The sequence below is a fragment of the Rothia nasimurium genome, from assembly GCF_035916755.1.
Classification (GTDB): domain Bacteria; phylum Actinomycetota; class Actinomycetes; order Actinomycetales; family Micrococcaceae; genus Rothia.
Window position 1 is genome coordinate 57,672 of sequence record NZ_JAYWIX010000007.1, and the last position, 57,671, is coordinate 115,342.

Here is a 57,671-nt window from a genome sequence, read left to right on the forward strand (position 1 = left end):
GGGTCAGCCAGCCACTCCCCGGCGCGCAGAACCTCGCCGTCCGGAGAAACCAAGACCAAAGAAGCCGTGACGATACGGGCGGTCTTGGGGTCGATACCGGTTGTCTCAAGGTCGAAAGTGGCGCGGGGAAGCTCGGTCCATGAAGTCATACCTTCGATAGTAGCGACAGAAGTAGCGCCACAAAAATATTTGAGGCAGGTGGCGCCCAGGCTCTTAAAATGTCAGCCACCTATGATGAACTTGGAATACAGTGAGAACCTTGACCACGACAAAAGATGGGGAGTGCACGGTGACACACGAGCGGCTAGAGACTCAGGGCGCTACCTTGCTTCTGGGCGCGCCCGGCAGCGGTAAAACCCAGGCCCTGCTAGAAGCAGCTACCGGATTCATTGAGCAGGGCAAAGACCCTGCCCGTCTGCTGGTGCTCACCCCCTCACGCGTCAGCGCAACCAGGTTCCGAGAGGCGCTTTCAGCCCGCATTACCGCAACAGTCTCAACGGCCCCGGTGCGAGCCTGGCAGGCTTACGCCTTTGGCCTGCTGCGACGGGCCCACATCGAGGGGTACCTACCCCACCTGGACTTCACCCCCAAGCTCCTTTCAGGCCCCGAGCAGGACGTCCTGATTAAAGAACTCCTTGACGGCCACCGCAGCGGCGAAGGCTCTGGCATTATCTGGCCCGATGACCTCCGCGAAGCCCTTGAAACCCGCGGGTTCCGCCACGAGGTGCGAGACTTCTTCGACCGCATGGCCGAATACGACCTCACAGCCTCAGCAGTTGCAGACCTAGCGCAGCGCTTCGACCGCCCCGAGTGGCGGGCCCTGGCTAAGCTCTACACCGAATACCGCCAGGTGCGAGCCCTCCGCGCCCCGCATGCCTTCGACCCCGCAGCCCTTATCCATGAGGCCACCAAGACCCTGCTAGCCCACCCCGACGTGCTGAGTGCAGAACGTGCCCGCTTTGATCTGGTGCTTATCGATGACGTGCAAGAACTTACCCCCTCTATCTACCGGCTGCTGGCTGTTCTGGCCGGTAGGTCAGCAAAGTACCTGCGTGCCACAGCCAGTAACTCACTGGCCTCTGGCGCAGGTACCGAACCCGCAGACCTAGACGGCCTTCTTGCATCAGGCCCGGCAGCGGTCATGACCTGCTGTACCGATACGGTCGTGCAGGGCTTCCGCGGAGCCAGCCCCCAGCTGGCAGCCAACCTCCCCGATATCTTCCCCTCTCTTGTTACAGAAGAGCTCACCACGAGCTGGCGCATGGCTCCTGTTATCGCCGAGCGCTGGGCAGAACTGGCCTCCCGCCTACCCGTTGTGCCCCGGGCAGCCCATCGGCGCGTCCTTACCCCCGCTCCGCAGGATCCCAGCGAAGAAGCCCTCCTACCGGTCGGGGACGACGGTGCCCTGCTAAACCCCGCAAAAGCAGCAGAACCGGACCCCGAGGTGCTGGGCCTGGTTGTAGAAACCCCCCAGCAGGAAAACCAGCTGCTAGCCCAAATGATTCTTGAAGACCACCTCTACCGGGGCAGGGCTTACCAGCGTAGCGCTATTATCGTGCGAAACGGCTCAGACGTCACCCGGCTCAAACGAGCCCTCATTAACCTGGGTGTTCCCGTACAAACAGCAGCTTCTATTACCCCCGTGCGCGATGAACCTGCCGCCCGCCCCTTCCTTGATGCCCTGGGGCTCATCCTGCACGCCCGGCGCATACGGGGTGCAGAGCAGGCTACGAGCTCTCAGGACGCAGAGACTGAGCTTTCAACTACCCAGCAAGCAAACACTTGGGGCCTGGGCGCTGATACCGCGGTTTCCCTGCTGACCTCCCGCTTAGGCGGGGCCTCGACCCTGGACGTACGCCGATTACGTCAGCGTCTCCGCGCCGAAGAACTGCGCGCCGGGGGCACCCGAGACAGCGATGCCCTCCTGGTTGAAGCCCTCATCAACCCCCAACTACTGCCCACCGGCGAAAGCAGTGCAGCTGCCCGCCGCCTGGGCCGGGTACTCACCGCAGGCGATAAAGCCCTCGACCAGCCCGGCGCTACCGCCGAAACCGTCCTCTGGGCGCTCTGGGAGGCCTCAGAACTCGCCCCCCTGTGGAAGGCTCAGTCTCTCTCAGGCGGTGCAGGAGCCGACCGAGCCGGGCGAGACATCGACGCCATGATAGGCCTGTTTGAGGCAGCAGAACGCTACACCGACCAGATGCCAGGAGCCACCGCCGACCAGTTCTTGGCCTACATCGATGCCCAAGACCTACCTATGGATACCCTGGCAGAGCGCACCAACCACCGCGACGCCGTAGAAATCATGACCCCCGCTCTCGCCGCAGGGCGCGAATGGGACACCGTCTACATCGCGGGCCTGCAAGACGGCACCTGGCCGAACACCACCGTCCGCGGCTCCCTACTGGGAACCCTCGACCTGGTGGATGCAGCTACCGGGCGTCTGGATGCAAACCGGCACGATAACGGTGGGGGAGTAGCTCCCGGCTATTCGCTCCTTGAACGCCTACGCTCCAACCGTTTCGACGAGTTCCGTATGTTCGCCACAGCAACTTCCCGAGCCTGCTCCCGGGTAGTCTGCACGGCTGTATCTTCTGCCGACCAGGCCCCCAGCGAGCTGCTCGATATTTTTGCCCCGGCCCCCGGCGGCGAGCGGCCCCTCACCGAGGTCCGGCGCCCCATGACCCTGCGCTCGTTGGTTGCCGAACTGCGCCAGTGGTCAGAGGCCCAGCACATTTCGCCAACGAAAGCCGATGCCGCTGCCCGTCTGCTGGGCCGCCTCGCTGACCGAACGCAGACCTCCGGGTTGAACTTACCCGGTGCCCACCCCCGCTCCTGGTGGGGGCTACTGCCCCTGTCCTCACAGACCCCGGCCTTTGAAGGGGATGGGCCTGTTCCGGTATCACCGTCTCAGATTGAAAAGATTCACCGCTCGCCCCTCGACTGGTTTGTGGCTGCCTCCCGTGCTGAAGCTGCCACCAACGCCTCGCGGTCGCTGGGCACTCTCATCCATGCCATTTGCGAAGATATACCCGATGGGAACGGAACCGACCTGCGCGACGAGCTCCATCGCCGCCTACCCCAGCTAGGGCTGCCCGACACCTGGGAGAGCCAGAAGATGGTGGAGCGGGCCGAGGGTATGCTCCAGAAGTTTGCCGACTATGTGCGAGACCTCAAGGGCAAAGGACGCTCCTTGGTGGGTGTCGAAGGTTCCTTTAGTGTGCTGGTGCCCGGCCCCGCCAAGGACGCCCTGCTGTCAGGGCGTGTGGACCGCATTGAGGTAGACCAGGTGGGGCGCTTTATCATCATCGACCTGAAGACTGGTAAGAGTAAACCTAGTAAGGCAGATCTTGAACAGCACCCGCAGCTCGCTGCCTACCAGGTTGCTCTTGAAGCCGGTGCAGGCGCCCTGATGCAGCAGGCCTTACAGCACGATGCCTTAGCCCAGAAAGAGGGCGAGCAGCCAGCGAAGCCGCAACCGAACCAGGTTCCGGTGCTCGACGGGCTCCACGAACTTTCGGGCGGTGCCCTACTTCTACAAATTGGTGGGACTACGAAGAGCTACTCCGAGCAGGAGCAGGCACCGCTGACTGCTGAAAGTACCTGGGCTGTTGAGCTTATCAACCGGGCTGCCGAACTGATTGCAGGGGAGCACCTGCAGGCTCGTCATACCGCAGGTGGCCCCTTTGGCATTGGCTGTGCCCTCCCCGATATTTGCCCCATCTGCTCACGGGGCCGCGCTATCACCGTCCGCCCCGCCCAGTAAAGGCAGAATCATGACTGAAAACAAGCCAGTAGAAAATCTCCTGAGCCCCGAAGAAATCGCAAAAGCCCTGGGCCGCCCCCTACCCACAGCGGAGCAATCTGCCATTATCAGCTCTCCACTGGTACCCCGCCTGGTCGTAGCGGGAGCAGGCTCGGGTAAGACTGCCACCATGGTGGATCGAGTAGTGTGGCTGGTTGCCAACGGGCTTGTGCGTGCCGACCAGGTTCTCGGAGTGACCTTCACCCGCAAGGCTGCCGGTGAACTGCGGGAGCGTATGCGTTCCCGCCTTGAAGAGCTCCGCCGCCAGGGGCTCGTGCGAGAAAACCCTGATCAGGGCGCGGACGGAGTCACGAGCGACCCCACCATCTCCACCTACCACTCCTACGCCAATACCCTGGTGCAGCAGTACGGGCTTCGCATCGGTGTAGAAGACGATGCCCAAATGCTGGGTGGCGCTCAAACCTGGCAGCTGGTTGCCCAAATCGTGGAGCACTATGAGGGCAAGCTGCCTGAAAAAGACGTCGCTAAGTCAACCATGGTGGAGTCCATCATCAAACTCTCAGCTGAGTGCGCTGAACACCTGGTAAGCCCCGATGCCGTCATCGACTGGTGTACAGAAACTCTGAAACAGGTTGAGCACCTGGGCAAGCCCACGGTCAAGGGGGCTACCACCGAACAACGGGCCCTAGTGCAGGGGCTACAGCTGCGTATTTTTTACGCTGAGCTGGTCAAACGCTATTCGTCCATCAAAGCACAGATGCAGGTGATGGACTACGGCGACCTCATCGCCAAGGCTGCCCACATCGCGAAGACCGTACCCCAAGCTGCGCAGATAGAACGGGAACGCTTTAGGGTGGTGCTGCTGGACGAATTCCAAGATACCTCCCATGCCCAGATGCAGCTCTTCTCCGATCTGTTTGGGGCAAAAGCAGATGCCCCTGCCCACCCCGTCATGGCGGTGGGGGACCCCAAGCAGTCTATCTACGGCTTCCGCGGTGCCTCCGACGGCCAGCTCTTTAGCTTCTACGACTACTTCCCGGCAGAAGACCGCACCGCCAGCTACCTCACCTTGGCCTGGCGAAACGACACTTCTATCTTGGCGGCTGCCAACCGGGTAGCTGAGCCCCTGAGCGTAAGCCCCGACTGGGTTCAGCGCACCCATAGTATCGAGGTTCCGCCCCTGGTTGCGCGCCCCAATCCCACCGCGGGGCGGGTGCTGGTGGGGGAGTATCTCACAGACCTGCAAGAAGCTCGTGCTCTTGGTCAGATGATTGCCGAGCAACGCTCTAGCTTTGTTGGCCGCCCGATCTCTGACATGCCCACCATGGCCGTCCTCTGCAAAAAGCGAGCCATGATGGAACCCTTGCAAGAAGCCTTCGACGAGCTGGGCGTCCCCTACCAGGTGGTAGGTCTGGGAGGACTGCTCGATACCCCCGAAATCGTAGATCTGGTGGCGGTTCTCCGAGTGCTGAGCGACCCCGGCCGTTCAGATGCCCTCATGCGCATCCTGGCCGGAGCCCGCTGGCGGCTTGGCGTATCTGATCTTCTAGCCTTCGGCGAGTGGGTAGAAACCCTCAAACGCCAGCGAGAACTTGAAATCAGGTTTGGCATTACAGCCCAGGCCGCTGCCCTGCGCGCCGAACAGGAAATCTTCGACGAAGTTGAGGGCCTGAGCGAAGCCGCTGAACGCGGCGCCACTAGCGCAAGGGACCTGAAGGACGCTGGTGAGCAGGTGCCGGCGTCCGCTGAAGACCTTCGGCGCCTGCTCCAAGCTGCCGCCCCCGATGTCACCGATGGAGCCTCCCTGATTGAGGCACTCGAAAACCTGCCGCAGGAGGGCTGGGCCTCAGCCCGCAGCGGCCGGTCCATCAGCGCCGAAGGCTTGAAACGACTGCAGGCCGTATCGAGGGAACTGACCTACCTGCGCCAGTTCACCGCCGATGACCTCACCACCCTCATCAGCGAAATTGAGCGCACCCTTCTGCTGGATATCGAGCTAGCCGCCCGCCCGGGGGCACATGCCACATCGGCTCGCAGGCACCTTGATGCCTTCTACGATGTGGCCGCTACCTACGAGTCCACAGCCCCCCGCGTGAACGCCCTGCTCCTGGCAGCTGCTAACGGCCAGCCCCTGGAAGAGGGGGAGGCCGGCGTCCGCTTTGCCCTCAGCGCCACCGGCGCCTCGGCATCGGGGATTAGCGGCTTCTTAGCCTGGCTTGATGCAGCAGCCCAGCAGGAAGCCGGCCTCGAAATGGCAGCAGAGGCCCCCCGTCACGACGCGGTGCAAATTCTCACCGTGCACGCTTCAAAGGGACTGGAATGGGACCAGGTATACATTCCGGGCATGGCTGCCGGAGACTTCCCCGATGCTAAGGACGAACGCTGGACCAAGCAGGGGGATACCCTGCCCTGGCCCCTGCGCGGTGACGCCGCCTACCTACCCGGTTGGCGGTCGGACTTTGATCATTTGCAGGATCTCGGTGATTTTATGGCCCAGCTCTCGGAGCAGGCGGTAGAACACCGCACTCTGGAAGAGCGCCGTCTGGCCTACGTGGGGTACACCCGTGCCCGATCCCTGCTCGTTCTGACTACCTCGGCCTGGAAGGGAACCACAGCTAAGCCCCGCCTCATGTCTGATTTCGTCGCCGAGTTACTTGATGCCCCTGTTGAGTTAGCTGAAATTCTGAGCGAGCTCGACCCTGACCAAGTAGGTACCGTCAACCCCCAGTCAGCCACGATTACCACCGCCCTCTGGCCCTTTGACCCCTTCGACGGGCCCCACCAGATGACTTGGACCTCCCTTCAGGAACTCGAAGCAGCAGGCCCTACACCCAGCCCGAACGAGAGTAAACAGGGCAACCTAACAGGGCTCAGCCCCCGCCAGGTAGTCGAGCGTGCGGCCCAGAACGTGCTGCGCGGTGGGCTTGAGGCAGATGCGCTCGCTGAAGCTCTCGCTGCCCTCCCCGACCCCACCCCGGAGCAGAGCCGAGAGGCACAAGACGCTATCGAGGACTGGCAGGAAGAAACAGACCTGCTCCTGAGCCTGCTGGCCGCACCCGCGGAAAACAGCTCCTTTGGGCTACCCGGCCACCTGTCAGCCTCCCTGCTCGTCAACCTGGTCAAAGACCCGCAGGCCGTCATTGACAACATGCGACGCCCCATGCCCCAAAAGCCGGGTATAGCGGCCCGCCAGGGAACCATCTTCCACAGCTGGGTTGAAGACCACTTCGGCACCAGCGGCATGCTCGACATGGACGAAGAGTTCGATGACGACAGCACCGAAGAAGAGCTCAATATCCCGGCCCTGCGAGAGAACTTCCTCGCTAGCGACTGGGCAAGCCGTGAGCCCTGGGCTCTGGAATACCCGCTGGAAACACCTCTTGCCGGAGTGACGGTACGCGGCCGCATCGACGCTATCTTTACCCGGACGGACGGCGACGGTTCGACCGTCTGGCAGCTGGTGGACTGGAAGACAGGGCAGCCGCCACGCACCAAGAAGGAGCTCAAAGAACGGTCGGTGCAGCTCTCCCTCTACCGCCTGGGCTTTGCCCGTCTACAGGGGGTACCCGAAGAAAACGTAGAAGCCCATTTCTTCTACGCTTCAACCGGAGAAAGCATCGAAGTTACCAACTTCTCTACCCGGTCAGAGCTAGAGAAGGCCTTGGAATGGGCCACTCAGTTAGCCGGCTAGGGCTCCAACAGCCCGTAGCTCAGCTTCGAGGTGGTCGAGCATAGAAACAGCCTCAGAAATCATGACCCTGTCTTCTAACTCCACCCCGCGGATCAGCCACTGGGCCAGACCGAACTCCGCATAGAGGTTAGCTCGAGCTTCTAGGTTCCGGTCGGGCTCCTGGGGCATCTCTTCACGGTAGGCCGCAAAGACCCTCTCCCTAAAGAGGGGGTCTTCGCAGGCGTAGAGCCAAGCAAAGTCAGTAGCAGGGTCACCGACGCAGACCTCTGACCAGCCGGTGATCTCAACGATTTTCTTCTGATTAAGCGCCAGGTTGTCTTCGTTGAGGTCCCCGTGAATGACGCGGGGGCGGAAGTCCCACATCACTGAATCATTGAGCTGCTTCTCCCAGCGGGTGAGTAGCCCAGAGGGCACCTTTCCGGTAGCGACAGCCAGATCTAGCTCAGCAAGGCGGCGCTCGCGAACCTGCTGGCCGGTGTAGACCGGTAGGTCGGCGTCTTCAACGATGGTGGTGGGGAAAACGTGGATGGTGGCGATGTGGCGGGCAACGTCGTCCGCAATATTGGGCTGGCCCTCGCGGGTTCGGTGGGAGAGGTCTGCCAAATCGTCGATGTCGTAGTGGGAGCCGGGGTTGTGGGTGTAGATGAAGGCCTGCCGCCCGTCGAGGGGAACGGTACCCACAATGGTGGGTACGAGGAAGGGCAGGCGGGCGCGGAGCCCTGGCGTAAAGGACTGGAGAATGACGTGTTCCGCTTCGAGGCGCACGCTAGCTTCGGGGTGCTTGGGGGCGCGGACGCGCCAGCGCTTGTCGGCTGAGTCAATGATGATGGCTGAGTCGAAGTCGAGGGCGTCGTCGGCTGAGGGTAGGGCAGCTACGGGGTAGAGCCCGGGAACCCCAGCTGATACGATGGCGGCAAGTTGAAGTGGTGTTGAAGTCACACTTTTAAGGGTACAAGAGAAGTTGGAACGAACCCGATATGAATGCTGAAAATATGACTAATCTGTCGGCATCTAGTTCGCAGGATGGTACGGACGCCGCACCCGGCATGGACGGACAGAGCTGGTTTTCGCCCCTGGGGCGGTTACCGCTGACCACTGACCGGGTGCGAACCAGCGGTGCTGTACGGGAGCGTCCGGGGTTCTTCGCTTATGTGGGGAAGGCCCTGACGGACAGGCAAGACACCGAAGATAGAACACTCAGCGACCTTTACCCCTGGCTCCTTAGCCCCGCCCTGCTGGCAGTTGACCGGGGCACGGTGCTGGTTCACAAGACCGATCAGGGGCTAGAACCGCTGGACCTAGCGCAGGTTTTTAATCTTCATACTGAAGCCGTACTCGACTACACGTCCCGCGACCGTCACCAACACCCAACCCTCATCTTCGCGGGGAGCCGGGTAGCGGCGTCCGCACCGGGCCAGAAGGGGGAGACAACCGAACAACCCGTGCTAGTAATCCTGGCTGACTTTGACCGCTTCTTAGACCTGGGAGAATCGCCCCTGAACCTCCAGGGCTTTGAAAATCAGGAGCAAACCCTCGCTGAGGTGGTAGCAGCCCGTTCGGGCGGCGAGTGGGTGAACATCCGCGACTACGCTGCCTACTCCTATGAGGGGCAGGGGGCAGCCTTTGCCTGGGGCGAGGTGTTGGCGGCTGCGGCGTCCTTGAGGGCCTGGCACGCATCCTCTGGTTTTGATGCGCGGACGGGCGCCCCTACCTTCGCTACCCGCGGCGGCTGGGTGCGGGTCACCGAAGAGGGTAGAGAGCTCTTCCCCCGCACAGACCCTGCCGTTATTACAGCCGTTACCGCTGAGTTTGGGGGCGAGAGCAAGATTCTGCTGGGGCAGGCTCGGGCCTGGGGGAAAGGTCGATTTTCAACCTTTGCCGGGTTTGTTGAGGGTGGCGAAGCTCTCGAAACCGCTGTCTTGCGTGAGGTCTACGAGGAGTGCGGCGGGCTGGTTACTTCCCTGAAGTATCTGGGGTCGCAACCCTGGCCCTTTCCCAGGTCGCTTATGTGCGGCTATCTTGCTGAAATCTCCAACCCCGATCAGGTTGAAGCCGACGGAGCCGAAATTGAGGAAATCCGCTGGTTTAGCCGTGTAGAACTGCTCGAGGCCCACCGGTCAGGTGCCGTGCAGCTGCCTGGGCCCAGTTCCATTTCCCGCCGCCTGATTGAGTTCTGGCTGAGGCAACCTTTGGACAGCATATCCACGGAGTAAAAGATGGTGATGGGGGCTGTTTGGGGGACGGATTCAGTGGTAGCCTGTGAAGTACCTGCACGTTACCAGTTACACACCTGGGTGTGGGTATATCTCAATCACTCACACAGAAAGAGCAGACCCTATGGTTTCTGTTACTTCCCCCTGGCGCACCCTTAAAAGGGTTGCTGCCGCAACTTTGGCGGGCGGTTTAGCAGCTCTCGCTGCTGCTCCCGCTGCTCATGCCTACCCGGACGGTCCCTGGTTTGTCGCTGATAAACCCTACGTCAGCACCTCCCAGTGGGTTCCCGGCCACAACATCACCATCGGCGATCTTGCCGACCCCAACGTCTTCCTTGAGAATGGTACCTACTATGCCTATGGCACCAACGGTGGCGGGCGTAACGTCCCTTTGATTGTCTCTAAAGATCTAAAAAACTGGAAGACCAACCAGCGTTACACTGTTCCTAAGACAAGCCCAGACGGCCGCCCCGTGCTCAATGCCGGTGATAGCTGGTACAACGATACCCTAGCTCTACCCGGCTCCTGGGCCCTACGCCAAAATGGTTGCAACACCGCTCAATCTGGTTGCTATGAAATTTGGGCACCTAGCGTAGAGAAGGCCGCTAACGGCAAATACATCATGGCCTACGCTGCCCGAACCCAGTCCACCCTTGCCGGGGTAGACCGCTGGTGTATTGGCTTGGCTCAGGCAGATAAGCCTACCGGCCCCTTCTTTGATACTTCACGTACTCCTTTTGTCTGCTCTGATGACCCCGCCGGTGCCATCGACCCCGATCTCTACAAGGACAACAACGGCAAGCTCTACCTTTACTGGAAGAATGAAGGGAACGCCGCTCAAGCAACTAAGACCAAGATTTGGGTACGTGAACTCAATAACACCGGTACAGCCTGGGCCCCTAACACCAGCCCTCAGAGCCTGCTTGAGACCAGCGTCATGAAGAAGGCCGGTAGTCGCGACACCCAGACCTGGGAAGAGACCCTGATTGAGAACCCCTCTATGGTCAGTTGGCAGGGTAAGTACTACCTCTTCTACTCTGCTAGCCAGTACTCCACCCTGGACTACCGTACCGGCTATGCCGAGTGTAGCTCAGCGACCGGACCCTGTAAGCGAGTAAGCCATACTCCGCTGCTACAAACCGACGCCCGGTGGAGCCTGGGCGGCCCCGGCGGTTCCAACGCCTTTCTTGACAGCTCTGGCCAGCTCCGCCTAGCAACTGCAGCCTGGCGACCGGAACGAGCCGGCTACGATACCCGCTGGAATAGTGGCCTGAATGCCTGCCGTACCATTGAACGCTTCTTTGAAACCTCAACCGCCTGCACCAGCAACCAGCGCTTCCTCCACATTGGTACAGTTCAAAAGTTCGGTCCTGCTGGGCTTCTTGCCCTCCCCAAGAAGAGCGAATTTGCCTGGACCGCATCACAGAAGTACCCGGCACCCATCTCCTTTATTGACTACTCACCCCGTGATGCCTTCTACAACGAAACAAATTGGCTAGCCCACACCGGCGTAACCCGCGGCTGGGACACCCCCAGAGGCCCCGAATACCGCCCCGCTAATCAGATTACCCGCGGTGAAATGGCTGCCTTCATGTACCGTCTAGCTGGTTCACCGGCCTACACACCCCCTGCCCGCTCCCCCTTCTGGGACGTCCAGCCTAGCCACGTTTTCTACAAGGAAATCATGTGGCTCTACTCCGTAAGAGTAACTACAGGCTTCCTAGAAGATGGCTCCTTCCGCCCAGCTGATAGCGTCACCCGAGAACAGATGGCCGCTTTTATGTACCGTCTCGCTGGCAGCCCCACCAACACTGCTAACGGTAGCTTTACCGATATGTCACAGACCCGCTTCCCCGGCGAAGTCGCCTGGCTCAAGCAGCAGGGCATCTCCACTGGATACAGCGATGGAACCTACCGCCCCCTCAACCAGGTAAGACGGGACGAAATGGCAGCCTTTATGTACCGCCTAACTCAAAGAGGTCCCCTGATGGCTAAGCCCTGGCCCGGCGCCTAGGATTCTGCTCTAGCCCTACATGCTGAGTAGGGACCCAGCCCTAGCTAGATGCCTAGAAGGCCCCGCTTCTTCTTTTCGAAGAGGCGGGGCCTTAGTATAAGGTGCCGACTGATTTCTACCGGTAGACTAAAGGGCTGGGCACAGTTCCTGTATCAAGTACTGCCCTCAGAGCACCTTAGAGAAAGGGCACCACTATGCAAGACAACAAACTCCGTGCCCAGCCCATTACCCTGTCTGCCCCCAACCCCGAGACTATCCTTGAGGGGCTTGACCCCGAGCAGCGCCGGGTGGCCACCGAACTGGCCGGGCCTATGTGCGTGATGGCAGGTGCCGGTACGGGCAAGACCCGGGCCATCACTCACCGCATTGCCTACGGTATTGCCATCGGCCGCTACAACCCGCGGGCCGTCCTGGCTCTCACCTTTACTAACCGGGCAGCCGAAGAAATGAAGGTGCGCCTGCGCCAGCTGGGTGCTTCCGGAGTCGTAGCCCGTACCTTCCACTCAGCTGCCCTCGCCCAGCTCCGCTATTTCTGGCCCCAGGCTATCGGCGGTATCCTTCCTGAGATTATTAAGAACAAGTCCCAGTTCATCATCGAGTCAGCCCGCCGCCTAGGGCTAGCTACCGATCGGGCTATCGTGCGCGACCTTGCCAGCGAAATCGAGTGGGCCAAGGTCTCCATGCTCACGGCCGACTCCCTCATGCCCCACCTGGCCCACCGGGAGCTGCCGGCAGACATCAGCCCCATCGACATGGTGCGCCTGCTGCGCACCTACGAGGAGCTCAAAGACGAGCGCAACGTCATCGACTTTGAAGATATCCTGCTGCTGACCGTCGCCATCATCGAGGAAAACCCTGATATCGCCGCCCAGATTCACCAGCAGTACCGCCACTTCGTGGTGGACGAATACCAGGACGTTTCCCCCCTGCAGCAACGCCTGCTGGACGCCTGGCTGGGGCGGCGCGACGATATATGCGTGGTGGGCGATGCCTCCCAGACCATCTACTCCTTTGCCGGGGCAACCAGCCGCCACCTGCTCGAATTTCGCACCCGATTCGAGGGCGCCACCGTGGTTAAGCTGGTGCGTGACTACCGTTCCACCCCGCAGGTGGTCGACCTGGCCAACCGCCTGTTAGCTGCCCGCCGTCAGATGCCCGACTCCACCCGCTACTCCTGGGCCCCGCCCCTGCAACTGGTCTCCCAACGAGAGCCCGGGGCTAAACCCGAGTGGTTTGAATACGCCGATGACGAGCAAGAAGCAATCGGTATCGCTGAAGACATCAAGGACCTCATTGAAAAGGATGGCGTACCGGCAGCCGATATCGCCGTGCTCTACCGCACCAACTCCCAGTCAGCTGCCCTGGAACAGGCCCTCACAGATGCCGGAATCAACTATCAGCTTCGCGGCGCAGAACAGTTCTTTGACCGCCCCGAGGTTCGTGCCGCTATCAGCATGCTCCAGGGTGCAGCCAAGGGCGCTGAAGCCACCGACAGCGTCACCCAGCTCGTGCGAGATAACCTCAAGAACCTGGGCTGGTCAGCCAAAGCCCCCAAGCGCTCCGGCCAAGAAAGAGCTCGTTGGGAGTCTCTTGAAACCCTGGTGTCCCTTGCCGACCGCCTTGCCGACGAGCGCAGGCAAGCGCGGGAGCGGGCGTCCGCTAACGGCGCCACCGATCTGCCCCCCGAGTTCACCCTCTACGAGCTGGTTGCCGTGCTCATCCAGCGCTCCCAGCACCGCGATGCCCCCTCCCTCAACGGTGTCACCCTCGCCTCCCTGCACGCAGCCAAGGGTCTAGAATGGGAGGCCGTCTTCCTCTGCGGCCTCAACGAGGGCCTTATGCCGATTTCCTTCGCCCAAACCAGCGACGAGGTAGATGAAGAACGCCGTCTCTTCTACGTCGGAATTACCCGCGCCCGCTCCTACCTGACCTTGAGCTGGTCGCGCTCGCGAACCCCCGGCGGGCGGGCAGGGCGCAAGCGCTCCCGCTTTATCAACGACATCGCTCCCAAGGGGGTCTAGTGGCTACCTCGCGTGAGATACTACCGGCAACGGCCTCCCGCCCCGAGATTGAGGTGGTGCGCTCTACCCGCCGCACCCGCACGGTACAGCTAGCGCCGCACAAAAGCGGACGCCTGCGCCTGATGGTCCCCGCCGCCTCCACCGATAGGGAGATTGAGGGCTACCTACGCCGCATGCTACCTAAGGTAGAGGCCCGCCGGGCCCGTAAGGACGCCGGTGCCCAGCGGGGTGCCCGCGATGAGTTTTTGCGGGAGCGCGCTGACTACCTACGAGCCACCTACCTGCCGGAAGCCCCGGAGCCGCTCTCAATCCGGTGGGTCACCAACCAGAAACAGCGATGGGCCTCAGCGACCCCCGCTGAGCGCACGATCCGTATCTCGCATACACTTCAGGGCGCACCGGAGTACGCCCTGGATTCAGTGATTTTTCACGAGCTCTGCCATTTTCTGGAGCCCAATCATTCACCTGCTTTTAGATCCCTTGAAGCCCGCTACCCCCACCTTGAGAAAGCGCGGGGCTTTTTGGAAGGTGTTACTTTTGGGCAGCGGGCGCAACAGGCAGGACGGGTCTAGAGAAGACTCTTCCCTAGACCCGTGCCTCTTTATTCTTTGTCTTTCTCTTCGGACCCTTCAGCGGGCTCGTCGTAGCCGCCGGCTAGAAGCTTCTCGAGGGCCGCGTCGAACTCGTCCTCGCTGGCGTTGAGCAGGGCCCGGCGGGAGGTGAAGCCTGCGGGGTCGTCCAGATCCTCGCCGGTGGGCAGGGTCTCGGGGCCCTCCCAGAGCTGGTCGCGAGCCTCAAAGCCGTGGTTTTCTTCGTAGTGACGCCAGAAGGCAAGGGCCTCGCGCATCTTACGGGGGCGTAGTTCAAGGCCAACCAGCTGGGCGAAAGCGTGCTCTGCGGGGCCGCCAGTGGCGCGGCGGCGGGCCATGGTCTCAGCCAGCTGCGGGGCCATGGGTAGGTTTTTGGTGGCCTGCTCGGTGACGAGGCTGACCCAGCCTTCGATGAGGGCCAGCAGGGTTTCGAGGCGGTCAAGGGCCAGCTGTTGGTCTTCGGTGAGCTGGGGTTTGAACATGTCGCCGGCGAAGGCGTCCATCATGGCTTCGGGGTTTGAGGGGTCGAAGTCGATGTCGTTGGCGGCTGCCTGCATACGCTCAATATCAACGTGAATGCCGCGGGAGAAGCGCTTGATGAGGTCGATGATGTCCTCACGCAGCCAGGGATTGGTCTTATGCAGTCGAATCAGGGCAGCTTCGCGCACGGCAAGGTAGAGCATGACCTCTTGGGCCGGGATTTCTAGGCCTTCGCCGAAGGCTGCAACGCCGGCAGGTAGCAGGGCTGAGCGCCCCTGGGCCAGCGGGATACCAATGTCGGTGGACGAGACGACCTCTTCGGCCAGCTTGCCGATGGCCTGTCCCATCTGCATACCGAACATCATGCCGCCGAGACCGGCAAAGATACTGCCGCCGCCGAGCATACCGGCCATTTCTTCGGGTATCTGCTGCTGGATAGAGGAGGTCATGGCTGATGAGACTTCTTCGGCAACGGGGCCAGCGATGTCTTTCCATGTGGCAAAGGAGTTCTCAACCCACTCGGCTTTGGCCCAGGCTTCAACACCGAAGGCAGGACGCTCGAAGATAGTCACGGGGTCCAGCCAGAGATCTGCCAGGGCAGCAGCATCACGAACCGCGCCTGTCTGGGACGAAGTCACCGAGGGGTCTTCCCCCATGGCCAGTACCTGGCGGGCGTGCTGCTTGGCCATATCCCAGTTGACAGGCTCGTCGCTAGACTGGGCGCTCATCATGGAATTGACCTGGGCGAAGATGCCCGAAAGCATGGCGGGGTCGAGGGGGATGCCCATATTTTTGAGGGCGTCAGCATCGAAGCCTGTGGCCCCGTTCATGGCTGACGGATCAAACCCCTGCTCCTGTAGCTTTTTGAGGAACTCTTCAAGGGGGTCACGGCCAGCTGAGTCGTAGGGGTTGTTGGTCACGTTCTGCCTCGTTTCAATAGGGGGCTGCGGCGCCCGCCGCTCCTGTTTCTCACTAGCCTACCGACCGGGGTGCATGCCCCGGGAGGCTTTTAGCCCTGAGCCAAGTGGGAATTTGCTGGGGAGTGGGCTGAACCGGGTGATTTTGCTAGTAGGCTAGTCCTATGGTTTTTTCGAAGAGGGACAACGCAGGCACCCGCCCCGGTGGAGGCCGGGCTGATCTGCGCAAGGTCAGCGCTGTGGGGGCCCTGGGCCTGTCGATGCTTTCTTTGGTGATTCCGGTTGATTTCGTGACTGAGTCACCCGGCCCCACCTTCAACACGATTGGCGAGTTTAACAGTAAGCCCCTGATTGAGATTGAGGGTGCTCAGACCTACCCGGTGAGCGGCAACCTTGACATGACCACAGTGTCGGTCGCCGGTGGCCCCAATTCTTCTCTCTTTGCGATTGAGGCGCTGGCAACTTGGCTGGAAGATTCTACAGCGGTGCTGCCCAGCGACCTCATCTACGAACCCTCAGTGACTAGCGAGCAGGTCACCGCGCAGAACACTGCCGATATGACCAACTCCCAGGAGGTAGCTCAGGCGGCTGCCCTCACTCAGCTGGGCATCGACTACACCGAGATTTTAACGGTGTCAGGTGCCGTTGAGGGCGGCCCCAGCCAAGGCATACTCCAGGAGGGCGACGTGATTACCGCTCTCAACGGCGAGCTGCTAGCAAGCTACACCGATCTGACCGAGCGGGTGAACGCGTCCGCCGGGCAGCCCGTCACCCTCACCCTGACCCGCGACGGCAGCGAGCAGGACGTCACCGTCACCCCCTCCTACAACGAGCAAGGGCAGCGCTACGTGCTGGGCCTCTACATTGCCCGGTCCTTTGAGTTCCCCATGACCGTTAACTACGGCCTGGAAGAAGTGGGCGGCCCTTCTGCTGGCATGATGTTTGCCCTGGGGATTATCGATGAGCTAACCGAAGGCGAGATGACCGGCGGCCTTCACTTTGCCGGAACCGGCACCATCGACGCGGACGGCACCGTGGGCAGCATCGGCGGCATCGAACAAAAGATGCAGGGAGCTGCGGACGCCGGTGCTATGGTTTTCTTGGCACCGGCAGATAACTGCGATGAAGTGGTCGGTAACGTGCCCCGTCGCCTGAACGTCATCAAGGTATCAACTTTGGATGAGGCGGTAGACGCGGTTACCCGCATCGGCCAGGGCGAAGACCCCTCAACCCTCCCCATCTGTTCATAAGGGGCGGGGCTGGTCACCCCAGAGCTGAAATGCTAAGCCTACTCTCGAAACTCACAGTTTTCTTTGGCACAATAGTGTCTTATATGTAGCGTCGCCCACTGTGCGGCGTCACCCACCACACAGGCCGCATCTTTGCGGCAGACACGAAACACAACTGAAGGATACCCGTGAGTACCGGAAGCACCCCTCCTCGTTCATCATCACGCGCTCCTCAACGTAGAAACCGGCCGCTGACCGTGACCGTGGCAATCATTGCCGCCTTGGTTGTAGCCTTTGTTTTTGCAACCCAGGTGTACACCGACGTCCTCTGGTATGACCAGCTGGGCTACCTCAAGGTTTTCATCACCCAGAACCTGACCCGCGGTGCCGTCTTCCTAGTTGCAAGTATCGTTGTAGGTATCGCCGTTTGGGCCAGCCTCTTCTACGCCTATAGGCATGGCCAACTACAGACTCCTAGCCCCCGCCGTTCTGCTGGCCCCCGAGTTGATGCCAACGGCAACCCTGTGCCCGACCCCTACGGCGATATGCAGGACCTCTTCAACCAGAACATGGAGCGCTACCGCCAGGGTATTGAGCGTATGCGCAAGGTCCTTCTGATTGCTGTGCCGGTTCTTCTGGGCGCTTTCGTCGGCAGTGGGGCGATGACCCAGTGGGAGGCCGTCCTGCTCTTCTTCCAGGGCGAAAGTTTTGGTACCACAGACCCCGAGTTCGGCCGCGACCTGGGCTTCTTCATGTTTACCCTGCCCTTCCTCAACGTGGTGACCGGCCTGCTGAGCACCGCTATTATCTTCTCAGCGATGGCAGCTTTGGTTATGCACTACTTCTACGGCGGAATCGTAGTGGGAGAGCGCGGTATCACTACCACCGTGCACTTCCGCCGCCACATCGCAGTGCTCGGTGCCCTCTTTATTCTGCTGCGCGGCATCACCCTGTGGCTGGCCCGCTACAACGCAACCCAGGACCAGTCCGGCTCCTGGGCCGGTGCCATGTATAGCGACGTCAACGCCATCATCCCTGTCAACGCGATTCTGGCGATTGCCTCCCTGCTGGTCGCTGCCCTCTTCGTCGTAGCGGCTGTTCGCGGGAACTTTCGTCTGCCCATCATTGGCACCGCCGTGCTGGTGATTGCTTCGCTGGTTGCCGGTGGCATCTACCCCTGGGTTGTGCAGCGCTTCCAGGTTGTGCCGAACGAGCAGGCTGCAGAAGCCCCCTACATTCAGCGCAACATTGACGCTACCCGCGCCGCCTACGGCCTGGACCAGATAGACGTTCAGAGCTACGACGCCACCACCTCAACCGCAGCAGGTGCCCTGCGCGGTGAGAGCGACACCATCTCTAACATCCGTCTGCTCGACCCCAATGTGGTCTCCGGCGCTTTTGCCCAGCTGCAGCAGTTCCGCCCCTACTACCAGTTTGGGCAGAACCTTTCGGTGGACCGCTACACCATCGACGGAACTGAGACCGACACTGTTATCGCCGCCCGCGAGCTGAACCCCGACCAGAATGCCGGGTCTTCCTGGGTTAACCAGCACGTGGTCTATACCCACGGCTACGGCGTCATTGCCGCCTACGGTAACCAGGTTGAAGCCGATGGTAAGCCCAAGTTCATCCAGTCGGGTATTCAGGCAACCGGTGCAATTAGCGGTGACTACGAGCCCCGTATCTACTTCGGCCAGAGCTCACCCGATTACTCTATCGTGGGTGGCACCGCCGAGGACGAACCGCTAGAACTTGACCGGCCCCAGACCGCTGACGACGAAAGTGGCGCGGACGCCAAATACACCTTCAGCGGCAACGGCGGTCCCGTTATCGGTAACGCCTTTAACCGCCTGGCCTACGCCATCAAGTTCCAGTCCTCAGACATCCTGCTGTCGGACGCCGTCCGCCCCGAATCCCAGATTCTTTACGACCGCGACCCCTCAGAGCGCGTAAAGAAGGTTGCCCCCTACCTGACCGTAGACGGCAACCCCTACCCGGCTATCATCGATGGCCAGGTGCTCTGGATTGTGGACGCCTACACCACCAGCAACCAGTACCCCTACTCGCAGGCAGCCCAGCTCGATAATGCGACCTCTGATTCAGAGACCGCATCCGGCGTAACCCAGGCCCTGCCCAGCCAGCAGGTTAACTACATCCGTAACTCGGTTAAGGCCACTGTAAACGCCTACGACGGCTCGGTTACCCTCTACGCCTGGGATGACCAGGACCCGGTACTGAAGACCTGGCAGAAGGTCTACCCCGATACCGTGCGCCCCTACAGCGAGATGAGCGCTTCGCTTATTGAACACGTGCGCTACCCCCAGGACCTCTTCAAGGTGCAGCGAGAGATTCTGAACGCCTACCACGTGACCAATGCAAGCAGCCTCTATAACGGGGACGACCGCTGGTCGATTCCTAACGATCCCACCAACGACAGCGGCCGCCCCCTGCCTCCCTACTACATGTCCCTGCAGATGCCGGGTGAAGACTCAGCTCAGTTCTCGCTGACCACCAGCTTCATCCCCCAGCAGTCAGACAGCAACACCCGTAACGTCATGTACGGCTTCCTCTCAGCCAATGGCGATGCCGGTACCGGTAAGGACGGCGAAAAAGCAGAAGGCTACGGCAAGCTAACCCTGCTTGAGCTTCCCCGCTCGTCGGTTGTTCCCGGCCCCGGCCAGGCTCAGAACGTCTTCAACTCAGATACCGCTGTATCAACCGAGCTGAACCTGCTGCGCCAGGGTGCTTCTGACGTAATCAACGGCAACCTGCTCACCCTGCCCGTGGGCGGCGGTATTCTCTACGTGCAGCCGGTCTACGTGCAGTCCTCCGGCGATGCCGCCTACCCCTCACTGCGCCGCGTCCTTGTGGGCTTTGGTGAGCAGGTCGGCTTTGCCCCTACCCTGGAGGAAGCCCTGGATGAGCTCTTTAGCGGTTCCTCCGGCGCTGAAACCGCTGCCGATGCCGGTGTCGATGAAACCGAGGCCGCTCAGGCAGCTGACGGTACTGTGACCAGCACTGACAGCGCGAGCCTGACCGGCGCCCTGCAAGATGCCCGCAAGGCGATGCAGGATGCGGACGCCGCTATGAAGGCTGGCGACTGGGCCGCCTATGGCGAAGCCCAGAACCGTCTGAACGAGGCCCTGCAGCGCGCCATTGATGCTGAAGGTATCGAGGGCACTGCCACCACCGAGGCAAGCCCCAGCCCCTCACCCTCCAACTAGGAGCCAGGCTGTAGCAGCCTTGGGTAGATAAGGACGCCGCCTCCCGCACCCAGCGGGCTGGCGGCGTCCTTTTTATGTAGAGTACGTCACAAAAGCTGGTTCTGGCTTGCGCTGCCTGTAGGAAGTGCGTATAGTTATATGAGTCGCCGCGGGGTGGAGCAGTTCGGTAGCTCGCCGGGCTCATAACCCGGAGGCCGCAGGTTCAAATCCTGCCCCCGCAACCATTTGATAAGTCGTCCCGTTCGGAATGAATCCGACCGGGGCGATTTTCTTTTCCCCATCATTGCTGAGTTCAGCAGTGGTGGGGATTTTTGCGTTAAGGAGTCCATCACCCAGTAACTCCCCAAGGGATCTGTCATTGACACGATTGAACAGGGTCTAACTGAGACTGATGCGGGTCTGTGGGGTTCTGCTGAGGTGACGCCGGATGAATGGGCTACGTATGGGGCGGATGAGCTGGTGTGGTTGTTGACGTGTTCGGGTGCTTTTGTGGGGGAGTCTGGCGTGGGACAGACGTTTACGTTTCCGTATACGGATAATTTGCGGGTTGGTTTGGTGCCAATCGACAAGTGAAAGGAAGCTTGCTTAATTATTGTGGCATTTGCTAGTGTGACAATTGCCAACTGGTAAATTGCAATGAGACGAGATAACAATGATGTTCGTTCGCCCTAAGACTATTCTTAAGCTTGCACCCATAGCTCTACTCACAAGCGGTATGCTGATCTCAACTCCTGCATCTGCAGATGAGCTTACTCCTCCGCGGCCTCTGACGGAGTATGAGCAAGAACTTATCTAAGGTGTGACACCAGAAGAAAAAGAAATGCTTTTCAGAGCTATTGCTTTGAATGAAGAGGTAAACAAGGAGGAGCGTGGAACTTTGGGGCAGTTCAGATCTTCTTCCCCTTCAAGCGTTTATGAAGATATAGATTTTGAAAAGCTTAAGCAATGGGGTGAAGAGGGCGTTAAATGTGGTCTCTACGCTAATCCTATCAACTGCTATACAGGACTCTTGACTCTAACACTGCTCGCGATACTGCTGTAGAGTTGTATCCTAAGGAGAGCCTGCACAATGGTGAAGGCGATGCTTTTAGGCATTGTTACTGGAATGCTCTGATGTACTTGCATTTTGGGAATCCTGACGCTGAAACCATTGCCAATAATCATGAGTCAGTAGCAGATGGCCCTGAAGAGGAAGTGGCTATGGACTTACATAACAACGCTGTGGGGCGAGAAATCGGTCGACGTGTTGGTACTGAGGACGATGCTAAACAGGGATGCCAGGACGCATTGACTTCTGGCGAGCTGCAAGTGATAGGTTAGGAAAATCTAAATTCGAACTTCTTCTGGTAGAAAGAAGGCAGTATCGTTATGAATCTTGTAAAAAACCATAAGCTCTTTCTTCTCTCCGTATGTTTTTGGCTATTTTTAATGGCTTTTGAGTACTTCATCCGTTTTACTGCGGGGATAGCTTGCCATACTTCAAATGAGTATATTCAAGGCGAAGCCTATTGGGGATTTTTCCCTGTAATTGGAACCCGTTGTGTATGGGACAGCCTACCTGAGGGCGTGAGTGCTTTTTCTGGACCTGGTCTTACAACAGTTGCTGCTCCGGTGATTCTATGTGCGTGGTTGTTGGAGGCTTGGTTACAGGGGCGGAAACAGAAGAAAGAATTAAAGGTTACCTTGTAGCTAAGGGTATAGGTGTCTACCGGCGTTGCAGTTGCACCAGTAGAGACTGCCGACAATTCTGAACGCAAGGTGTTAGCTAATTATGCTGGTGGCTCTTGGCGTGTTGCTGGCTAGTGGTGCTGTGGTTGTGTGGGCTTCGCGTACTCGTCAGGCGTAAACCTGGTGAGTCGTCTTCACAGCCGATAGCTTTACCGTGAATCGTTAAAAAAGGATTGGCGTCCGCTCCATTGGGTGGACGCCAATTTTTGTGAGGTCATGATGATGATCCTAAGCCTTTGGAATATAGAAAGCTCAGAGGAAAAAATAAGAGATACCGGGTCAAGGTTAAGAACTGCCGCATCCTCTATAGGATTGATGATGGGGGAGTGGTTATCACTGTCTTTAAAATTGGGCACCGCCGGGAAGTTTATCGGAGTCTTTGAATCATGCAGATGGTTTGAGTCGTACTCAGAGGGGTGTCGGCGTCTTTTCGATTAGGAAGACGCCGACACTCTTTATTTAATTAAACCTCAAAGTTTCATCAGCTTACCCAGATACCTCTAGTAGAAGACCAATTAATAGTCTTGCCCGAAGAGAACCTCACCTCGTAAACCCCATTACCAGCATGCACCTCATCGGACACAGGGTAGCCATACACCGAAGTGAAACCAGTATTCCGCCAATGAGCGTAAATAGCGCCGCGCCCATTGACCAGGTTCACTCCGGTATTAGGTGCCTAGAAAAACCGAGTGACATTGGTGCCTAGTACGAATGTCTGGCGGGCCCCGTTCGCTACAGCCGTCTCATCCTCACTGGGGAATCCGTAGGTGCCGGTGCCGCCCTCGCGGGTGAACTTGCCACCGATAGCCCCGTTCTCCCAGATTGTATGAGTCCGATGATGAGTAGAGTAGGAGTCCAGTAGAAAGCCGTGTAGCCGGAGGCCACAGGTTCAAATCCTGCCCCCGCAACCACGATAAGAAACCCACTCGAAAGAGTGGGTTTCTTCGTTTAAGCTACTCAGCAAGAGAATCTTTCCCGTAGATGCTTACGAGCGGTAAGCAGGGCGTCAGCGCTCATCTGATGTATGCCCTACACTAGTGAAGTGCTCTTCGCACGCACTCGCACTCAACTTTCTTATAGGGAAACTCATTGGCTAAATACACGCCGCGCCACGTCGCGCCCAAAAACGTCGGCAAGCGCCGGGCAACCGCCCTCTCACTCACCGCCCTGCTAGCTTTTAGCATGGCCCCGGCCAACGCAGCCGAAACCACGCCCCTGACTGAAAACAGCCAGGCCGTGCAAGAAGCAGAAGCGCTCATCCAAGAAGCCCTCACCAGCGAGGGTAGCAGCCCCGCCGCTATCTACAACCATGTCCCCGAAACGCTAGTTAGCGAAAATTTCTATGCCGCCCCGGCCCAGCTGCCCACCGCTAACGGTGCCCTCATCAAGAAGGAAAACTTCACCTTCAAGGTCGACGCCAACAACGTCATCGCCCACCCTGTAGCCCAGGCCCAGCGGATTATGTACAAGTCCACCGACCACCTGGGGAACCCCGTGGCGGTCACCGGCACCGCACTCACCACAAAGGTTGCCTGGAACGGTCCTGGCGAGCGTCCTATCATCGCTATGGCCCCCGGTACCCAGGGCATTGGCGACTCCTGTGCCCCCTCTAACCAGTTCGCAGCGGGAACCGAATACGAGAGCCTCGTTATCACCTCCCTGCTCAGTGCCGGTTATAACGTGGTTATTACCGACTATATCGGCCTGGGCACCGCTGGCACTCACAGCTACCTCAACCGAGTAGACCAGGGCAATGCGGTGCTGGACGCCGCCCGCGCAGCTACCGCCGCTGACCTCGGCCTGGGTAGCCCTACCTCACCCATCGGCCTCTGGGGCTACTCCCAGGGCGGCGGCGCGGTAGCGTCCGCCGGTGAACTCCAGGCCAGCTACGCCCCCGAGCTCAACCTCAAGGGCATCTACGCGGGTGCCGTTCCGGCTAACCTGCAGTCTGTAGTCAGCTTCATCGATGGCGGTCTTTACACCGGTTTTTCCCTGATGGGCGTAGTGGGCCTGGCCGATAGCTATGGCATCGACCTGAGCCACAAGCTCTCAGCTGAAGGCCAGGCAGCCCTCGACACTATTCGGGACCAGTGCACTCTCGCTGCTGTGGGTACCTTCGGTTTTAAGAACACCCGCACCCTCACCGCCAGTGGCCAGACCCTGGCCCATGAAATGACCGCCGATCCCCAGGTCTCACAAATCATGGCTCAGAATAACCTGGGCCAGCAGGGGCGCCACCCTGAGGTTCCGATTCTGATTGCGTCGTCCTGGGCCGATGACGTAATTCCCTACCGGACCAACCGCCAGCTGGCAGCAGACTACTGCCAGCAGGGCTCCCGTGTCACCTTCTACACGCTGGCCGGTGCGACCCACGTGGCAGGTATCTTTGAGGGTATTCCCCGCGGCCTAATCTTCCTAGACCGCCAGTTTAAGGGGCTCTCCAGCATCAACTCTTGCTGGCAGTTCTAGACAACTCAGTTAACAGAAAATCTTCATACACGACTAGGCCCGGGTCACCTTGCGGTGGCCCGGGCCTAGAATTGGAGTGTGTGTGAATACGGATGTGTTTTTATGTGGTTTAAGATGGGAAAACTTAAGGCCGGCTGCACCTGTCGGTGCGGCCGGCCTTTAGGTTGAGGGCTAAGTCTTATGCTGCCTGGGCCCAGTGGCCTGCAAGGTCTGCTGCCAGCAGGGTTCGCAGGGTGCCGGTGTAGTCGGCAGGGATTCGGCTAAAGCGGTAGCCATCGATGGTAAGAGTATTGCCCAGGAAGGGGAGGTGGGTCAGCTTGGCCTGGTCGAGTGCGTGCAGGTCAAGAGATAGGGTGTTGCCTGCCTGGAAGGAGTTTTTGAGAATCAGGATGCGCTCGTTGGTGATGACCAGTAGGGAGTCGCCAAAGCTGCCAAACTTGCCGGTGGCTACATCAACAACGGTCTCTCCGCGCACCATGGAATCTGCCATGTGCAGAGCCTTGTGAAACTTCTTGAGCCCACCGTGGGAAGAGTGGCGCTTGACGGCAGAACCTAGCGAAGCGCTGGTGTAGGTGTCGGTTGCCCAGTTTGCAAAAATCATGGTGCTCTTCCTCAAGTGGTTGGTGGGGTGGCGTACGAGCTGTACCCAACTATACACATATTTTGTCCCCCAAAGGGCAGGTTGTGGAGAAAAATTTGTCCCCCGCTTGTCGTATCTCCTAAGTTGACCCCTGTTTGAGCTGGTAGGCTCTATATCTGGGAAAAAGCTGGGTGTTCAAGTTTGGGAAAAATTTACCTGTGAAACATATAGGTAGGGGCTGGGGACAAACTGTGCCAGGATTTTGGGGGACAAAGCCGGGTGGGTGCCGTCCCCCGGGGAACATGCCACAATAGATAGCAGTAATACTTTGACCTATAGGGCTGCACGCACATGAAACCCCTGATTATCGGTATCGCCGGTGGCACCGGCTCCGGCAAGACCACCCTGACCAACTCCCTGCTTGAAAAGTTTGATGGCCAGGTGGGCGTGATTTATCACGACAACTATTACAAGCGCAATGACCACCTCACCTACGAACAGCGCTGCCTGCTGAACTACGATGCGCCCGAAGCCTTCGACAATGATCTTCTAGTGACCCACCTTAAAGCCCTCATCGCGGGGCAGACCATCGAGACACCTGTTTACGATTTCGCGGATCACAACCGGTCAGATGAGACTCTGATCGTTGAACCCCAGCCCATCATCATCCTTGAGGGCATCCTGATTTTTGCTGAGCCTGAAATTCGCGACCTGTGCGATATCAAGCTCTTTGTAGATACCGACGCCGATGTGCGCATCCTGCGCCGCTTGCGCCGCGACGTCATCGAACGGGGCCGTACTATTGAGTCTGTTGAGGCCCAGTACCTTACCACCGTCAAGCCCATGCATGAGCTGCATGTGGAGCCCTCAAAGCGCCACGTAGACATGATTATCCCCGAGGGGGTCAACGTGGTTGCTCTCGATATGCTGTTCCACCGTATTACCGGCCAGATCGGCACCCAGGCAGGTTAGCCCTAGCCGTAGGCGGGAGCAAACCGTCGAAAGGGGCGTCCTTGCACTCCTAGATACAGATGTGGGGCCCACCTCCCAAGGAGGTGGGCCCCACATCTGCTTAACCCTTGTAGCTGTTTTACTGCTTGCCGGCCTTGAGGGCTGCTAGGCGGGCTTCGAGTTCTGACTGGCGACCGAGTTCTTCAAGGTCGTTAAACTGGGCATCGAGGGAGGAGGCCGCGAGCTCCTGCTGGCCGCGTACGCGGGCTTCTTCGCGGCGCACCTTGTCTTCGAAGCGGGAGATTTCGCTGGTGGGGTCCATGACGTCAAAGGCCTTGAGGGCGTCGTTGACCTGGGACTGGGCCGCGGCTGACTTCTGGCGGGCTACGAGTTCATCGCGCTTGCGCTTGATTTCGTTCAGCTTCTCCTTCATCTGGGTCAGACCGGTCTTGAGCTGCTCAACCACGGCGGTCTGAGACTCAATCTGGGGCTTGATGGCGGAGGCTTCGTTCTCTGCCTGCATCTGGCGGCCCAGAGCGATCTTGGCCAGGTTATCGAACTTGTCGGCGTTAGCGGTGTCGCCGGTGGCGCGGAACTCGTCGGCCTTATTTGAAGCCGCCAGGGCCTTGGCGCCCCATTCGCCTGCTTCGCGCAGGTCTTCGGCGTGGTCTTCTTCGAGCATGCGCAGGTTGCCGATGGTCTGGGCGACAGCCTGTTCTGCTTCGGCGATGTTGTTGGTGTAGTCGCGCACCATCTGATCGAGCATCTTCTGGGGGTCTTCAGCGGCGTCAATCAGGGCGTTGATGTTGGCCTTGGTGAGCTGGGCGATGCGGCTGAAAATGGTCTGCTTAGCCATGAGAGTACCTTTCGGTGGGTGGGGAAAGCATGAGCGGGCTTGCTGTGCCTTCTTTTATTCTGTCAAGGCTTGGGGCAGATGGTGGTCTGCCACACCTTGTGGTTACTACGTTGTCAGCGAAAACTAAGCCTGTGCACAGGCACTGGGCCGTGTGTGAGCAAGAGGAGAGAGCCGGACGGACGCCGGTGGGCTAGAAGTTGCCCCCGGCACCTCCACCGTCGCCCCAGCTGCCTCCACCGCCGAAGCCTCCACCAAAGGTGCCACCGCCCATACCGCCGCCAAAGCCGCCTGAGCCAAATCCACCTGACCCGAAGCCGCCTCCGGAGCTGTGGTTGCTGCCCCCGAGTAGGGTACCGAGCAGGATACCGCCCAACATGGCTGAATTATAGTTGCCGCCGCCGGAGTAGCCGTTGCGCTGGTTGAAACGGTCCACATCGGAGCGGGCGATGCGCTGGGCCTCACCTGCGAGGCGGATAGCGTCATTGGCATGGGCCAGGGCAGCGATGGGGGCGCTGTGCTGGAGCTGCTGGGCCTCACCGAGGTGGCGTTCTGCCTCGCGAAGGCGGGTGCGGGCTTCTGCCTTTACGCCGCCTCGTCGTGCCCAGACGTATTCGCTGGCTGACGACACCTGGGCCTGGGCAGACACCAGGGTGTGGCCCAGGGTTTCACGGGCGCTGCGCTCTTGTTCATGGGTTTGGCGCACCGCATCGAGGGCGGTATCTAGGTCTGACCGTACTTCGTGGATCCGCTGGTTGAGCAGGTAGGGGTCAATCAGCCCGGCGGAGCGTTCGGCTCGAATCTGGCCGAGTACGGCCTGAACCCCGGCGGCAGCACCGGAGAGCTGGCTGCTACTGCCTGCTCCGCTGCGGGCTAGCTCCTGGGCCTGGGCAACGTCGCGGTCAGCCAAAATCAGGGCGTTATCGAGTGAGGCTGCCATCTTGCCCAGGTCGGTTTCAGCGTGGTGAATCGACTCTAGTAGGCCCCTAGTCTGGCCCAGAGCTTCTTCACCGGCACGCAGGGCAAGAATAGCCTGGCTTCGCTGGGTGCCCAGCAAGTCTTCTGCCTCCTTGGCCTCTTGCCGGGCAAATTCTATGCGGGCCTGGGCTTCGCTGATATTATCTGCCACCGCTCCGAAAGCGCTGGGTGAGTAGAGAGTGCCGAGGCGATCGAGGGCTGCCTGGGCGGCGGGAAAGAGCGGGGTGGCTGAGGCTATGCCCTTGTTGAGGGATTCAAGAGCCTGGGGCGCGGTTTCTTCGAGCTTGCGCAGATTGGTGAAGTTGGCAACCTGCTCGTTGAGGGCCTTCTGGGCGTCCTCGGTGCGGGCAATAATCTCGTTCAGCCAGGCCCGCTGGTCAGCTTCGGTATCGGGGATTTCATCATCTAGCTGTTTTTGCAGCTGGAATGAACGCTGCATGTGGTTCTTAGCCGCTTCGATGGCAGCCAGGAAGGGTTTGATCTCGTCATCGCCGTACTGCAGGCGGGCGAACTCAACCTCCTGCTGGGAGTGGGCGATGGCGTCATCGGTAGCGACCAGCTGGGCACCTGCCCGGGTACGGAGCTCTTCGATGGAGGGCAGGGGCTGGGATGAGGTGGGGTGCCCGCTGCGGCTGCCACCGGTGTTTTTGCGCGCGGACGCCCGTGAGCGGCTAAAAGCCCAGGCCCCGCCGCCAGCGACGGCGGCTACACCCAGTAGGGTAGCTCCACCAACTAGGGCACCAGAGGCACCAGAAGTAACAGATGCTGAGCCCAGCTCGGATTCGATACCGGTGACCGCAGCCAGCGCAGCGGCCGCATAGTCGGAGTTCGCTAGCTCAGGGTAGATGTAATTCTGATAAATCTTCTCCTGCTGGCTGGTAGAAAGAACCGAGGTGGAGCCGGCCATAAAGTAGGCCTGGCGGGCTTCGGTAGCGATGATCAGTACCACGTCGTTGGTGCCCATATTATTGAGGGTGGCAAAGTTACTGGTCCACTCCGAAGAGGAGCTGGGGCTCTCAAACTCATCAATAGTTACAACAAACAGATTGACCTGTTCGTCACTGGCAAGCTGGCTGATGGCGTCCTCTAACGAACCTGTGTCTCCCAGCGAGGAGGTGGTGTCGCTGACCCGAACCCCGGCGTCCAAATCGTAGGGAGCCGCTGCCAGGGCAGCGGGCGATACTCCCAGCGCCAAAGCAAGGGCAAGCAGGGCAGTGGTGGCAGGTTTGCGTGACATGGGGTCTCTCTTCTAGAGGTCAGCGGTACTTGAGCACTATTGTAGCCCCGCTCACCCCTCTCTTTTGAGGTAGCCGACGGCGTTCACCCTCAGCTCAGGGCGATGTACTCCTCAGCTCTATGTACAGCAAACACACAGCTTTGCTTCATCTCTAACACAGACCTATAGCGCATAGTGGGAGCTAAGAAAACACCGCAGGTGCACCTCTTGAATAGGTGCCCACATCAAAAGATCTCGAAAGAAAGCTACTTGAGATGTCACAGAACTCATGGGAACCCACCCCCGATTCGTCGTCCGCTGATCGCACTGTTCCTATGAACCAGCAGCAGGTAGCGGCCTCCGCCGCGGGTGCCTCCAGCCAGGACGACCCCACTACCGTTTTTGCTGCCCAGCAGGCTCCTGCCGCCGGGGCCTACACCTACGCAGGCGCTGCCGCCGGTGCCGCTTACACCGGTGACTACGCTGCTCCTGCCGGTCAGCCCGAACAGAACAAGGGTAAGCACGCAACCCGCACCGTCCTGGCAGCAGCTGCTATCGCTGCCCTGGTCGGTGGCGGTATCGGCGGTGGGGTAGTAGCCGCAACCTCAACCGGTGCAGCTTCAAGCATCACAACCACCAGCTCGGGCGCCACCATCGTCAATAACACCGACTCCGTCAACGCTGTTACCGCTGCTGCTGCCAAGGCGACCCCCTCCACCGTGACCATCGCAGCGACCTCATCGAACGCGTCTGGCTCCGGCTCCGGTGTTATTCTCGACACCGAAGGACACATCCTCACCAATACCCACGTGGTCACTCTCGACGGAGCTACCGCTAATGCCGCCATTGAAGTGCAGCTAGCCGACGGCACCGTCCGCTCCGCCACCGTTGTCGGCACCGACCCCACCAGCGACCTAGCCGTCATCAAGACTGACAACACCAGTGGGCTCACTCTGACACCTGCCACCCTGGGCGACTCTGATGCCCTCAACGTCGGCGACACCACCGTAGCCATCGGCGCACCCCTGGGGCTGTCTAACACCGTGACCACCGGTATCGTCTCGAACCTGGTGAGAACCATCGAGGTAGCCTCATCGGCAGCCGATGAGTCCACCAGCGACTCCGGTAGCAGCAGCACCGACCCCTTTGGTAGCTCACCCTTCCAGTTTGAGATTCCCGGCCAGCAGGGCCAAAGCACCACCTCAAGCTCCACCATCGCCATCAACGTCATCCAGACCGATGCTGCTGTGAACCCTGGCAACTCCGGCGGTGCCCTCATCAACTCTGACGGCGAGGTCATCGGTATCAACGTGGCGATTGCCTCCACTGACTCATCCAGCACTTCCACCAGCGGTAACATCGGTGTTGGCTTCGCTATCCCCATCAACTACGCCAAGCGGGTAGCCCAGGAAATTATCGATAACGGATCAGCCACCCACGGCCTGCTGGGAGCTACTGTCTCCACCTCACCCGCCAACAACGACGCATCCGAAGCCTTCGGCGACGGTGCTCTGATTCAGGAGGTCACCAGCGGAGGAGCCGCCGAAGCTGCCGGCCTAAAGTCAGGCGACGTGGTCACCGCCGTTGATGGGCGTAGCATCAGCGAGGCAACCGAGCTGACCGCTGCCGTCCGCCAGGCAGCAGCCGGTGATGAAGTGACCCTCACTGTTGAGCGCAACGGCTCAACCCAGCAGGTTACCGTGACCCTGGGGGACGCAGCTAACAGCTAGAGATTGATCTAAGGCTCTGCAGGCTCACGCTCGCTGTCGACCCTCTTGCCTGGTTCGCTTCGCTCACGAGGCAATTCACGCCAGCCCCGAGCCAACAGCTTCGCTGTGAGCCTGCAGAGCCTTTTTGCGACTAAATTGCTCCACCTGCAAAGCCGTGCTGGCGCCAGGCCTCAAACACCGCAATTGAGGCGCTGTTGGCCAGGTTGAGAGAGCGGCGGCCCGGAACCATCGGAATCTTGACCCGCTGGGTAACGTGCGGGTCATTCTGTACGTGCTCGGGCAACCCGACCGATTCGGGGCCAAACATGAGCACATCGCCCTCTTGGTAGTCAATATCAGCGAAGTTAGTGGTGGCCGTGGTGGTAAAAGCAAAGACGCGGGCCGGGCCTAGGGCCTCCCAGGCGTCCTCGAGGGTCTCGTGTACGGTCATGACCGCTAGGTCGTGGTAGTCGAGGCCAGCTCGGCGCAGGTTGGCGTCCTCAAAGTTAAAGCCCAGGGGCTTGACCAGGTGCAGCTCTGCACCGGTGATAGCTGCAAGACGAATCGCGTTACCGGTATTGCCGGGAATTTCTGGGGTATAAAAAAGAATCTTGAACACCCCAACAGTTTACGCGCCCGCCGCGAAATAAAAGCGCGCTGGGAGCTGTTGAGAGGGTGAAGCAGTCCATAGCCTGCCCCAAGAAGGGGGGGGGAGTATGATGGAAGGCTGAATTGTTTTGACCAATCGCCACGGAAAGGCCAGCGCCCATGCCCCGGGTCTACCTGGACCACGCCGCCACTACCCCCATGCTCCCTCAGGCTATCGATGCCGTGGTGGAGCAGATGAAAATTGGCGGCAACCCCTCATCCCTGCATTCAGCGGGCCGCTCTGCTCGCGCTACCGTCGAGTACGCCCGCGAACGTATCGCGCGGGTCGCCGGCTGCGACGCCGCCGAAATCATCTTTACTTCCGGTGGTACCGAGGCAGATAACCTGGCAATCAAAGGGCTCTACTGGAAACGCCGCGAAGCCAACCCGGCTGCGAACCGCATCATTGTTTCGGGCATTGAGCACCACGCCGTGGGCGATGCCGTTGAATGGTTGCAGGCCCACGAGGGGGCAGAAGTGAGCTGGATAGCTCCGGACGCCAGCGGTGTCGTCAGTGCCGAAGCGGTTCGGCAGGCGGTGGGGCAGAACCCAGAGACGGTTGCCCTGATGACCGTTATGTGGGCCAACAACGAGGTAGGTACCGTGCAGCCCGTCGCAGAAATCGCCGCGGTAGCTGCTGAACTTGGCATTCCCTTTCACACGGATGCCGTCCAGGCCTTTGGCACCCTGCCGGTGAGCTTCAAGGAATCCGGCGCCACCACCATGGCGATTTCAGCCCACAAAATCGGCGGGCCCATGGGAATCGGCGCCCTCATCGCCACCCGCAGCGCCCAGCTCATGCCCATACTCCACGGCGGCGGGCAGGAACGTTCCGTGCGCTCAGGAACCATTGATGCTGCCTCCATCGCGGGCTTTGGTGCAGCAGCTGCCGAAGCAGGGCAGAACCTGCTCGCCGAAGCAAGCCGTCAGGCCGAGCTGCGGGACCGCCTGATCGAGGGCGTCCTCGCGGCTGTTCCCGAAGCGCAGCTGCGCGGGGCCGCCCCCGAAAGCACCCAGGACCGAGCAACCGGCACCTTCAATCGCCTGCCGGGCAACGCCCACTTCACCTTCCCGGGCTGCGAGGGCGATTCCCTGCTTTTCTTGCTCGATATGGCAGGGGTGGAGTCGTCCACCGGCTCAGCCTGCAACGCCGGGGTGCCCCGCCCCTCCCACGTCCTGCTGGCTATGGGGCTGAGCGAGGACGAGGCCCGCGGCGCCCAGCGCTTCACCCTGGGGCACACCAGCACCGAGGACGACATCACTGCTCTCCTTGCCGCCCTCCCTGGCGCCTGGGCCCAAGCCAAAAAGGCAGGTATGGCGGGCCACGCCCCGGACGCCGCCCGCTGGAACTAGCTCGATAAGGCGGTAGCCCGGGCAGGCACCTGGCCGCGTCCTGCTGAGCCCATAACCAAACTTTTATTGATACTGAGGACAGACTAATGAAAATTCTTGCTGCTATGAGCGGTGGCGTGGACTCGGCCGTTGCCGCCGCCCGCGCCGTTGAGGCCGGCCATGAGGTGGTCGGCGTGCACCTGGCGCTCTCCCGCATGCCCGGCACCCTGCGCACCGGCTCCCGCGGCTGCTGCACCATTGAGGACTCCATGGATGCCCGCCGGGTCTGCGACCAGCTGGGGATTCCCTTCTATGTCTGGGACTTCTCCGAGCGGTTCAAGGAGGACGTGGTCGATGACTTTATCTCCGAGTACGAGCACGGCCGCACCCCTAACCCCTGCATGCGCTGCAACGAAAAGATCAAGTTCGCGGCCCTGCTGGAGAAGGCCGTTGCCCTGGGCTTTGACGCTGTGGTCACCGGCCACTACGCCAAGGTCATCACGGACGAGAACGGCAACCGGGAGCTGCACCGCGCTGCCACCTGGGCTAAGGACCAGTCCTATGTTCTGGGTGTGCTGACCCATGAGCAGCTCAAACACGCCTGGTTCCCCCTGGCCGATACCCCCTCCAAGGACGATGTGCGCGCCGAGGCCGCCGAACGCGGCTTCTCGGTAGCGAAGAAGCCCGACTCCTACGATATCTGCTTCATTCCCGAGGGCGATACCCGCGAGTGGCTCGAAGAGCACATCGACATGACTGAGGGTGATATCAAGGACACGGACGGACGCGTACTCGGCAAACACCGCGGGGCCCAGGCCTTTACCGTGGGGCAGCGCAAGGGCCTGGCCATTGGGCACCCTGCCCCCGACGGTAAGCCCCGCTTCGTGCTAGAAATCCGCCCCAAGACTAACGAGGTCATCGTGGGCGGTAAGGACCTGCTCGAAATTGATGAGATTCGCGGTATCCGCGAAACCTGGGCCGGTTTGCCCGTAGAGGAAGCTGCTGCCTTCCTGGCCGAAGAGCCCGTAGAAGGTGCCCGTTCGGCACCCTTTGACGTCACCGCCCAGGTACGGGCCCACGCTGACCCGGTGCCCTCGACCGCCCACCTGGAATGGGTCGTAGACGATGAAGCAGCTGAGCCCGGTGCCCTGCGCCTGGAAACCGTGGTGCGCCTGCACGAGAAACTGCGTGGTGTTGCTCCGGGGCAGACCATGGTGATTTACCAGGGCACCCGTGTGCTGGGTCAGTCCACTATCGCCCGCGCTTACAGCCTCGATCGGGCTGATATCACCGCTAACTAGGCATACCGTTACGAGTCCACAGGGTGAAATCTGCGGGCTTGCCCCTGCAAACAGCACCTGAGGTTTTTAGACTAAACACATGAACACAACTCCGAAGGCCCACGACGTGCAGGCCCACGCTGACTTTGATACCCGCGCCACCTCGATGACAGGGGCTAACCCGGCAGTATTGGAGGAGCTGTTTACCATGCGCCAGACCATCGACAACATGGATGCAGCCCTGGTGCATATTCTTGCTGAGCGTTTTCGCGCAACCCAGCGCGTCGGCCACCTCAAGGCTGAACACTCTCTGCCGGCGGGGGACCCGGGGCGGGAGGAAGCCCAGATTAAGCGCCTGCGCTCGCTGGCTGAAGCTGCCCACCTTGACCCGGAGTTTGCCGAGAAGTTTCTGAACTTCATTATTTCTGAGGTTATACGGCACCACGAGAAGATTGCGGCTGAGGCCGAACAGAAGTCCTAGCCACTCAACTTTCAGCCCGCAATGCTACAGCCACCGGTAGGTGGCAGAAAGAGTTCCCTCTATGCCTGCTTCTAGGCCTGCTCGCCCTGTTCTCTACCTGCCGACCGATGCCGAAATGCTGGCTGCCCGTAAGGACCTAGAGAGTCCGCTGACCTTTGAGGAGCACCTGACGGTTGGGGCTACCGGCCTTGGCCCCTGGGCTGGGAGTGATGTGCTTGATGCGGTGACCCGTATCCGCGGTGAGCTGGGGGAGCCCCATATCAGCTACCTGCCGGAGCTAACCGACCGAGGCTACCGGGCAACCCTGCTGGCACGGTCTATCGCGGCCCTGGAAGGGTTGAGCGCGGACGGTACCGCCGCAGGCTGGCGGCTCACTGGCGGCTACGCTGCTGAGGGGGAGGCTGCCAGGTCGCTCCTGGAATCTGATATCAATATCCTGGCGGACGTTGTGGGGAAGGAGAGCGGGGCTGCTCCCGGAACCATCAAGCTGCGTCTGCTGGGGCCGTTGAGCCTAGCTGCCAGTACCTACTTAACCAGTGGCGAGCGCGTCCTCTCAGATTATGGTGCTCGGCGCGATGTTGCTGAGGCCCAGCGAGCTGGTTTTCACGGTGTGGTGAAGCTGCTGCGGCAGGCTGTGCCCGGCGCGCAGGTGCTGGTGCAGGTAGAAGAGCCTCTGCTGGTCGAGGTGGTGGCAGGTCAGCTGCCGACTTCTAGCGGCTACCGCGCTCTGCGGGCTGTGCCGCGACATGAGCTGGTGGCCCTGCTAGGGGCCCTGCACGAGGAGCTGGAGGGCTTGGGCGCTCAGATTGTCACTCGGGCTGATTATGTGAAGCTGCACCCTGAGGTCAGGCAGACCCTTGCCATCCCCCTGCTGTCGATGGCGGCTCAGCCTACCTCGGCCTGGGAGACGCTAGCCCCCCGTCTAGAAGCTGAGCGGGGGCTTTATCTAGAGGTTGTTGATCCGTTGGTTCGGGTGCCTGCTGGCGACCTGGCCCGGGGGCTGTGGCGTACCTGGTCGGACCTTGGGTTGGGGAAGAAGCTTCTCAACCAGCTGGTACTGACCGAAACCGGTAGCCTGGCTGCCACTGACCCGCAGCGGGCTACTACTGTTCTGGGGCACCTGACCGAGACAGCCCGTGCCCTGTCCGAAATCGCCCAAGATGCCTAAACCGGCTCACTGCCTAACCCCGGTACACTAGGGGAAGGCCCAATGTGAATCCCACCAGGAGACCCACCGTGAAAGAAACCATTCTTGTAGTTGATGACGACGACGCCCTGTCAGAGATGGTCGGTATCGTGCTGGCACAAGAGGGCTACGAGACGGTCTTCTGCGACGCCGGTGACCGGGCCTTTGAGGCTTTTGCCACCCACCACCCCGACCTGATTCTGCTGGACTTCATGTTGCCGGGTATGGATGGTATTGAGGTCTGCACCCAGATTCGCGGGGAGTCAGACGTGCCCATTATCATGCTGACCGCCAAGGGTGATACCGAGGACGTGGTCAAGGGGCTAGAGGCTGGCGCCGATGACTACATGACCAAGCCCTTCAAGCCCGCTGAGCTGCTGGCCCGCGTCCGAGCCCGACTGCGTCCGCGCGAAGAGCGCCATAACGAACCTTTGCGCATCGGTAACCTCACCATTGACCTGGCGGGGCACACGGTGAGCCGCGAGGGTGAAACGATTCAGCTCACCCCCCTCGAATTTGAACTTCTGGCGAACCTGGCCCGCCAGCCCGGCCAAGTCATGACTCGTGAGGCCCTGCTGGGCAATGTGTGGGGCTACGAAAAGACCGTCGATTCCCGCCTGGTTAACGTGCATATTCAGCGTCTGCGCGCCAAGATTGAGCGCGACCCCGAGAACCCCGAGATCGTGCTGACCGTGCGCGGTGTGGGCTACAAGGCCGCAGCAGGCCAGCGCTAAGCAGTGGCTGGTACTTCACCTCGCGCGTCCGCTCGGACTACCGCCCCCGCAGGCCCCTCCCGGGTCTACGGGCCCCTGGCCAGTGCCCGCAGGCTCTGGCAGCAGTCCCTCCAGCTTCGAGCTGTAGTGGCCGCGGCCGGCCTGCTGCTGGTGGCTTTCATCTTTGTGGGCTCTTTTATCTCCCACCAGATCGCTAACTCCCTCTTCCGCGGCAACCTGGAGCAGGCCCTGGAAGAGTCATCGGCCGGTTTTAGTAACGTGCAGACCCTGATCAACGGCTCTGACGCCACCGGCCGTACCGAGATTCAGCGCGATGTCTCGCGTTTCTTGACCGTGCTTGAGAGCAGTAGCGCCGACAGCAACCGCAACTGGGTGCTTCTTAAGGACATGAATGCCACCACCGATGGCTTTATTGTGGAGCAGGCCCAGAGTAGCGAGGTCACGGTCAGCGACGTGCCCGAATCACTAGCCCAGAGCGTGAGTGAGGGCACGGGGATTTACTGGCAGTCATCGAGTATTACCTCAGCGGACGGACGCCGCACCCCGGTACTGGTGGTCGGCACCAGTATCTCGATACCCCAGAACCCCGACTACTCCCTCTACCTGGTTTATAACCTGTCGACCTCCCAAGCGACCGTGCAGTACATCAACCTGGTGGTCTGGGTGGGCTTCGGTGTGCTCCTGGTGGTGGTGCTGACCATCGTGTGGATGATTGCCCGCTTCGTGATCCGCCCGATTAGTTCTACCGCTATCACCGCTGAAAAACTTGCAGCCGGTGACCTGGATCAGCGTGTGCTGGTGCGCGGCCAGAACGAGACAGCGCGCCTGGGGATGTCTTTTAACCGTATGGCTGACTCCCTGCAAGACCAGATTTCTCGCCTTGAGAAGCTATCAACCATGCAGCAGCGCTTTGTATCTGACGTGTCACATGAGCTACGTACCCCGCTCACCACGGTGCGCATGGCAGCCGATATGCTGCACGATAACCGCGACAACATGGAGCCCCTCTACAAGCGCTCCACCGAGCTGCTCTATAACCAGGTGGACCGCTTCGACTCCCTGCTGGCCGACCTGCTCGAAATTTCCCGCTTCGATGCCGGCTCCCAGACCCTCGATACGGTGTCGGTTGATTTCATGGCCGTGCTCGATGAGGTCCTCAAGGCCGTAGAGCCCCACCTGATGCGGACCAACACCAGTTTGACCGTGCATACCGATCACACCGAGATTATGGTCGATATGGATCACCGCCGCATTGAGCGAGTGCTGCGCAACCTGCTATTCAACGCCGTAGAGCACTCCGAGGGTCAGCCCATCGACGTATACGTGGACGCCACCGAAAGCACCCTGGGCGTTGCCGTGCGTGACCACGGTATCGGCCTGAGCCCCGAAGAAACCGAGCAGGTCTTCAACCGCTTCTGGCGGGCTGATACCTCCCGCAAACGCACCCTGGGCGGTACCGGCCTGGGGCTCTCTATCGCCGCCGAGGACGTCCGCCTGCACCAGGGTACCCTCGAAGCCTGGGGCATCAAGGGTCAGGGAGCCAGCTTCCGCATGACCATCCCCATTGACCAGGACGTGCCCATGGGCCCCTCCCCGGTCTTGCTGAGCGGCGAGCCGCTGCCCGCGCCGTCCGCTCCGGCTACCGGTGCCACCCCGACCGTGAACCCCGACGCCTCAAATCCCTCGGAGCCCACCGTTGAACCCTAACCTTACCCGGCGGTCAGCCCTCGGCCTGGCCCTGAGCTCTCTCGCAACCCTCACCGCCTGTGCCGCTATCCCCACCGACGGCGAAGTCAACCACTACGCCGACCCCCAGGCTACGGGCAGCACCTCCACCAGCGGCAACTCACCCGAAGGGCCCACCCCCGGGGCCCGGCCCACCGAGATCATCGAGGGCTTTTTGCACGCCGGGGTAGGGGTGAAAGATGACTACAGCGTAGCCAGGCTCTACCTGACCAAAGACCTAGCCCAATCCTGGAAGCCGGACGGGCGCACCCTGGTCTATAACTCATCCTTCACCACGACTTCCGTCAGCGACTCAAGCTACCTGGTCACCGTGCCCACAAGCACTCTGGTTGACGATAAGGGCCTGGCTACCTCCTACACCACGGTGGCTGATACCGAGGTGGAGTTCACCCTGCGCCAGGTTGACGGGGAGTGGCGTATCTCATCCGCTCCCGACGGAACGGTGCTGAACAGGAACGAATTCGCGGACGTCTTCAACCCCTTCACTCTCTATTTCTACGACCCCACCTACACTTACGCTGTGCCCGATGTGCGCTGGTTCGCCGAGCGCACCACGGTAGCTACCTCCTTGGTGAGGGTGCTCCTTGAAGGGCCTGCCCCCTACCTCACCGGGGCTGTTGTGACCGCTGTACCGGCCGATACCAGCCTGACCCGTAACTCCGTCCCCATCGAAAACGGGGTGGCTGACATCCAGCTCTCCGGGGGCACTTCCCTCACCGCAGCCAGCGCCCTCGAAACCGAGCGCCTACGCACCCAGCTCACCCAGACCCTCACCAACCTCGCCTCGGTCACCACGGTGCAGCTCACCATCAACGACCAGATCGTTGCGGCCCCCACCCTCGAAAACTACCGGGAACCGGCAGTTAACCCCGAAGCCGCCGGCAACATCGTGGGTATCGAAGATAACCGCCTGATCGCCCGGGCAACCCTGGACGATGCCGCCAGCCAGCAGACCATCGTAGAGACCTCGGCCCAGGCCCTCATTACCCTACCCGCCATGAACTACACCCGTAACTACTACGCCTACACCAATACCGGGCAGAACGAGATCTGGCTGGCTAACTCCAACGGTGCCCGCTCGGTCTACCGGGGCACCCACGTTCTAGGGCCCTGTTTTGACCACCAGAACTGGCTCTGGGTGGGGGAGCAGGACGGCTCTGTACGGGTTATCGCCGCAGGCCAGGAAGACAGCGCTGCCCGCGAGGTCACCAGCTGGATTGAGGGGGAGCTCCTGCAGAGCATCTCTATCGCCCGCGACGGTAGCCGGGCCGTACTGGTCACCTCGGCAGCCGACGGAAGCAACTATGGGGCCTGGGTCTCGGCTATCCGCCGGTCGGCAGACGGTACCCCTACCCAGCTCCTTGACCCGGTGCGCCTGGGCGCAGAGATTAACCCGCGCGGAGCGGAGTGGGTCAGCGACGTGGAGGTCTTCCTCTGGAACACCGATACCACCCAGACCGAACTGGTCTCCCTGACCGGCGAGAACACCCAGTACGATTCCCTGCAAGGCATTACCCGCATTGTTACCGGCAACGGCATTGACCAGGCGGTTGCGATGACCCGGGATGGCGGGCTCTACATCGTAGCCGGGCTGAGCTGGACCCGCATTGAAAGCAGCCTCAGCGAAATCAACTACGCCGGCTAAGAGAAATGGTCTGGACCACTTATCCCCAGCCCTGGCAGGTAGCTGCCTGACCCCGCCAGACTGGGGGTATGACGTCCGCCCACCCTCTTCTGCCCGATATACTGACCAGCTGGCGGCAGACCACAGAACTCTTCTTTCCTAGGGTCTGCGCCAGCTGCCAGACCTACGGGCCCAGCATGCTGGCGTCCGCTGCCCTCTGCCCCCTCTGCGACCGGCTGGTGCGTCTAGCTACCCTCAACCTGCAGACCATTACCCTGCCCGGCGCACAGCTGCCGGTGGTGTCTGCTGGCCGCTACGAGCACGAGCTGGGGCGCTGCGTCCTGGCCTATAAGGACGCCGGACGCACCGACCTTAGCCCCTACCTCGCCTCGGCCCTGGCCCGGGCCACGACCTGCCTTCTAGAGCTGAACCAGGGCGAGCTGGATCCCGCTGAGCCTATCTTCCTGGTGCCCCTGCCCTCCAGCCGGGCCTCGGTGCGCAGGCGAGGCTATGCCCCAGCCCCGCTCCTAGCCCGCGCAGTGCTACCCCTCCTGCGCTACCCGGCACCGGTCAAGGTGGCGGACGCGCTCGCCCAGGTTCCTGCCTGGAAGCGGGGAATAGGCGGCGCCAAAGGTGCCCAAGCCCAGAAAACCCTGGGCCTCGAAGAGCGCCACCGGCAGATGCAGGGAAAACTTACCCTGGGCAAGCCTGCTCTGCACCAGCTGGGGCGCTACTACCGTCTAGAGGGAACCAGCTGTCTGCTGATTGACGATGTGTTCACCACCGGAGCTTCCCTGAAGGAGGGCTACCGGGTGCTTACCAGCCAGGGCGCCACCGTGCTGGGAGGGGCAACGATTGCCTATGTTCCCAAGCGGCAGCCATATAGCACAGGGTGAGGTGGGCCACCAAAATATTGAGTCCTTCCTGTGAAAAGAACCGTAAAAGGCTTAAAAAAATGACTTAGACCACAAAAGGGCGTAGAGTTGCGTTAAGGAATCCACAAGATAGATTCCCCAATACCCGGCAGTCACAGGGCCGGGTATTCACCCCCTGAGAATGGAGGGAATTGTGGAACTCAACATCACCGGCCGCAACGTCAAAGTAAGTGAACGTTTGCAGGAACACGTTGAAAGTAAAATCACCAAGTTCGAAGCCCTCGGCGACAACGTAACCGACATTGAAGTCAAGTTCACCAAGGAAGGCCAGAATGGCCCCGCCGCGATTCGAGTGGAAATCACTGTCGTCGGCCGCGGCCCCGTGCTCCGAGCAGAAGCAACCGGTCAAGATAAGTTCGCAGTTTTCGACGAAACCTATGGCAAGCTCCTAGAACGCCTCCGCCGTGCCCGCGACCGTCGCAAGACCCGCCGTGCAGGGGGCAAGCACCCCATTTCGCTCTCAGAAGCCACTGGTTCACTGCCCGTCATCACCGACCAGGTCGCCCTCACCGAAATTCAGACCGAGGACCTGCCGGTTGAAGAAGCAGCTTTTGCTGGCGAATACGACCTGCACGAAGAAGCTGACTCACCCATCGAGATTCGTCAGAAGAGCTTCCCCGCCGACCACCTGACCCCCGAAGAAGCGGTTGACCGCATGGAGCTGGTTGGCCACGACTTCTTCCTCTACGTCGATAAGGCAACCGGATCCCCCGCAGCGGTCTACCGCCGTAAAGGCTGGTCCTACGGCGTCATTACCCTCGAAGAAGGTACTACCGACTAAGGTCGGTACCCGCCCGGACTAGGGCCCTCTGCCGTACCCCCTACCGCAGGTAGGGGGGGCGCAGGGGGCCCTGCCCTGTGCCTGGCCCTACCCCTCTGTGAATCTAAAAGGTAGGCCCGTCAAGCCCACAGGTGAACGGCCCCAGCCCGTTTGCGGACTAAACTAGAATAGAGTGAGCACGGTGGGCTCACCCTGCCCACCCCTAAACCAAACCAATCAAGGAGCAAACTTCAGTGGCATCTCTCTTGGAAAAGCTACTCCGCAGCGGAGACCAAAAAGTCCTCAAGCAGCTGCGTGCTTACACCGATGCAGTGAACTCACTCGAAGACAGCTTTGTTGCGATGAGCGATGCAGAGCTACGCGCTGAGACCGACGCCTTCCGCAAGCGCGTTGAGGACGGCGAGTCACTGGACATTCTGCTCCCCGAAGCTTTTGCTGTGGTCCGCGAAGCCTCAAAACGAACCCTGGGCAAGCGCCACTACGATGTGCAGCTCATGGGTGGCGCCGCCCTGCACCTGGGCAATATCGCCGAAATGAAAACCGGTGAGGGTAAGACCTTGGTCGCCACCGCTCCTGCCTACCTCAACGCCCTCTCCGGTAAGGGTGTGCATGTGGTGACCGTTAACGACTACCTGGCTGAGTACCAGGCTAACCTGATGGGCCGTGTCTTCCGTTTCCTGGGTATGGAGTCGGGCGTTATTCTGGCGAACCAGACCCCCGATGTGCGCCGTAAACAGTACGAAGCCGACATTACCTACGGCACCAATAACGAGTTTGGCTTTGACTACCTGCGTGACAACATGGCCTGGACCAAAGAGGAACAGGTACAGCGCGGCCATAACTTTGCCATTGTCGATGAGGTTGACTCCATTCTGATCGACGAGGCCCGTACCCCGCTGATTATCTCTGGCCCCGCTATGGGCGAAGCTAACCGCTGGTACGGCGAATTTGCCCGTATCGCCCGCACCCTGGTGGCCGGCGAAGACTACGAGGTCGATGAAAAGAAGCGCACCGTGGGCGTGCTCGAATCGGGTATCGATAAGGTTGAAGACCACCTGGGCATCGATAACCTCTACGAGTCACAGAACACCCCCCTGATTGGCTTCCTCAATAACGCTATTAAGGCCAAGGAACTCTTCAAGGGCAACAAGGACTACGTCGTAATGAACGGCGAAGTCATGATTGTTGATGAACACACCGGCCGTATTCTGGCAGGCCGCCGCTACAACGACGGCATCCACCAGGCTATTGAGGCCAAGGAAGAGGTCGAGGTCAAGCCTGAAAATCAGACCATGGCGACCGTGACCCTGCAGAACTACTTCCGCATGTACGACAAGCTCTCGGGTATGACCGGTACCGCTGAGACCGAGGCTGCCGAGTTCATGAACACCTACGAGCTGGGTGTCGTGCCTATTCCGACTAACAAGGAAAAACAGCGCATCGATCAGCCCGATAAGGTCTACAAGAACGAGATTGCCAAGTTCAACGCGGTGGTCAAAGATATCGAAGAGCGCCACGCTACCGGCCAGCCCGTGCTGGTAGGTACCACCAGCGTCGAGAAGTCCGAGTATCTGTCTAAGCTCCTGATGAAGGCCGGTATTCGCCACGAGGTGCTCAACGCGAAGAACAATGCCCGTGAGGCTGCCATCGTGGCCCAGGCTGGCCGTAAGGGTGCTGTCACCGTGGCGACGAATATGGCAGGCCGCGGTACCGACATTATGCTCGGCGGCAACCCCGAGTTCGAGGCCGTTGAGACCATGAAGACCCTGGGGCTTGACCCCAAGGAGAGGACTGAAGAATACGAGGCTAAGTGGCCCGAGGTGCTCGCCGCAGCAGAGCAGGCCTCTGCTGCCGAGCACGAAGAGGTCAAAGAACTGGGCGGTCTCTACGTGCTGGGTACCGAGCGTCACGAGTCCCGCCGCATCGATAACCAGCTGCGCGGACGTTCGGGCCGCCAGGGCGACCCCGGCGAGTCCCGCTTCTACCTGTCACTGTCTGACGACCTGATGCGCCTCTTCAATGGCCAGGCAGCTGCCCGCCTCATGGCTGGTGCCCCCGATGATACCGCTCTGGAAGCTAAGATTGTTTCCCGCGTCATCGCCAACGCCCAGGGCCAGGTCGAGGCCCGTAACGCTGAGCAGCGCAAGAATGTGCTCAAGTATGACGATGTGCTCAACCGTCAGCGTGAAGCCATGTACAAGGATCGCGCCCAGATTCTGGCAGGGGATGACCTCAAGGAACAGATTGCTAAGTTCCGCACTGAGGTCATCACCTCAGCAATTGATGCCCAGGTGGGCGAGGGCCACGCCGAGGACTGGGACTTCGAGAAGCTCTGGGAGAACCTGCGCACCATCTTCCCGGTTACCATTACCCCAGAAGACCTGGCTGAAGAAGCTGGCGACAAGACCAAGGTCACCCGCGACCAGATTGTGAAGGAGGTGCTGGCTGACGCTGAGATGCAGTACGGCGAGCGTGAAGAGTCCGTGGGTGAGGACGCCATGCGCGAGATTGAGCGCCGCGTGGTGCTCTCGGTCATCGGTAAGCGCTGGCCTGAGCACCTCTACGAGATGGACTACCTCAAGGAAGGTATTGGCCTGCGCGCTATGGCCCAGCGTGATCCCCTGGTGGAATACCAGCGTGAGGGTTATGCCCTCTACCAGAGTATGATGGGAGGTGTTCGCGAGGAGACCGTGTCGATGCTCTACAGCGTAGACCTGTCGAAGCAGCGTACCCAGCAGTCGAAGATTCAGCTGAAGATTCCTGCCCAGCCCAAGTTCCTGCAGTACTCAGCTCCCTCTGAGTCTGGTAAGACCGAGGTGCATACTGAGGCCGTGAACGACCGTAGCAACGAGCAGATTTCGATTCTGAACCAGCGTAAGAAGTAGCTCAGCAGAAGAACCTAGACCAAAGGCCCCGAATCCTTGATATAGGATTCGGGGCCTTTGGTCTAGGTTGAAACGTTTTCCCGGTACCGTGAGAACCCGGTTTTAAAGGGTCTTGTCGGTCCCCAGGTAGGAAAGGACGGCCTCATGCAGGTGGCCGTTGGTGGCTAGGGCGTTGCCGCCGTGGGGGCCGTCTGCTCCTGCCAGGGAGGTGAAGCGTCCGCCTGCTTCGGTCACGATGGGGACCAGGGCTGCCATGTCGTAGAGGCCGAGTTCGGGTTCAGCGGCGGCGTCGACGACGCCCTCTGCGACCATCATGTAGGACCAGAAGTCGCCGTAGGCTCGGGTGCGCCAGACTGTGTCGGTCAGGTCGATGAAGTTATTACGCAGGCCCAAATCGCGCCAGCCGGTGAGAGATGAGTAGGAGAGGGAGGCGTCCTCGAGCTGGGCGACAGAGGAGACCGAGATACGGGTGGCCTTGGCGAGGGAGCGGCCGGTGTAGGCGCCGGTGCCTTCGGCTGCCCACCAGCGGCGTTGGAGGGCAGGGGCGGAGACGACGCCGACGACGGGCTTGCCGTGGTCGAGCAGGGCGATAAGGGTAGCCCAGACGGGCACGCCGCGCACGAAGTTCTTGGTGCCGTCGATGGGGTCGATGACCCACTGGCGGGGAGAAGAGCCGGTTTCCCCCAATTCTTCACCCAGCACCGAGTCACGGGTGCGGACGCGGGAGAGCTGGGAACGGATGAGCTGTTCGGCTTCGCGGTCGGCGTCGGTGACGGGGGTGAGGTCGGGTTTGGTGTCGACGGCGAAATCGTGGGAGGTGAACTTGGCCAGGGTGAGGCGGTCTACCGCATCAGCCATGATGTGGGCTAAGCGCAGGTCGTCGGTGTAGTTAGTCATGGTCTCGTGTGCCTTGGTGTGTTTAGAGGTCTACGACGCCGAGTTCTTTCTCGGTGTCGCCGGTTTCTTCGTCAACGTGCAGGAGCTTGCGCAGGGATTCGAGGCGTTCTGGGCCTGAGGGGCCGGCTTGGCCCGCTTCGACGTAGGCGGTAAGGCCGCAGTCGGGTGCGGACGCCGAGTGGGTACAGCCCTTGGAGCAGTTGGCTGAGCCCGGGGCAAGGTCGGTGAAGGAGGCGACCAGGGTGTCGGGCTCGACGTGGGCTAGGCCGAAGGAGCGGATGCCGGGGGTGTCGATAATCCAGGTGCCGGGGGCAGACTTTTGGGGCTGGAGGGCCAGAGCTGAGGACGAGGTGTGGCGGCCACGCCCGGTCACGGCATTCACATGGCCGGTGGCGCGTTCTGCTCCGGTCAGGGCGTTGACCAGGGTTGATTTGCCTACGCCGGAGTGGCCCAGGAGCACAGAGACTGAGCCGTCGAGATACTCAGAAAGCTGCTCAACTAGGGTGGTGTCGAGCCCTTCGGAGCCTTCCTCGCTGGGGGCGCGGCCGTCCTTGGACTTAGACAGTAGGATGGTGAGCTCAACGTCCCGGTAGTAGTCCAGCAGCCATTTTGGGTGTTTGAGGTCGGTCTTGGTGATGCAGAGAATGGGGGTGAGCCCGGCGTCGAAGGCAGCGGCTAGGGACCGGTCGATAAAGCCGGTACGGGGCTCGGGGTTTTCAGCGGCGACCACGATAACCAGGTTGTCGGCGTTGGCAACGACGACGCGCTCGACGGGGTCGGTATCGTCTGCGCTGCGGCGCAGCAGGTTGGCGCGCTCTTCAATGCGGACGAGGCGGGCTAGAGTATCGGGCTTGCCGCTGGTATCACCCACGAGGGCAACCTTGTCGCCCACCACGATGGGGGAGCGGCGCAGCTCGCGGGCGCGTACGGCGGTGACGACCCGTTCGCTACTTTTGCCCTCATCGAGGATGGCGGTGTAGCGGCCCCGGTCTACGGTGATGATGCGGCCGATTTCTGCGTCCTTGTGGGCAGGGCGGTCCTTGGTACGGGGGCGGGAGCCCTTCTTGTTGGGGCGGACGCGCACATCGCTTTCATCCCAGGAACGGCGCATTAGGCGGCACCTGCCTGCCACTGATCCAGCATGTTCTGCCAGAGCCCGGTGAAGTTGGGCAGGGTCTTGGAGGTGGTCTCGACGTTCTCAACCACGATGCCCGGTAGCACCAGACCCATTACGGCAGCGGCGGTTGCCATGCGGTGGTCAGCGTAGGTGCGCATGAGGGCCCCGTGAGCTACAGGGGCGGTGACGCGGATACCGTCCGTAGTTTCTTCAGCGGAACCGCCCAGGCGGTTAATCTCGGCGGTCAGGGCGGCAAGCCGGTCGGTTTCATGGCCGCGCAGGTGGGCAATACCGGAAAGGACGCTGGTCGCCGGAGAAAGAGCGATGAGGGCAGCGACGGTGGGGGCTAGCTCACCGGCCTCGGCCAGGTCGAGCTCAACACCGGGCAAGCCGGACGCCGCACCCCCGGTGGGGCCGGTGACGGTCAGGTTTCCGTCGGCTAACTCCACCCGGGCCCCAAAGAGGGGCAGAATCTTTCGCCAGTGGTCCCCACCCTGGGTGGTAGAGGCTGGCCAGCGAGGAACGGTTACCGATGCGCCGGTGGCAACAGCGGCAACCAAGAAAGGACCAGCGTTGGAGAGGTCGGGCTCAACGGTAACCTCAAAGCCGGGGAAGCCACCGGGGGCAACCGTCCAGGTATCGGTGCCATTGAAGTCGACGCTAATACCGAGCTCACGCATAGTCTCAACGGTCATCTCAATGTGGGGCATCGAGGGCACCTGGCCACCCTCGTGCCGCAGCACCAGACCCCGCTCAAAACGGCACGCAGCCAGCAGTAGGGCAGAGACAAACTGGGAAGAACCCGAAGCGTCAATGGTCAGCTCGGGCACCTGCACCGAACCGGTAGAAACGACGGTAAAGGGCAGGGAGCCGCGACCGGCGTCCGCAACCTCAACCCCCAGGCCCCGTAGGGCCTCAATCACCGGCAGCATGGGGCGCACCCGCGCATGCTCATCGCCATCGAAATGGAAAGTACCGGGCAGCAGGGCAGCTACCGGGGGCACAAAACGCATCACGGTACCCGCCAGCCCCACATCAATGGAGGTCTCACGGGCAGCGGTCGCAGAAAAATCTAGGGGGGTCACCCGCAGGTCAGGGCCAAAGGCACTACCGGTTTCAACCTCTTCAAAACGGGCACCCAGGGCAGTCAGCGCAGTCATCATCAGCCGCGAATCGCGCGAATGCAGGGGAGCGTGAATCACCGAGGGGCTATCGGCTAAAGCCGCCAGCAGCAGGTAACGATTGGTGAGCGACTTAGACCCGGGAATCTCCACCCGGGCATGGGCACCGCCGGGCACCGTAACGGTGGGCGCTAGCCAGTCTCCATCGGCAACTAGGGGCTGCTTGGTCGCATCAACCACAAATAAAACCTACTTCGGAATCAGTTATTACGGCGTACTCCCTCCCTATTTTAGGTGGGCGGGGCAGCAAACAAGAAAACCCCGCACCGGTTTGGTGCGGGGTTTATCGAAAGTTCACGGGGGCGTACACCCGGTACGGGCCAGCTTAGGCGAAGAGGTCCTCAACCTTTTTCTGGGCGTCAGAAGCAGCATCCTGAACATCAGATGCCAGCTGATGGGACTTCTTAGCAACCTGGTCACCCAGCTTAGAAGCTCGCCAGGCCAGTGAGGGGTTACCGTCGGTGTCAACAGCTGAGATAGCAATAGCGCCCAGCAGGGAGCCGTTGAGCACAGCAGCATTGCGACGGGCAGTCTTCTCTTCCTTAGTCTCAGCCTCGGTAGCGCGGTACTCAACATAGGAGTTAATAGCACCGGTAGCCAGCAGGACGCTCGCAGAAAGACGGGGCAACTTACCCAGGGCAAAGAGGGTGCCAGCAGCTACCTGAGAACCAGCCAGAGCCTGACCCACCAGCTTCTCTTGGCCACGCAGCACAGACAGCTGAGGGGCAGAAGTCGCAGCCAGGTTGACAACCTTAGCCAGGTGCTTGGACGATTCGGGGTCACGCAGGCGGTCAACACCCGAGATAATAAAGCTTGAAGCCAGCAGAGGGCGAGCAAAACGGCGAACCAAAGACATGAGTTCCTCCTTCACGGGGTGTGAGGCCCCTTTGCGGTGTATCACAGATACCTAACACTACTAAGCATACATATAGACCGGTGGATTCAGCCACTTTATTGCACCACCAGCGCAAAATTACTCTGGTGCTGGGGAATAAACTCGACTCTCTGTCGTTATACATGACGAGATTTGTTAAAGGTTTCGCAGGCTCACGCTCGCTGTCGGCCTTCTCGCTGGTTCGCTAGCTGGCTCGCAGGCTCGCCAGATTCGCGCCAGCCCCGAGCCAACAGCTTCGCTGTGAGCCTGTTCAACCAGTACAGGTCTCGTTGTACTCGGCGCGCAGCCGCGCCCGTTGGCAGGTACAGTAAGACAAAAGACCACAGCACACCTGGAGGGAAATGACAGCCACACCCCCGGCCCCCAGCACTGAACCTGCGCCGACCACCGACGTCCTCGCCCCTGAAGGCAACGAACCCGATGTGCGCTCCCGCGAAACCGACGCCGAACGCAAAGCCCGTTTCGAACGAGAAGCCCTACTGTACGTAGACCAGCTCTACGCCGCCGCCCTGCGCATGGCCCGCAACCCGCAGGACGCCGAAGACCTCGTCCAAGAGGCCTACATGAAAGCCTTCTCCGCCTTCCACCAGTACAAGCCCGGAACAAACCTCAAAGCCTGGCTCTACCGGATCCTCACCAACACCTACATCAACGTCTACCGCAAGCGTCAGCGGGAGCCTTATCAGGCCAACACCGATACCGTTGAAGACTGGCAGCTAGCCCAGGCAGGAGCCCACGACTCTAAGGGCCTACCTTCGGCAGAAAACGAAGCTCTCGCCCACCTGCCCGATAGCGACATCAAAGAAGCTCTCCAGTCCATTCCCGAAGACTTCCGCATGGCCGTCTACTACTCCGATGTCGAAGGGTTCTCCTACAAAGAGATTTCCGAAATCATGGACACGCCCATCGGCACCGTCATGTCCCGCCTGCACCGGGGCCGCAAACTGCTCAGAGACAAACTCACCGACTACGCCGCCGAACGCGGCATTAAAACCACGACCACCGGCAAGGCCGGCGCCCGCCAAACCGCTAGGGCCTAAGAAAGGAGCCACCAATGACCACCGTGCACAACCCGAGCCCTTCTACCCCCTGCGAAGAGCGCCTGGCCAAGATCTATACCTACCTTGATGACCCGCTCAGCTGCCAGGACCTCGAAGAACTCCAAGCCCACCTGGCCGAATGTGAAACCTGCGCCAAGGAATACGACCTAGAGTGCATCATCCGTCAAGCTGTGCGCCGCACCTGCAAGGAGACCGCCCCCGTTGACCTCAAAAGCCGTATCCGCGCCTGCATCGACGACATCCACACCGGAGGGCACCCGGCAGCTAGCTAGCCAATAACAAAGGGCCCCTGCTCGCTTCTGCGAGTAGGGGCCCTTGTTGATTGCCTTATGAGTTGGGGCGCTTACCGTGGTTAGCGCTACCCTTACGGCGATCCTTACGCTTGCGACCGCGCTTGCTCATGAGAGCCTCCTTGATCAAGGTGGAGTGCCCGTCAGGATAACGGAACACAAATGGTCGATAGCACCTTGGAATAGGCACTTCTCACTATTTTCGCATACCTTGGCTAGCTTTGCACACCCCGGGTTGGTCACAGGGGCAGATGCCAGCCAGGTACTTTCTTAAACGGGCTCTGAAATCTGAAGCCAGTTGTACCAGCCGCGGTGCAGAACCAGCCAGGCGATTAGGCCGTAGCCGGACTGGCCGGGGCGGCCGTCATTTGCTGCCAGATCATTGCGCCACTGCTCATGGTGCAGCAGGGGGTTGAAGGTATCAACGTAGAGGTGGTTACGGCGGGTCACCACATCGGCGTAGGCTGCCGACAGGTCGGCAATCTTGCGGTTACGCTCAGCATCGAGAGTGGGCGGGGGGCCAACAACCAGAACCTTCACATTGTTCTGGGAGGCCATATCGACCATGTTCGCCAGGTTCAGGCGGGAGCGGGCGCTGGTGAGGCCTAGGTCGATGTCGAAGGTTGAGGGGGCAATGACCAGGCGGTTCTCGTGGCCCTGGGCAAAGCGGCGGCTGGCTTCTTCAAACCAGCGAGCGTTGAGCTGTTCACTGCCCTCACCGGGAGCTGCCAGATTATAGGCAGAGATAGAGGCAGAGGTCTGAGGGGTACGCGCCATAACGCGCCCGAACCACCCGAGGGTGCGGGGGTCCCCGACGCCTGCGAGCAGATCATCGCCAACGGCTACAAGTCGAATTTTTCGCTGATCCACGTGTTTCTTTCTACAAGGTTGAGGGCCAGGTAGCCCCGCAACGTTGGTCTCATTCATTCTGTACCAGTCTAAACCCTGGAGCCTGACAGTGCACGGTGGGCGCACCGCAAACAGGCAGTGCCCGAATCCTGACGGGCAAGATTCGGGCACTGGGAGCTGAGCGAGCGCCCTGCTTTAGCGGTCGAATACCTCAGAGATAAGGTTATCGAGCTCGCGCTGGTGACGCTTACCGGTACCGGCCGCGGGTGAAGCTGCTGCCGGGCGGGAAATCAGCTTCATACGGTAATCAATCTGGGGGAGCAGGTTGACCGCCATGAAGGGCCACTGGCCCTGGTTGGCAGGTTCATCCTGAGCCCAGACCAGTTCCGCATTGGGGTAGGCAGCAATCTGTTCCTTGATTTCTGCGGACGGCAAGGGGTAGAGCTGCTCAACTCGCACAATTGCGGTGCTCTTGTCACCGCGCTTAGTGCGCTCAGCTTCCAGGTCGTAGTAGAGACGGCCCGAGACGAAGACCAGACGGGTCACGTCAGCGGGGTTCAGGTTACCCTGGTCCTCAATGACGGGCTTGAAGCTACCGCTGGTGAAGTCTTCAACCGATGAAGCGGCAGCTTTGAGGCGCAGCAGCTGCTTGGGGGTGATAACAATCAGCGGCTTGTGCGGGCGGGAGTGGGCCTGACGGCGCAGCAGGTGGAAGTGGTTAGCCGGGGTTGAGGGAACAGCAACGGTCATGTTGTTCTCGGCGCACAGCTGCAGGTAGCGCTCCATACGGGCCGATGAGTGGTCAGGGCCCTGACCCTCAAAACCGTGGGGCAACAGCAGAACCAGTGAGGAACGCTGGGCCCACTTCTGCTCTGCTGACGAGATGAACTCGTCAACGATGGTCTGGGCGCCATTGGCGAAGTCGCCGAACTGGGCCTCCCAGAGCACCAGGGAGTCAGGGCGCTCTACGGAGTAGCCGTACTCGAAGCCCATGACGCCGTACTCGGAGAGTAGGGAGTTGTAGATAGAGTACTTGCCCTGGGTTTCTGAGAGGTTGGCCAGGGGGTTCCACTCTTCGTCGGTCAGGGAGTCGTGGAGCACGGAGTGGCGCTGGACGAAGGTGCCGCGCTGGACGTCCTGACCGGTCAGGCGCACATCGCGACCTTCCAGCAGTAGGGAAGCAAAGGCAGCAAGCTCACCGAAGCCCCAGTTAATGTCGCCCTCGGTTGACATCTTGACGCGCTGCTCCAGCAGCTTTTTAAGCTTCTTGTGTACAGTGAAGCCCTCGGGAATCTTGCCAAAGGCCTGACCAATCTGGGCAAGGGTCTCAGCGGAGATAGCGGTCTCACCGGCAACGTGTACCGAGTCCTCGTTCTGCTGGGCAGCAGGACGTTCGATGTTAGAAACAGCGGCGGCGTCTGCGGTGACCAGGGGAGCGGAGGACGACTGGGCTTCGTGGGTCTCGGTGAAAATCTGCTCCAGGCGGGACTGGTAGTCCTTGAGGGCGCGCTCGGCCTCGTCCTGGGAGATGTCGCCGCGGCCGACCAGGGCCTCGGTGTAGATCTTGCGGGTTGAGGGCAGCTCTTCAATCTGCTGGTACATCTTGGGCTGGGTCATCGAGGGATCGTCTGCCTCGTTGTGACCGCGGCGGCGGTAGCAGACAAGGTCGATGACGACGTCCTTGTTGAAGGCTTGGCGGTAGGCGAAGGCGATGGAGCCTGCGCGGACGACGGCCTCGGGGTCGTCGGCATTTACGTGCAGCACAGGAGCCTGGATCATGCGGGCGATGTCGGTGGAGTAGGTTGCGGTGCGGCCATCGCGCGGGGTGGTGGTGAAGCCCACCTGGTTGTTGACCACGATGTGGACGGTACCGCCGGTGGTGTAGCCCTCAAGCTTGGACATCTGCAGGGTTTCTAGCACGATGCCCTGACCAGCGAAGGCAGCGTCGCCGTGAACCAGGATCGGCAGTACGGGGTAGTTGCCGATGCCCTGTTCTGCCAGGGTGTCCTGCTTAGCGCGGACGATACCTTCAAGCACGGTGTTGACGGCTTCAAGGTGGGAGGGGTTGGCAGCAAGATAGACCTGAGTCTGGTTACCGTTGTGGGAGGTGAAGATACCCTCGGTGCCAAGGTGGTACTTGACGTCACCGGAGCCGCCGGTCAGGCGGGGGTCCATCTGGCCCTCAAACTCGCGGAAAATCTGGGCGTAGGACTTACCCGCAATGTTGGTCAGCACGTTGAGGCGGCCGCGGTGGGCCATACCGATGCCCACACCCGAGAGGCCGGCGTCCGCTGCCTCAGAGATAACAGAGTCCAGCAGCGGAATCAGGGATTCGCCGCCTTCCAGGGAGAAGCGCTTCTGGCCCAGGTACTTGGTCTGCAGGAAGGTTTCGAAAGCCTCGGCTGCGTTCAGGGTACCCAGTACACGGAACTGCTCGTCGCGGGAGGGCTTGGTGTAGCCGTGCTCCAGGCGGTCCTGGAACCACTGGCGCTCTTCGGGGTTCTCGATGTGCATGTACTCCACACCCAGGGTGCGGGTGTAGGCCTCGCGCAACAGCTCAAGGATGGTGCGCAGGGGCAGGGATTCCTTTTCGCCAAAGCCACCGGTGGGCCAGTAGCGGTCAAGATCCCAGAGGGTCAGGCCGTAGTTCTCCAGACGCAGATCGGGGTGGGAGAGCATTTGGTAGCCGATGGGGTTGGTCTGGGCAATCAGGTGGCCGCGTACACGGAAGGCGTGAATAAGCTGCTGGATACGGGCAACCTTAGAGACTTCGGCTTCGGGATTGACCTGGTTGTCGCGGGCCCAGCGGACGGGCTCGAAGGGAATGCGCAAATCCTCAAAAATCTGGTCGTAGAAGCCGTCGCCACCGAGCAGGTAGTGCTCCACAATCTTGAGGAACTCACCGGAACCTGCACCCTGGATGACGCGGTGGTCGTAGGTGGAGGTGAGGGTCAGAATCTTGGAGACGCCGTTGCGGGCGATGACCTTTTCTGAGGTACCGCGGTACTCTGCGGGGTAGTCGAGGGCACCTGCGCCGATGATGGCTGCCTGGCCCTTAGAGAGGCGGGGCACGGAGTGGACGGTGCCGATACCGCCGGGGTTGGTGAGCGATACGGTGGTGCCGGCGAAGTCCTCAACACCGAGCTTGCCCTCGCGGCCGCGCTTGACGATATCGTTGTAGGCTTCCCAGAACTCTGAGAAGGAAAGCTTCTCTGCACCCTTGATGTTGGGCACAACCAGGTTGCGGGAGCCGTCGGGGCGGGGTAAGTCGATGGCCAGGCCGAAGTTAACATGGGCGTGCTGGATAGCGGCGGGCTTACCCTTGGCGTCCTCACCGTAGCTGACGTTCATGGAGGGGAAGGCCGCAAGAGCACGGATAATGGCGTAGCCGATGATATGGGTGAAGGAGACCTTGCCGCCGCGGGTGCGGGCCAGGTAGCTGTTGATTTCGGTGCGGTTATCAATCAGCAGCTTGGCGGGGATAGCGCGGACGGTGGTTGCGGTGGGTACGCTCAGTGACTCGTCCATGTTGGCCGCTACCGCCTTGGCGGGGCCGCGCAGGGTGACAATCTGGTCTTCTTGGGGAGCGTCGCTCACGGGTTCTTCCTTCGGGGTGGCGGGCTTGTTCGCTGAGGGGGTGCTTGCCTTGGGGGCTGCCTGCGGGGCTGACTTGGGGTCAGGTTCAGGGGCAGGGGTCTTGGGAGTGGAGGGGGTGGGGGCCTTGACGGGTTCTTCCTTGACCGGTGCGGACGCTACAGCGGGTACCGGTGCCTGCTGCGAGCTGGGTGCGCTGCCGGTTGTGCCTGCCCACTGATCAAACAGAGGCCACCACGTCTCGTCGACTGAGTTGCGGTCTTGCTCGTACTTCTCAAAGAGCTCTTCGACGAGCCACTCGTTACCCGCGAACTCTTCGGGAACAATATGTTCTGGCTGGTTTGGCACTTCTCTTACGCCTCTTCCATCTCTTGTGATTGCTGGGTGCCAAAACCACTTTTGGCACGAGGTGGGCGGGCATCGCACACTACATTGGGCGCGTGATGTACCGCATATCTTTGTCTAGTTTAGAAGTGTTTTGGGGGGTTCGTCCAACGCACTACTTTCTATGACATCTCGCCGTGAGACTGTCTGGTAGAAATAGGCTGACATTTCGCAGGTGGTGAAAGGGAGCCCACTGAGTGAACCGCTCGATATTCGCTAGAATTGACCACTATGGAAGACCCTTCTAGTTGCTGCGCATCTTCGCAGCCCTCACGAGCGCTTTGGCGCGCACTATTCTTTAACCCAACCACGGGCGTCCGCACCTCTGGCAACCCGTACCCAGCCCAGCAGGCGGTGAGAGCCTAAACCATGGAATGGCTCCTACTTCTCATTGGCTTTTCCCTGATTCTGGGCACCGGCTTCTTTGTAGCCGTAGAATTTTCGCTGGTAGCCCTTGACCAATCTAAGGTCCAGCAAGAAATTGATAGGGGAGACGCCGCAGGTGAACGAGTGCTTGCCTGCCTCAAGTCCCTCTCAACCCAGCTATCGAGCTGCCAGCTGGGAATTACCATCACCACCCTGCTGACTGGCTACACCCTCGACAGTGGCATCAATGCGTTGGCCGGTGAAACCATTGCATCGTGGGGCCTGGCCCCTTCAGCGGCATCGGCGCTGACCCTGATTTTCTCGATGGGTATTGCAACCCTGCTCTCCATGATTATCGGTGAGCTGGTTCCCAAGAACCTGGCGATTGCTGAACCCTACAAGGTGGCCCGCATTCTTGCTCCCGGCCAGCTGCTCTTTACCAAGGTGATGGGCCCCATCGTCCGCACCGCTAACGGGTCAGCGAACTGGATTCTGCACCGTTTTGGCATGGAAGCTAAGGAAGAGCTCTCGGCAGCCCGTTCATCCGAAGAGCTGTCTTCGATGGTGCGCCGCTCAGCCGACCTGGGCACCCTGGACTCCGATACTGCCCGATTCGTCGATAAGACCCTCTCTTTTGCCGAGCTGACCGCAGCTGATGTGATGACCCCGCGCCGCAAGGTCATCATGCTCGAAGATACCGCCCCTGTGAGCGATGTTATTGAGCTGGCCCGCACCACCGGCCACTCCCGCTTCCCCCTCTACCGGGAAGACCAGGACAACATCGTGGGCGTCGTGCACGTGAAGAAGGCCGTGGGCCTTCCCCTCGATAAGCGCGACTCGCTGGAAGCTGGAATGCTGATGGAGGATGTCCTACAGGTACCCGAAACGGTGCACCTTGACTCCCTGCTTATGCAGCTACGTGAGGGCGCCCTGCAGCTTGCTGTGGTGCTCGATGAGTACGGCGGTACTGCGGGTATTACCACCCTCGAAGACCTGGTTGAAGAAATCGTCGGTGAAGTCTCCGATGAACACGACACCAACTCCTTCGACGAACGCCCCCTGCGCGTGGGTAGCGGCGACTACATCTTCTCGGGCCTGCTCCGCCCCGACGAGGTCAAGGACTACATCGGCACCCTGGACGTAGACGATGATCCCGCCTATGAAACCATGGGCGGCTTCATGATGAACCACCTGGGTCGAGTTCCCGAAACCGGCGATGTGGTGCCCGTTGAGGGCGGACGCCTGCGCGTAGAAAAGATGGAACAGCGCCGGGTAGACCGAATTCGCTACATCCCCGATGCCCTACCCCTGGAGCAGGGGGAAGCGGCTACAGATGAGTCGAAGACCGCTCGAAAGGAGGCCCGCCGATGAATGACTGGGTAGCTATCGCTCTGCTCTTTGTGCTCCTTGCCGGTAACGCCTACTTCGTGGGTGCTGAGTTCGCCATTATGTCGACCCGCCGCTCCCAGATTGAGCCCCTGGCTGAGTCGGGTAACAAGCGCGCCGTCCCCACCCTCTACGCCCTTGAAAACGTATCCCTCATGCTGGCCACCTGCCAGCTGGGCATCACGGTATGCTCCCTCTTGATTCTGAACGTCTCTGAGCCGGCTATCCACCACCTAGTGGCTGGCCCTCTGGAATCCTGGGGAATACCTTATGAGGCAGCGAGCGTCCTAGCCTTCATCTTCGCGCTGGTGCTGGTGACCTACCTGCACGTCATCTTTGGTGAAATGGTGCCCAAGAACGCTGCTGTATCGCTGGCAGCTTCGGGTATTGCCCTGTGGATTGCCCCCTCACTGGTGACCCTCTCCCGTATTCTCAAGCCCCTGGTGGGTCTGCTCAACTGGATAGCCGACCACACCCTGCGTCTGATGAAGGTAGAGCCCAAGGCTGAAGTGGCATCAACTTTCACCCTCGATGAGCTGCAAAGTATCGTGGCTCAATCAACCGCAGAAGGAACCGTGGATGACGGCTCCGGTGTGCTGTCTGGAGCCCTGGAATTCAGCTCGAAGACCGTTGCTGAGATTATGGTGCCCGGCGACCAGCTGGTTACCATGAACTTCCCTTGCACGCCTGCTGAGTTGGAAAAGGCTGTTGCCCACACCGGCTACTCCCGCTTCGTGATGAAGGACGAGCAGGACGGCACCTACATGGGCTACCTGCACATCAAGGACGCCCTGGTCTACGAAGCTGATCGCATGGACCAGCCCATTGCCTGGTCTAAGCTACGTCAGATGTCGATTGTCAAGCCCGAAACCGAAATCGATGAGGCTCTTGCCACCATGCAGCGCAACCGGGCTCACGTTTCACACGTAGTTGATGCCCGGGGGCAGAGCGTAGGCGTGCTCTTCTTAGAAGACATCCTTGAAGAACTGGTCGGTGAAATTAAGGACACCACCCAGGAGCACGTGCGCCGCCGTGAGGAGGCAGCCTCCCGTAACGTCACCGACTAATTTTTAGTCCGCGACTAAGACGACAGCCCCGAAGTCTGTTTTGCGAATGGTTCGCAGGTAAACTAGGGTGGGTGCAACGATTGGCATACCCCACCTAGACCAGGAACCCGCATGAAAAACACACTTCGGGGCTTTTCGCTCCTCTCTATTGCTGCACTGGCACTCACAGCCTGCGGCTCATCGGCTGACACCGCCTCCTCAGACTCCACCGCAGCCACCGACGGCGTTATCAAGGTGGTTACCACCACCGACGTCTACGCGGACATCGTAGCCGAGGTAGCGGGGGATAAGGTCGAAGCAATCCCGATTATCGCCTCCACCGC

Annotated in this window: 45 protein-coding genes and 1 tRNA gene (2 of these 46 cut by a window edge); 31 read left to right on the forward strand and 15 right to left on the reverse strand. The window is 60.5% G+C overall.

Translation table 11 applies throughout. The features are described 5' to 3' along the window. A protein-coding gene (locus tag VSX42_RS08745) for a 3'-5' exonuclease (RefSeq protein WP_326503920.1) crosses the window boundary here: on the reverse strand, positions 1–149 show its 5' portion. Its footprint begins 538 nt before the window's first position; the window shows 149 of its 687 coding nt (coding positions 1–149); the start codon lies at positions 147–149; the stop codon falls past the left edge of the window. Between the two features lie 140 nt (positions 150–289). Here VSX42_RS08745 and VSX42_RS08750 point away from each other — a divergent pair, with 140 nt between their 5' ends. Further along, positions 290–3,766: a PD-(D/E)XK nuclease family protein gene (locus VSX42_RS08750; protein WP_326503921.1), complete on the forward strand. Its 3,477-nt coding sequence runs from the start codon at positions 290–292 to the stop codon at positions 3,764–3,766. A 10-nt stretch (positions 3,767–3,776) separates the two neighbouring features. Further along, positions 3,777–7,457 carry an ATP-dependent DNA helicase gene (locus VSX42_RS08755; RefSeq protein WP_326503922.1) on the forward strand — a complete coding sequence of 1,227 codons (3,681 nt, stop codon included), beginning with the start codon at positions 3,777–3,779 and terminating at the stop codon, positions 7,455–7,457. Here VSX42_RS08755 and VSX42_RS08760 read toward each other — a convergent pair. Then, the gene (locus tag VSX42_RS08760) at positions 7,446–8,396 is read right to left on the reverse strand and encodes a phosphotransferase (RefSeq protein WP_326503923.1); all 951 of its coding nucleotides are present in this window, start codon (positions 8,394–8,396) and stop codon (positions 7,446–7,448) included. The two genes, VSX42_RS08755 and VSX42_RS08760, sit on opposite strands and share 12 nt — an antisense overlap. A gap of 53 nt (positions 8,397–8,449) precedes the next feature. On the opposite strand from VSX42_RS08760, the gene nudC reads away from it, so the two are divergent. The 4 genes from nudC (at position 8,450) to VSX42_RS08780 (ending at position 14,277) form a co-directional block, all read left to right on the forward strand. Next, the gene (nudC, locus tag VSX42_RS08765; protein ID WP_326503924.1) at positions 8,450–9,670 is read left to right on the forward strand and encodes an NAD(+) diphosphatase; all 1,221 of its coding nucleotides are present in this window, start codon (positions 8,450–8,452) and stop codon (positions 9,668–9,670) included. A gap of 124 nt (positions 9,671–9,794) precedes the next feature. Further along, entirely contained in the window at positions 9,795–11,684 is a 1,890-nt protein-coding gene (locus tag VSX42_RS08770; RefSeq protein WP_326503925.1) for a family 43 glycosylhydrolase, read from the forward strand. A gap of 194 nt (positions 11,685–11,878) precedes the next feature. Then, positions 11,879–13,705, forward strand: coding sequence for an ATP-dependent helicase (locus tag VSX42_RS08775; protein ID WP_326503926.1), 1,827 nt, complete (start codon positions 11,879–11,881; stop codon positions 13,703–13,705). Beyond that, positions 13,705–14,277 carry a M48 family metallopeptidase gene (locus VSX42_RS08780; RefSeq protein WP_326503927.1) on the forward strand — a complete coding sequence of 191 codons (573 nt, stop codon included), beginning with the start codon at positions 13,705–13,707 and terminating at the stop codon, positions 14,275–14,277. Before VSX42_RS08775 ends, VSX42_RS08780 begins: the two co-directional genes overlap by 1 nt. A gap of 29 nt (positions 14,278–14,306) precedes the next feature. Here VSX42_RS08780 and VSX42_RS08785 read toward each other — a convergent pair whose 3' ends face one another. Next, a complete protein-coding gene (locus tag VSX42_RS08785; protein ID WP_326503928.1) occupies positions 14,307–15,695 on the reverse strand; it encodes a zinc-dependent metalloprotease in 1,389 nt (462 codons plus the stop codon). 161 nt (positions 15,696–15,856) lie between these two features. Here VSX42_RS08785 and VSX42_RS08790 point away from each other — a divergent pair, with 161 nt between their 5' ends. The 7 genes from VSX42_RS08790 (at position 15,857) to VSX42_RS10970 (ending at position 22,256) form a co-directional block, all read left to right on the forward strand. Further along, positions 15,857–16,942 carry a PDZ domain-containing protein gene (locus tag VSX42_RS08790; protein WP_326503929.1) on the forward strand — a complete coding sequence of 362 codons (1,086 nt, stop codon included), beginning with the start codon at positions 15,857–15,859 and terminating at the stop codon, positions 16,940–16,942. Between the two features lie 167 nt (positions 16,943–17,109). Beyond that, the gene (locus VSX42_RS08795) at positions 17,110–20,145 is read left to right on the forward strand and encodes a UPF0182 family protein (protein ID WP_326503930.1); all 3,036 of its coding nucleotides are present in this window, start codon (positions 17,110–17,112) and stop codon (positions 20,143–20,145) included. 147 nt (positions 20,146–20,292) lie between these two features. Continuing rightward, positions 20,293–20,369, forward strand: a tRNA-Met gene (locus VSX42_RS08800). Positions 20,370–20,944: 575 nt separating this feature from the next. Beyond that, positions 20,945–21,187: a hypothetical protein gene (locus tag VSX42_RS08805; protein ID WP_326503931.1), complete on the forward strand. Its 243-nt coding sequence runs from the start codon at positions 20,945–20,947 to the stop codon at positions 21,185–21,187. Between the two features lie 2 nt (positions 21,188–21,189). After that, positions 21,190–21,465, forward strand: coding sequence for a DUF6973 domain-containing protein (locus tag VSX42_RS10965; protein WP_418950785.1), 276 nt, complete (start codon positions 21,190–21,192; stop codon positions 21,463–21,465). A 48-nt stretch (positions 21,466–21,513) separates the two neighbouring features. Beyond that, entirely contained in the window at positions 21,514–21,834 is a 321-nt protein-coding gene (locus VSX42_RS08810; RefSeq protein ID WP_326503932.1) for a hypothetical protein, read from the forward strand. 275 nt (positions 21,835–22,109) lie between these two features. Then, positions 22,110–22,256 carry a type II toxin-antitoxin system RelE family toxin gene (locus tag VSX42_RS10970; protein WP_418950786.1) on the forward strand — a complete coding sequence of 49 codons (147 nt, stop codon included), beginning with the start codon at positions 22,110–22,112 and terminating at the stop codon, positions 22,254–22,256. A gap of 98 nt (positions 22,257–22,354) precedes the next feature. Here VSX42_RS10970 and VSX42_RS10975 read toward each other — a convergent pair whose 3' ends face one another. Further along, positions 22,355–22,534 (reverse strand): hypothetical protein, encoded by a 180-nt coding sequence (locus VSX42_RS10975; protein ID WP_418950787.1) that lies wholly within the window; start codon positions 22,532–22,534, stop codon positions 22,355–22,357. Between the two features lie 428 nt (positions 22,535–22,962). Between VSX42_RS10975 and VSX42_RS08815 the strand changes: the two genes are divergently transcribed. Next, positions 22,963–24,342, forward strand: a complete 1,380-nt coding sequence (locus VSX42_RS08815; RefSeq protein ID WP_326503933.1) for a lipase family protein — start codon at positions 22,963–22,965, stop codon at positions 24,340–24,342. A gap of 178 nt (positions 24,343–24,520) precedes the next feature. Here VSX42_RS08815 and VSX42_RS08820 read toward each other — a convergent pair whose 3' ends face one another. After that, positions 24,521–24,943 (reverse strand): hypothetical protein, encoded by a 423-nt coding sequence (locus tag VSX42_RS08820; RefSeq protein ID WP_326503934.1) that lies wholly within the window; start codon positions 24,941–24,943, stop codon positions 24,521–24,523. A gap of 330 nt (positions 24,944–25,273) precedes the next feature. Between VSX42_RS08820 and udk the strand changes: the two genes are divergently transcribed. Further along, positions 25,274–25,894, forward strand: coding sequence for a uridine kinase (gene udk / locus VSX42_RS08825; protein WP_326503935.1), 621 nt, complete (start codon positions 25,274–25,276; stop codon positions 25,892–25,894). Positions 25,895–26,012: 118 nt separating this feature from the next. Here the strand turns inward: udk and VSX42_RS08830 are convergent, their stop codons facing one another. Together VSX42_RS08830 and VSX42_RS08835 are read right to left on the reverse strand one after the other, a co-directional pair. Further along, positions 26,013–26,729 (reverse strand): PspA/IM30 family protein, encoded by a 717-nt coding sequence (locus VSX42_RS08830; RefSeq protein WP_326503936.1) that lies wholly within the window; start codon positions 26,727–26,729, stop codon positions 26,013–26,015. A gap of 190 nt (positions 26,730–26,919) precedes the next feature. Beyond that, complete coding sequence (locus VSX42_RS08835) at positions 26,920–28,941, reverse strand: TPM domain-containing protein (protein WP_326503937.1); 2,022 nt, start codon at positions 28,939–28,941, stop codon at positions 26,920–26,922. A 254-nt stretch (positions 28,942–29,195) separates the two neighbouring features. Between VSX42_RS08835 and VSX42_RS08840 the strand changes: the two genes are divergently transcribed. Then, positions 29,196–30,650 (forward strand): S1C family serine protease, encoded by a 1,455-nt coding sequence (locus VSX42_RS08840; protein WP_326503938.1) that lies wholly within the window; start codon positions 29,196–29,198, stop codon positions 30,648–30,650. A gap of 130 nt (positions 30,651–30,780) precedes the next feature. Here VSX42_RS08840 and VSX42_RS08845 read toward each other — a convergent pair whose 3' ends face one another. Further along, positions 30,781–31,248 (reverse strand): tRNA (cytidine(34)-2'-O)-methyltransferase, encoded by a 468-nt coding sequence (locus VSX42_RS08845; protein ID WP_326503939.1) that lies wholly within the window; start codon positions 31,246–31,248, stop codon positions 30,781–30,783. 149 nt (positions 31,249–31,397) lie between these two features. Here VSX42_RS08845 and VSX42_RS08850 point away from each other — a divergent pair, with 149 nt between their 5' ends. The 10 genes from VSX42_RS08850 (at position 31,398) to secA (ending at position 44,261) form a co-directional block, all read left to right on the forward strand. Beyond that, positions 31,398–32,630: a cysteine desulfurase family protein gene (locus VSX42_RS08850; protein WP_326503940.1), complete on the forward strand. Its 1,233-nt coding sequence runs from the start codon at positions 31,398–31,400 to the stop codon at positions 32,628–32,630. An 86-nt stretch (positions 32,631–32,716) separates the two neighbouring features. Then, positions 32,717–33,910 (forward strand): tRNA 2-thiouridine(34) synthase MnmA, encoded by a 1,194-nt coding sequence (gene mnmA / locus VSX42_RS08855; RefSeq protein ID WP_326503941.1) that lies wholly within the window; start codon positions 32,717–32,719, stop codon positions 33,908–33,910. Between the two features lie 79 nt (positions 33,911–33,989). Then, positions 33,990–34,370, forward strand: a complete 381-nt coding sequence (locus tag VSX42_RS08860; RefSeq protein ID WP_326503942.1) for a chorismate mutase — start codon at positions 33,990–33,992, stop codon at positions 34,368–34,370. 61 nt (positions 34,371–34,431) lie between these two features. After that, positions 34,432–35,538, forward strand: coding sequence for a hypothetical protein (locus VSX42_RS08865; RefSeq protein ID WP_326503943.1), 1,107 nt, complete (start codon positions 34,432–34,434; stop codon positions 35,536–35,538). Positions 35,539–35,606: 68 nt separating this feature from the next. Then, entirely contained in the window at positions 35,607–36,290 is a 684-nt protein-coding gene (gene mtrA, locus VSX42_RS08870) for an MtrAB system response regulator MtrA (RefSeq protein ID WP_326503944.1), read from the forward strand. A gap of 3 nt (positions 36,291–36,293) precedes the next feature. Further along, positions 36,294–37,997, forward strand: coding sequence for an MtrAB system histidine kinase MtrB (gene mtrB / locus VSX42_RS08875; protein ID WP_326503945.1), 1,704 nt, complete (start codon positions 36,294–36,296; stop codon positions 37,995–37,997). Next, a complete protein-coding gene (locus VSX42_RS08880) occupies positions 37,987–39,681 on the forward strand; it encodes a GerMN domain-containing protein (protein WP_326503946.1) in 1,695 nt (564 codons plus the stop codon). The genes mtrB and VSX42_RS08880 overlap by 11 nt, the downstream gene beginning before the upstream one ends. A gap of 68 nt (positions 39,682–39,749) precedes the next feature. Further along, positions 39,750–40,556: a hypothetical protein gene (locus tag VSX42_RS08885; RefSeq protein ID WP_326503947.1), complete on the forward strand. Its 807-nt coding sequence runs from the start codon at positions 39,750–39,752 to the stop codon at positions 40,554–40,556. A gap of 172 nt (positions 40,557–40,728) precedes the next feature. Beyond that, positions 40,729–41,376: a ribosome hibernation-promoting factor, HPF/YfiA family gene (gene hpf / locus VSX42_RS08890; RefSeq protein WP_326503948.1), complete on the forward strand. Its 648-nt coding sequence runs from the start codon at positions 40,729–40,731 to the stop codon at positions 41,374–41,376. A 233-nt stretch (positions 41,377–41,609) separates the two neighbouring features. Further along, positions 41,610–44,261, forward strand: a complete 2,652-nt coding sequence (secA, locus tag VSX42_RS08895) for a preprotein translocase subunit SecA (RefSeq protein WP_326503949.1) — start codon at positions 41,610–41,612, stop codon at positions 44,259–44,261. A 102-nt stretch (positions 44,262–44,363) separates the two neighbouring features. On the opposite strand, the gene hisN is transcribed toward secA, so the two are convergent. The 4 genes from hisN to VSX42_RS08915 form a co-directional block, all read right to left on the reverse strand. Beyond that, a complete protein-coding gene (gene hisN, locus VSX42_RS08900; protein WP_326503950.1) occupies positions 44,364–45,158 on the reverse strand; it encodes a histidinol-phosphatase in 795 nt (264 codons plus the stop codon). Positions 45,159–45,180: 22 nt separating this feature from the next. Further along, complete coding sequence (gene rsgA / locus VSX42_RS08905; RefSeq protein ID WP_326503951.1) at positions 45,181–46,269, reverse strand: ribosome small subunit-dependent GTPase A; 1,089 nt, start codon at positions 46,267–46,269, stop codon at positions 45,181–45,183. Beyond that, positions 46,269–47,636 carry a 3-phosphoshikimate 1-carboxyvinyltransferase gene (gene aroA / locus VSX42_RS08910; protein WP_418950788.1) on the reverse strand — a complete coding sequence of 456 codons (1,368 nt, stop codon included), beginning with the start codon at positions 47,634–47,636 and terminating at the stop codon, positions 46,269–46,271. Before aroA ends, rsgA begins: the two co-directional genes overlap by 1 nt. A gap of 145 nt (positions 47,637–47,781) precedes the next feature. Then, positions 47,782–48,312: a DoxX family protein gene (locus VSX42_RS08915; protein ID WP_326503952.1), complete on the reverse strand. Its 531-nt coding sequence runs from the start codon at positions 48,310–48,312 to the stop codon at positions 47,782–47,784. 380 nt (positions 48,313–48,692) lie between these two features. On the opposite strand from VSX42_RS08915, the gene VSX42_RS08920 reads away from it, so the two are divergent. Both VSX42_RS08920 and rsrA read left to right on the forward strand, forming a co-directional pair. Then, positions 48,693–49,391, forward strand: coding sequence for a sigma-70 family RNA polymerase sigma factor (locus VSX42_RS08920; RefSeq protein ID WP_237185835.1), 699 nt, complete (start codon positions 48,693–48,695; stop codon positions 49,389–49,391). Positions 49,392–49,405: 14 nt separating this feature from the next. Continuing rightward, a complete protein-coding gene (gene rsrA / locus VSX42_RS08925) occupies positions 49,406–49,684 on the forward strand; it encodes a mycothiol system anti-sigma-R factor (RefSeq protein ID WP_326503953.1) in 279 nt (92 codons plus the stop codon). Positions 49,685–49,739: 55 nt separating this feature from the next. On the opposite strand, the gene VSX42_RS10980 is transcribed toward rsrA, so the two are convergent. The 3 genes from VSX42_RS10980 to VSX42_RS08935 form a co-directional block, all read right to left on the reverse strand. Continuing rightward, positions 49,740–49,814, reverse strand: a complete 75-nt coding sequence (locus tag VSX42_RS10980; protein WP_371300742.1) for a 50S ribosomal protein bL37 — start codon at positions 49,812–49,814, stop codon at positions 49,740–49,742. A 158-nt stretch (positions 49,815–49,972) separates the two neighbouring features. After that, positions 49,973–50,572 (reverse strand): GDSL-type esterase/lipase family protein, encoded by a 600-nt coding sequence (locus tag VSX42_RS08930; protein WP_326503954.1) that lies wholly within the window; start codon positions 50,570–50,572, stop codon positions 49,973–49,975. Positions 50,573–50,746: 174 nt separating this feature from the next. After that, positions 50,747–54,493, reverse strand: a complete 3,747-nt coding sequence (locus VSX42_RS08935) for a multifunctional oxoglutarate decarboxylase/oxoglutarate dehydrogenase thiamine pyrophosphate-binding subunit/dihydrolipoyllysine-residue succinyltransferase subunit (RefSeq protein WP_326503955.1) — start codon at positions 54,491–54,493, stop codon at positions 50,747–50,749. A gap of 405 nt (positions 54,494–54,898) precedes the next feature. On the opposite strand from VSX42_RS08935, the gene VSX42_RS08940 reads away from it, so the two are divergent. The 3 genes from VSX42_RS08940 to VSX42_RS08950 all read left to right on the forward strand — a co-directional run. Beyond that, complete coding sequence (locus tag VSX42_RS08940; protein WP_326503956.1) at positions 54,899–56,266, forward strand: hemolysin family protein; 1,368 nt, start codon at positions 54,899–54,901, stop codon at positions 56,264–56,266. Beyond that, positions 56,263–57,348, forward strand: a complete 1,086-nt coding sequence (locus VSX42_RS08945) for a hemolysin family protein (protein WP_326503957.1) — start codon at positions 56,263–56,265, stop codon at positions 57,346–57,348. Before VSX42_RS08940 ends, VSX42_RS08945 begins: the two co-directional genes overlap by 4 nt. Positions 57,349–57,459: 111 nt before the next feature. Then, a protein-coding gene (locus tag VSX42_RS08950; protein WP_326503958.1) for a metal ABC transporter solute-binding protein, Zn/Mn family crosses the window boundary here: on the forward strand, positions 57,460–57,671 show its 5' end (the start). 769 nt of this gene lie beyond the right edge of the window; 212 of the gene's 981 nt are visible here — the first part of the coding sequence; its start codon is at positions 57,460–57,462; its stop codon lies off the right edge, out of view.

What these genes read in the sequence shown, in the direction of transcription:
- VSX42_RS08920 (WP_237185835.1), top strand. Translation starts at nt 48,693, where the DNA reads ATGACAGCCACACCCCCGGCCCCCAGCACTGAACCTGCGCCGACCACC.
- rsrA (WP_326503953.1), top strand. Translation starts at nt 49,406, where the DNA reads ATGACCACCGTGCACAACCCGAGCCCTTCTACCCCCTGCGAAGAGCGC.
- VSX42_RS08755 (WP_326503922.1), top strand. Translation starts at nt 3,777, where the DNA reads ATGACTGAAAACAAGCCAGTAGAAAATCTCCTGAGCCCCGAAGAAATC.
- VSX42_RS08810 (WP_326503932.1), top strand. Translation starts at nt 21,514, where the DNA reads ATGAATCTTGTAAAAAACCATAAGCTCTTTCTTCTCTCCGTATGTTTT.
- nudC (WP_326503924.1), top strand. Translation starts at nt 8,450, where the DNA reads ATGACTAATCTGTCGGCATCTAGTTCGCAGGATGGTACGGACGCCGCA.
- hisN (WP_326503950.1), bottom strand. Translation starts at nt 45,158, where the DNA reads ATGACTAACTACACCGACGACCTGCGCTTAGCCCACATCATGGCTGAT.
- VSX42_RS08915 (WP_326503952.1), bottom strand. Translation starts at nt 48,312, where the DNA reads ATGTCTTTGGTTCGCCGTTTTGCTCGCCCTCTGCTGGCTTCAAGCTTT.
- VSX42_RS08835 (WP_326503937.1), bottom strand. Translation starts at nt 28,941, where the DNA reads ATGTCACGCAAACCTGCCACCACTGCCCTGCTTGCCCTTGCTTTGGCG.
- udk (WP_326503935.1), top strand. Translation starts at nt 25,274, where the DNA reads ATGAAACCCCTGATTATCGGTATCGCCGGTGGCACCGGCTCCGGCAAG.
- VSX42_RS08790 (WP_326503929.1), top strand. Translation starts at nt 15,857, where the DNA reads ATGGTTTTTTCGAAGAGGGACAACGCAGGCACCCGCCCCGGTGGAGGC.
- VSX42_RS08860 (WP_326503942.1), top strand. Translation starts at nt 33,990, where the DNA reads ATGAACACAACTCCGAAGGCCCACGACGTGCAGGCCCACGCTGACTTT.
- VSX42_RS08820 (WP_326503934.1), bottom strand. Translation starts at nt 24,943, where the DNA reads ATGATTTTTGCAAACTGGGCAACCGACACCTACACCAGCGCTTCGCTA.
- VSX42_RS08865 (WP_326503943.1), top strand. Translation starts at nt 34,432, where the DNA reads ATGCCTGCTTCTAGGCCTGCTCGCCCTGTTCTCTACCTGCCGACCGAT.
- rsgA (WP_326503951.1), bottom strand. Translation starts at nt 46,269, where the DNA reads ATGCGCCGTTCCTGGGATGAAAGCGATGTGCGCGTCCGCCCCAACAAG.
- VSX42_RS08775 (WP_326503926.1), top strand. Translation starts at nt 11,879, where the DNA reads ATGCAAGACAACAAACTCCGTGCCCAGCCCATTACCCTGTCTGCCCCC.
- VSX42_RS08840 (WP_326503938.1), top strand. Translation starts at nt 29,196, where the DNA reads ATGTCACAGAACTCATGGGAACCCACCCCCGATTCGTCGTCCGCTGAT.
- VSX42_RS08850 (WP_326503940.1), top strand. Translation starts at nt 31,398, where the DNA reads ATGCCCCGGGTCTACCTGGACCACGCCGCCACTACCCCCATGCTCCCT.
- mnmA (WP_326503941.1), top strand. Translation starts at nt 32,717, where the DNA reads ATGAAAATTCTTGCTGCTATGAGCGGTGGCGTGGACTCGGCCGTTGCC.
- VSX42_RS08945 (WP_326503957.1), top strand. Translation starts at nt 56,263, where the DNA reads ATGAATGACTGGGTAGCTATCGCTCTGCTCTTTGTGCTCCTTGCCGGT.
- VSX42_RS08830 (WP_326503936.1), bottom strand. Translation starts at nt 26,729, where the DNA reads ATGGCTAAGCAGACCATTTTCAGCCGCATCGCCCAGCTCACCAAGGCC.
- VSX42_RS08940 (WP_326503956.1), top strand. Translation starts at nt 54,899, where the DNA reads ATGGAATGGCTCCTACTTCTCATTGGCTTTTCCCTGATTCTGGGCACC.
- VSX42_RS08885 (WP_326503947.1), top strand. Translation starts at nt 39,750, where the DNA reads ATGACGTCCGCCCACCCTCTTCTGCCCGATATACTGACCAGCTGGCGG.
- VSX42_RS08770 (WP_326503925.1), top strand. Translation starts at nt 9,795, where the DNA reads ATGGTTTCTGTTACTTCCCCCTGGCGCACCCTTAAAAGGGTTGCTGCC.